Source organism: Rhodococcus sp. AD45-ID, from assembly GCF_003023755.1.
GTDB lineage: Bacteria > Actinomycetota > Actinomycetes > Mycobacteriales > Mycobacteriaceae > Rhodococcus_F > Rhodococcus_F globerula.
The window spans coordinates 302,843-360,513 of record NZ_PYHL01000002.1 but is presented as its reverse complement, the minus strand read 5'-3'; the positions used below and the strand labels follow the sequence as shown (position 1 = coordinate 360,513).

General features: G+C 62.7%; 46 protein-coding genes (2 of these 46 running past the window's edge). 16 read left to right on the top strand and 30 right to left on the bottom strand.

All coding sequences use genetic code 11. The features are described from left to right. Together C7T36_RS17765 and C7T36_RS17760 are read right to left on the bottom strand one after the other, a co-directional pair. Nucleotides 1–816 carry the 5' portion of an alpha-E domain-containing protein gene (locus C7T36_RS17765; RefSeq protein ID WP_033232943.1) on the bottom strand. 156 nt of this gene lie to the left of the window's left edge, so 816 of the gene's 972 nt are visible here — the first part of the coding sequence; the start codon lies at nucleotides 814–816; its stop codon lies beyond the left edge, outside the window. A 40-nt stretch (nucleotides 817–856) separates the two neighbouring features. Continuing rightward, the gene (locus C7T36_RS17760) at nucleotides 857–2,476 is read right to left on the bottom strand and encodes a circularly permuted type 2 ATP-grasp protein (RefSeq protein ID WP_045067891.1); all 1,620 of its coding nucleotides are present in this window, start codon (nucleotides 2,474–2,476) and stop codon (nucleotides 857–859) included. A gap of 198 nt (nucleotides 2,477–2,674) precedes the next feature. Between C7T36_RS17760 and rpsT the strand changes: the two genes are divergently transcribed. Further along, nucleotides 2,675–2,935, top strand: coding sequence for a 30S ribosomal protein S20 (gene rpsT, locus C7T36_RS17755; RefSeq protein ID WP_033232941.1), 261 nt, complete (start codon nucleotides 2,675–2,677; stop codon nucleotides 2,933–2,935). A gap of 124 nt (nucleotides 2,936–3,059) precedes the next feature. Here the strand turns inward: rpsT and holA are convergent, their stop codons facing one another. The 11 genes from holA to C7T36_RS17700 form a co-directional block, all read right to left on the bottom strand. Continuing rightward, nucleotides 3,060–4,034 carry a DNA polymerase III subunit delta gene (holA, locus tag C7T36_RS17750; protein ID WP_033232939.1) on the bottom strand — a complete coding sequence of 325 codons (975 nt, stop codon included), beginning with the start codon at nucleotides 4,032–4,034 and terminating at the stop codon, nucleotides 3,060–3,062. Then, the gene (locus tag C7T36_RS17745; protein WP_045066964.1) at nucleotides 4,031–6,391 is read right to left on the bottom strand and encodes a ComEC/Rec2 family competence protein; all 2,361 of its coding nucleotides are present in this window, start codon (nucleotides 6,389–6,391) and stop codon (nucleotides 4,031–4,033) included. The genes holA and C7T36_RS17745 overlap by 4 nt, the downstream gene beginning before the upstream one ends. Then, entirely contained in the window at nucleotides 6,388–7,212 is an 825-nt protein-coding gene (locus C7T36_RS17740; protein ID WP_045066962.1) for a ComEA family DNA-binding protein, read from the bottom strand. Before C7T36_RS17740 ends, C7T36_RS17745 begins: the two co-directional genes overlap by 4 nt. 86 nt (nucleotides 7,213–7,298) lie before the next feature. After that, nucleotides 7,299–8,135 (bottom strand): DegV family protein, encoded by an 837-nt coding sequence (locus C7T36_RS17735; RefSeq protein ID WP_033232933.1) that lies wholly within the window; start codon nucleotides 8,133–8,135, stop codon nucleotides 7,299–7,301. Between the two features lie 4 nt (nucleotides 8,136–8,139). Then, entirely contained in the window at nucleotides 8,140–8,907 is a 768-nt protein-coding gene (gene octT / locus C7T36_RS17730; RefSeq protein WP_045066959.1) for a diglucosylglycerate octanoyltransferase, read from the bottom strand. Further along, entirely contained in the window at nucleotides 8,894–9,568 is a 675-nt protein-coding gene (locus tag C7T36_RS17725; protein ID WP_045066957.1) for a histidine phosphatase family protein, read from the bottom strand. The genes octT and C7T36_RS17725 overlap by 14 nt, the downstream gene beginning before the upstream one ends. Further along, nucleotides 9,565–10,011: a ribosome silencing factor gene (gene rsfS, locus C7T36_RS17720; RefSeq protein ID WP_033232927.1), complete on the bottom strand. Its 447-nt coding sequence runs from the start codon at nucleotides 10,009–10,011 to the stop codon at nucleotides 9,565–9,567. Before rsfS ends, C7T36_RS17725 begins: the two co-directional genes overlap by 4 nt. A 36-nt stretch (nucleotides 10,012–10,047) precedes the next feature. Next, entirely contained in the window at nucleotides 10,048–10,749 is a 702-nt protein-coding gene (gene nadD, locus C7T36_RS17715; protein WP_072782446.1) for a nicotinate-nucleotide adenylyltransferase, read from the bottom strand. Between the two features lie 20 nt (nucleotides 10,750–10,769). Next, entirely contained in the window at nucleotides 10,770–12,227 is a 1,458-nt protein-coding gene (locus tag C7T36_RS17710; RefSeq protein WP_033232925.1) for a VWA domain-containing protein, read from the bottom strand. Nucleotides 12,228–12,236: 9 nt separating this feature from the next. Beyond that, entirely contained in the window at nucleotides 12,237–13,118 is an 882-nt protein-coding gene (locus tag C7T36_RS17705) for a MoxR family ATPase (protein ID WP_033232924.1), read from the bottom strand. Between the two features lie 41 nt (nucleotides 13,119–13,159). Next, entirely contained in the window at nucleotides 13,160–14,425 is a 1,266-nt protein-coding gene (locus C7T36_RS17700; RefSeq protein ID WP_045066954.1) for a glutamate-5-semialdehyde dehydrogenase, read from the bottom strand. 123 nt (nucleotides 14,426–14,548) lie between these two features. On the opposite strand from C7T36_RS17700, the gene C7T36_RS17695 reads away from it, so the two are divergent. Beyond that, entirely contained in the window at nucleotides 14,549–15,652 is a 1,104-nt protein-coding gene (locus tag C7T36_RS17695) for an NADH:flavin oxidoreductase/NADH oxidase (RefSeq protein ID WP_045066952.1), read from the top strand. 14 nt (nucleotides 15,653–15,666) lie between these two features. On the opposite strand, the gene C7T36_RS17690 is transcribed toward C7T36_RS17695, so the two are convergent. Beyond that, nucleotides 15,667–17,208: an acyl-CoA synthetase gene (locus C7T36_RS17690; protein WP_045066950.1), complete on the bottom strand. Its 1,542-nt coding sequence runs from the start codon at nucleotides 17,206–17,208 to the stop codon at nucleotides 15,667–15,669. Nucleotides 17,209–17,423: 215 nt separating this feature from the next. Here C7T36_RS17690 and C7T36_RS17685 point away from each other — a divergent pair, with 215 nt between their 5' ends. The 9 genes from C7T36_RS17685 (at nucleotide 17,424) to C7T36_RS17645 (ending at nucleotide 27,490) form a co-directional block, all read left to right on the top strand. Further along, complete coding sequence (locus C7T36_RS17685) at nucleotides 17,424–18,986, top strand: ABC transporter substrate-binding protein (protein ID WP_045066948.1); 1,563 nt, start codon at nucleotides 17,424–17,426, stop codon at nucleotides 18,984–18,986. 252 nt (nucleotides 18,987–19,238) lie between these two features. After that, on the top strand, nucleotides 19,239–20,684 hold the full coding sequence (locus tag C7T36_RS17680; RefSeq protein ID WP_045066946.1) for an MFS transporter: 1,446 nt from the start codon (nucleotides 19,239–19,241) through the stop codon (nucleotides 20,682–20,684). After that, nucleotides 20,681–21,547 (top strand): ribokinase, encoded by an 867-nt coding sequence (locus C7T36_RS17675; RefSeq protein WP_045066944.1) that lies wholly within the window; start codon nucleotides 20,681–20,683, stop codon nucleotides 21,545–21,547. The genes C7T36_RS17680 and C7T36_RS17675 overlap by 4 nt, the downstream gene beginning before the upstream one ends. Nucleotides 21,548–21,550: 3 nt before the next feature. Next, nucleotides 21,551–22,027 carry a GyrI-like domain-containing protein gene (locus C7T36_RS17670; RefSeq protein WP_052683488.1) on the top strand — a complete coding sequence of 159 codons (477 nt, stop codon included), beginning with the start codon at nucleotides 21,551–21,553 and terminating at the stop codon, nucleotides 22,025–22,027. A gap of 39 nt (nucleotides 22,028–22,066) precedes the next feature. Then, the gene (locus C7T36_RS17665; RefSeq protein WP_045067889.1) at nucleotides 22,067–24,166 is read left to right on the top strand and encodes a RecQ family ATP-dependent DNA helicase; all 2,100 of its coding nucleotides are present in this window, start codon (nucleotides 22,067–22,069) and stop codon (nucleotides 24,164–24,166) included. Between the two features lie 140 nt (nucleotides 24,167–24,306). Next, the gene (ectA, locus tag C7T36_RS17660) at nucleotides 24,307–24,822 is read left to right on the top strand and encodes a diaminobutyrate acetyltransferase (RefSeq protein ID WP_033232901.1); all 516 of its coding nucleotides are present in this window, start codon (nucleotides 24,307–24,309) and stop codon (nucleotides 24,820–24,822) included. A gap of 48 nt (nucleotides 24,823–24,870) precedes the next feature. Further along, nucleotides 24,871–26,133 (top strand): diaminobutyrate--2-oxoglutarate transaminase, encoded by a 1,263-nt coding sequence (gene ectB / locus C7T36_RS17655; RefSeq protein WP_045066943.1) that lies wholly within the window; start codon nucleotides 24,871–24,873, stop codon nucleotides 26,131–26,133. 16 nt (nucleotides 26,134–26,149) lie between these two features. After that, complete coding sequence (locus C7T36_RS17650) at nucleotides 26,150–26,548, top strand: ectoine synthase (protein WP_033232898.1); 399 nt, start codon at nucleotides 26,150–26,152, stop codon at nucleotides 26,546–26,548. A gap of 9 nt (nucleotides 26,549–26,557) precedes the next feature. Continuing rightward, nucleotides 26,558–27,490 (top strand): D-isomer specific 2-hydroxyacid dehydrogenase family protein, encoded by a 933-nt coding sequence (locus C7T36_RS17645; RefSeq protein WP_045066942.1) that lies wholly within the window; start codon nucleotides 26,558–26,560, stop codon nucleotides 27,488–27,490. Nucleotides 27,491–27,493: 3 nt separating this feature from the next. Here the strand turns inward: C7T36_RS17645 and helR are convergent, their stop codons facing one another. Next, nucleotides 27,494–29,659 (bottom strand): RNA polymerase recycling motor ATPase HelR, encoded by a 2,166-nt coding sequence (gene helR, locus C7T36_RS17640; protein ID WP_181317489.1) that lies wholly within the window; start codon nucleotides 29,657–29,659, stop codon nucleotides 27,494–27,496. 156 nt (nucleotides 29,660–29,815) lie between these two features. Between helR and C7T36_RS17635 the strand changes: the two genes are divergently transcribed. Then, complete coding sequence (locus tag C7T36_RS17635; protein WP_045066941.1) at nucleotides 29,816–30,676, top strand: NAD-dependent protein deacetylase; 861 nt, start codon at nucleotides 29,816–29,818, stop codon at nucleotides 30,674–30,676. Here C7T36_RS17635 and proB read toward each other — a convergent pair. The 12 genes from proB to C7T36_RS17575 all read right to left on the bottom strand — a co-directional run bounded on the left by proB (nucleotide 30,649) and on the right by C7T36_RS17575 (nucleotide 50,083). Beyond that, complete coding sequence (gene proB, locus C7T36_RS17630; RefSeq protein ID WP_033232894.1) at nucleotides 30,649–31,752, bottom strand: glutamate 5-kinase; 1,104 nt, start codon at nucleotides 31,750–31,752, stop codon at nucleotides 30,649–30,651. The genes C7T36_RS17635 and proB overlap by 28 nt on opposite strands. 33 nt (nucleotides 31,753–31,785) lie before the next feature. Next, nucleotides 31,786–33,237, bottom strand: coding sequence for a GTPase ObgE (gene obgE, locus C7T36_RS17625; protein WP_033232892.1), 1,452 nt, complete (start codon nucleotides 33,235–33,237; stop codon nucleotides 31,786–31,788). A 215-nt stretch (nucleotides 33,238–33,452) separates the two neighbouring features. Then, nucleotides 33,453–33,722 carry a 50S ribosomal protein L27 gene (gene rpmA / locus C7T36_RS17620; protein ID WP_003944532.1) on the bottom strand — a complete coding sequence of 90 codons (270 nt, stop codon included), beginning with the start codon at nucleotides 33,720–33,722 and terminating at the stop codon, nucleotides 33,453–33,455. A gap of 42 nt (nucleotides 33,723–33,764) precedes the next feature. Further along, nucleotides 33,765–34,076 (bottom strand): 50S ribosomal protein L21, encoded by a 312-nt coding sequence (rplU, locus tag C7T36_RS17615; RefSeq protein WP_033232889.1) that lies wholly within the window; start codon nucleotides 34,074–34,076, stop codon nucleotides 33,765–33,767. A gap of 322 nt (nucleotides 34,077–34,398) precedes the next feature. Beyond that, nucleotides 34,399–37,656: a translation initiation factor IF-2 N-terminal domain-containing protein gene (locus C7T36_RS17610; protein ID WP_045066940.1), complete on the bottom strand. Its 3,258-nt coding sequence runs from the start codon at nucleotides 37,654–37,656 to the stop codon at nucleotides 34,399–34,401. Nucleotides 37,657–38,108: 452 nt separating this feature from the next. Next, entirely contained in the window at nucleotides 38,109–38,528 is a 420-nt protein-coding gene (gene ndk, locus C7T36_RS17605) for a nucleoside-diphosphate kinase (protein ID WP_045066939.1), read from the bottom strand. Nucleotides 38,529–38,546: 18 nt separating this feature from the next. Then, nucleotides 38,547–38,966 (bottom strand): DUF4233 domain-containing protein, encoded by a 420-nt coding sequence (locus tag C7T36_RS17600; RefSeq protein WP_033232883.1) that lies wholly within the window; start codon nucleotides 38,964–38,966, stop codon nucleotides 38,547–38,549. Further along, nucleotides 38,963–40,369: a folylpolyglutamate synthase/dihydrofolate synthase family protein gene (locus C7T36_RS17595; RefSeq protein WP_033233167.1), complete on the bottom strand. Its 1,407-nt coding sequence runs from the start codon at nucleotides 40,367–40,369 to the stop codon at nucleotides 38,963–38,965. Before C7T36_RS17595 ends, C7T36_RS17600 begins: the two co-directional genes overlap by 4 nt. Before the next feature lie 44 nt (nucleotides 40,370–40,413). Next, entirely contained in the window at nucleotides 40,414–43,095 is a 2,682-nt protein-coding gene (locus C7T36_RS17590) for a valine--tRNA ligase (RefSeq protein WP_045066938.1), read from the bottom strand. Nucleotides 43,096–43,167: 72 nt separating this feature from the next. After that, nucleotides 43,168–47,301: a bifunctional nitrate reductase/sulfite reductase flavoprotein subunit alpha gene (locus C7T36_RS17585; protein ID WP_045067887.1), complete on the bottom strand. Its 4,134-nt coding sequence runs from the start codon at nucleotides 47,299–47,301 to the stop codon at nucleotides 43,168–43,170. Nucleotides 47,302–47,447: 146 nt separating this feature from the next. Continuing rightward, a complete protein-coding gene (locus C7T36_RS17580; protein WP_045066937.1) occupies nucleotides 47,448–49,475 on the bottom strand; it encodes a S9 family peptidase in 2,028 nt (675 codons plus the stop codon). Next, entirely contained in the window at nucleotides 49,475–50,083 is a 609-nt protein-coding gene (locus C7T36_RS17575) for a GNAT family N-acetyltransferase (RefSeq protein ID WP_045066936.1), read from the bottom strand. Before C7T36_RS17575 ends, C7T36_RS17580 begins: the two co-directional genes overlap by 1 nt. 82 nt (nucleotides 50,084–50,165) lie before the next feature. Here C7T36_RS17575 and C7T36_RS17570 point away from each other — a divergent pair, with 82 nt between their 5' ends. Together C7T36_RS17570 and fdhD are read left to right on the top strand one after the other, a co-directional pair. Next, on the top strand, nucleotides 50,166–52,475 hold the full coding sequence (locus C7T36_RS17570) for an FdhF/YdeP family oxidoreductase (protein ID WP_172936710.1): 2,310 nt from the start codon (nucleotides 50,166–50,168) through the stop codon (nucleotides 52,473–52,475). 1 nt (nucleotide 52,476) lies between these two features. Next, nucleotides 52,477–53,346, top strand: coding sequence for a formate dehydrogenase accessory sulfurtransferase FdhD (gene fdhD, locus C7T36_RS17565; protein WP_045066934.1), 870 nt, complete (start codon nucleotides 52,477–52,479; stop codon nucleotides 53,344–53,346). Here the strand turns inward: fdhD and C7T36_RS17560 are convergent. The 3 genes from C7T36_RS17560 to aroQ are packed head-to-tail and all read right to left on the bottom strand — an operon-like array spanning nucleotide 53,303 to nucleotide 56,534. Next, nucleotides 53,303–55,210 (bottom strand): sugar phosphate isomerase/epimerase and 4-hydroxyphenylpyruvate domain-containing protein, encoded by a 1,908-nt coding sequence (locus C7T36_RS17560; RefSeq protein ID WP_045066933.1) that lies wholly within the window; start codon nucleotides 55,208–55,210, stop codon nucleotides 53,303–53,305. The genes fdhD and C7T36_RS17560 overlap by 44 nt on opposite strands. Beyond that, nucleotides 55,207–56,085, bottom strand: a complete 879-nt coding sequence (locus tag C7T36_RS17555) for a shikimate dehydrogenase (protein ID WP_045066932.1) — start codon at nucleotides 56,083–56,085, stop codon at nucleotides 55,207–55,209. The genes C7T36_RS17560 and C7T36_RS17555 overlap by 4 nt, the downstream gene beginning before the upstream one ends. Next, complete coding sequence (gene aroQ, locus C7T36_RS17550) at nucleotides 56,085–56,534, bottom strand: type II 3-dehydroquinate dehydratase (RefSeq protein ID WP_045066931.1); 450 nt, start codon at nucleotides 56,532–56,534, stop codon at nucleotides 56,085–56,087. The genes C7T36_RS17555 and aroQ overlap by 1 nt, the downstream gene beginning before the upstream one ends. A 114-nt stretch (nucleotides 56,535–56,648) precedes the next feature. Between aroQ and C7T36_RS17545 the strand changes: the two genes are divergently transcribed. Continuing rightward, the gene (locus C7T36_RS17545) at nucleotides 56,649–57,323 is read left to right on the top strand and encodes a TetR family transcriptional regulator (RefSeq protein ID WP_045066930.1); all 675 of its coding nucleotides are present in this window, start codon (nucleotides 56,649–56,651) and stop codon (nucleotides 57,321–57,323) included. Between the two features lie 50 nt (nucleotides 57,324–57,373). Beyond that, nucleotides 57,374–57,671: the start of a glycoside hydrolase family 3 C-terminal domain-containing protein gene (locus C7T36_RS17540; RefSeq protein WP_045066929.1), read on the top strand. Its footprint extends 1,925 nt past the window's final position; only the first 298 of its 2,223 coding nucleotides appear in the window; the start codon lies at nucleotides 57,374–57,376; the stop codon falls past the right edge of the window.

Genomic DNA, 57,671 nt, shown 5'->3' with positions numbered 1-57,671 from the left:
CAACACTCCCTGGGGGAGGAACTCGAGCTCACTTCGTGCCCTACCGAGCAATCGGGTGGCCTCAGCGCGGATCCCGACCCGGCTGGCCTGCTGCGGGTCCAGTTCCTCCAGGCACTTCTCCGCTTGCCGAATCGAGTGGAACACCGACCGCGGAAACAGCCGATCGAGAAGGATGAACTCCACGACCCGGTTCGCGTCGAGAGCACCACGGTAGGTACGGAGGTACGTGTCGTGCGCGCCGGCCGAGCGCAGCACCGACACCCAGGCAGGCGACGTCGGCTTGTCCCCCGCACGGGCCAGCAGCATGCGCACGATCATGTCGACTCGCTCGATGGAGCGACCCAACAGCAGGAACCGGTAACCGTCGTCGCGGCTGAGCGTCGAATCCGCCAGTCCCGCAAACATTGCCGCGCGTTCCTCGACGTAGCGGAAGAACTCGTGTGGCCCGAGGTAGCGCGACGCTCGCTCGCGCTCCCCCAATCCGTTGTACGTCGTGTTCAGGCACTCCCACATCTCACTGGACGTCACCTCACGTGCGCCACGAGCGTTTTCCCGGGCGCTCGACAGTGAGTCGACGATCGATCCGACCTGATTGCGACTGAACGCAACAAGATCCGTCAGCGACCGCACATCCAGTTCCTCTTCCGGCGCGTCGATTCCGAGGACCCGAAGTAACAACCGCGACGTTCGATCCGGATCGAGGGTCGTGTCGTCGAGCAGTTGGTGGACGGTCACGTCGAGGATGCGCGCGGTGTCATCGGCCCGTTCCACGTAACGGCCGATCCAGTAGAGAGATTCGGCATTTCTGGCAAGCATCCTTACATCACACTCCGTTCTGTTGATCGCTTCGGCGTGATCACTGTTGTTGTTGATTCAGTTGTGACGGAGTCAGTTCCGGGCCCTTGTCAGGTTCTGCGGATTCCGGCGGTTCGCCGACAAGTTCCTCACCCGCCAGTTCCCCGGCGTCGGTTGATGTCGCCGCGGCCAATACCCACGTGTCCTTGCTTCCCCCGCCTTGGCTCGAGTTGACCACCAACGAGCCTTCCGGGAGCGCCACGCGAGTCAACCCGCCGGGCAATACCCAGATGTCGTCACCGTCGTTGACCGCAAAGGGACGCAGATCGACATGACGCGGCGACAACACGTCCCCGATCTTCGTGGGCACTGTCGACAACTGCACCACCGGTTGAGCGATCCAGCCGCGCGGATCGGCTCTGATCTTTCCGGTGATCTCGGCCAGTTCCGCCGGGCTCGCGTCCGGGCCGAACACGATGCCGTACCCACCGGACCCCTCGACGGGTTTGATCACCAGTTCCGCGACGCGGTCGAGTACTTCCTCACACTCGTCGTCGAGCCAGCAACGGAACGTGTCGACGTTCTGCAGCAACGGTTTCTCACCGAGGTAGTAATCGATGATCTGCGGCACATAGGTGTAGACAAGTTTGTCGTCTCCGACTCCGTTTCCCACAGCACTCGAAATCACGACGTTGCCCGCCCGGGCCGCGTTGAGCACGCCGGCCACACCGAGAATCGAGTCCGGGCGGAAGTGCATCGGGTCGAGGTAGTCATCGTCTATCCGTCGGTAGATCACGTCGACCTGACGTTCACCTTCCGTCGTGCGCATGTAGACGACGTTGTCGCGGCAGAAGAGGTCGCGGCCCTCCACCAACTCGACACCCATCTGTCGCGCGAGCAGCGAGTGTTCGAAGTACGCCGAATTCGCGACACCCGGTGTGAGAACAACCACAGTTGGGTCGGCTTCGTTCGTGGCCGCACCGGCTCGCAGGGCGCGCAGCAAATGAGTTGCATAATCACCGACAGCACGCACCCGGTGCGACATGAACAGGTCCGGGAACACCCGCGTCATTGTCCGACGGTTCTCCATCACATAGGAGACCCCGGACGGTGATCGCAGATTGTCCTCTAGCACCCGGAAGTCACCGACTTCGTCCCGGACCAGGTCGATCCCGGCCACGTGAATACGCACGCCGTTGGGCGGCACAATTCCCGTGGCCTCCCGGTGGAAGTGCTCACACGAGGTGACCAGCCGCCGGGGAAGCACGTGATCACGCAGAATCCGCTGTTCGCCGTAAATGTCTGCCAGAAACAACTCCAGCGCTTTGACCCGTTGTTTGATGCCCTTTTCGAGGTGCGCCCACTCCTGCGCCGCGATAACGCGCGGAACCACATCCAACGGGAAGGGGCTTTCCTGCCCCGAGAGCGAGAACGTCACCCCCTGATCGATGAAGGCGCGACCAAGTGCGTCTGCGCGGGCCCCGAGGTCCTTACTGCTCGTCGGCGCCAGCGCGGAGTACACCCCTCGATAGGACTCTCGCACTGATCCGTCGGCGTCGAACATCTCGTCGAAAGCCAACTCGTAGCGACCGATGTCCGCATATCCGTCGAACACTCCGGAGGGACGCGCCCGCGTCGTGGCCGAGCCTGTATTCACCACATTGTCTGCCGTCGGCGTCATAGCAAACATGCTGCTACACGTCCGCGATTTGAGCAGTGCGGAAACATCCCCGCAAACCCCGTGTAACCTTCTCAATCAGGCGCATCGTGCGGCGGTTTGGGATATTCGACCCTGGACTGGTAATCTTGCCAGTCGGTGCATCAGTGCGCCCACAGCTTTCTCGACCGTAACCAGCTAAAGACGACAAGGATTTTACGCGTGGCCAACATCAAGTCCCAGGTGAAGCGAATCCGTACCAACGAGGCGGCCCGACTCCGTAACCAGTCGGTGAAGTCCTCGCTGCGTACCGCGATTCGTTCATTCCGCGAGGCTGCGGCAGCCGGTGACAAGGACAAGGCCAACGAGCTCCTCGTCGCCACCAGCCGCAAGCTCGACAAGGCAGCCAGCAAGGGCGTTATCCACGCCAACCAGGCTGCAAACAAGAAGTCTGCACTCGCGCAGGCTGCAAACAAGATCTGACACATCCTCGTTGACGGTTCGCCGTCATCAGTGGTGTTTCAATAGCCGCTCCGGTCTACTCGACCAGAGCGGCTATTGTGCGTTCAAATAATGCGTTCGAATAATACGGCGTGCCGAGCGCGTCTTACTTACGCAGCGCACAGACCTTACGCACCGCTGATTCCAGCGCATAGGACGAGTCGACGGCCGCACCCTTCACATCGGCGTTGAGCGCGGCAACAATCTGCATCGCTGCGCCGATCGACGCCGGGTCCCAGCCCTTCACTTCCTTGATTGCCTTCTTGACCTTCCACGGCGGCATCCCGAGCTCCGACGCCAATCGGAACGGATCACCGCCCCGGGCATACGGGCCGACCTTCGCGACGGTATGCACCGCGTCGGCGAGGGCGTCGGCCAGAAGAACGTGCGGGGTTCCGATCTGGTCAGCCCAGCGAAGTGCTTCGAGCGCGCCCCGGGTATCGCCGACGATTACTTTGTCCGCGACGTCGAACCCCGACACCTCGGCCCTGCCGGAGTAGTACTGATGGACAGCATCGACGTCGATCTTCCCGCCGGTATCTGCAGCCAACTGGGAACACGCCGATGCCAACTCACGCAGGTTCGAGCCGACGCTTTCGATCATTGCCCCGATGACAGCGGGCGAAACCTTGACATCTGCGGACGAAAACTCGGCCCGAACAAAATCGGTCAACTGAGATTTGTTGAGTTTGGCGCACTGATGAACTACGGCGCCCAACTTCTCCAGCGCGGGCGCCAGTGCTTTTGCGCGTCCACCACCGGAGTGCAGAACAATCAGCACAACACCTTCGGACGGTTCGCGGGCTGCGTCGAGTACCAGTGCAACGGCGTCCTTGCCGGCCTCCGCTGCCGCTTCCAGAACGATCACACGATCTTCCGCGAACAGCGACGGACTGAGCAGTTCGGCAAGTTCTGGCGCATTGGCATCGCCGGCACGCATCCGGGTGATGGGCAGATCCGAGATTCCCTGCCCACGATCACCACGAACGGCCTTGATCAACGTCGACACTGCCCGTTCGATCAGGAATTCGTCGTCTCCGAGAACGAGGTGCAACGGGTCGAGGCCAGCCGGAGTACTCACCCGAAGATCGTCCCACGAGGTACCGACACCACGGACACGGACCCGTCGACGCTTCCGTACACCGCGAGCGTGCCACCTTGATCGGTACGTGCCACGACGCCGCCCAACGATTCCAGCTCGCTCGACACCTGCGGATGCGGATGCCCGAAGGTGTTGCCGGCGCCGGCGCTCACCAAGGTCAGCCGGGGGCGAACCGCCTCGAGAAATGCTTTCGATGTAGTTCGTGAGCCGTGATGCGGCAGTTTCAGGACATCTGCCCGCACGTCGATTCCGCTACGCATGATCGACGCTTCACCCGCGGTTTCCGAGTCGCCGGTCAACAGTATGCGGCCCGCACTCGTGTGCGCCATCAGCACCAGGGACTGATCGTTGGCCGACGCGTCCGCGTCCACGACATCACGGGGTACCGGCAATACGGGACCGAGAACGTCGAACTGCACCGTCCCGAGAACAAACGTGGACCCGGCGCGCAGACCGACCAGCGGAACTCCATGGGCTCGTGCGGCCGCATCCACATCGCGAAAACCTGATTCCGGCAACAACATCGGGCCGACACCCACAGCCGACACCGAACGACCGGCAAGCACGGCGTCGAGCCCGGCGATGTGATCGGCATGAAAGTGACTGATCAGAACGAGCGCAATATCGTCGACCCCGAGCATGTTCAGGCAACGGTCCATCGACGTCGGATCGGGCCCGACGTCGATCACGATTACCCGGCCATCCCCCGTGGCCAACACCAGTCCGTCGCCCTGCCCCACATCGCACATCACCATGGCCCATCCCGGCGCCAGCCGCCCACCGGAGAAGACGTGGTGAAACGCCAGTGCCAGCACCAGTCCCGTCAGCACTGCGCCGAGTATCCACCGCGAGATGCGATTCCACAGCAGGAGTATCGAGACAAGCACCAGCCCCAGGACTACAAGTGCCCCGAGCAATCCCGACGGCACGGTGAGGTTTGCCCCTGGCACCGAGGCAGCCCGGTCTGCGACGGAGAGCAGCCACCACATCGGCGGCCGCACAGCCAAAGCCAGAAGTGCGGCCGCGGGCACACTGACCAAGGCGAGCAGCGCCATCAGCGCTCCCAATACCGTGAGAACTCCGATCACCGGTGCCACCAACAGGTTTGCGGCTATCGACACGACACTGAGCGTGCCTGCCATCGCGGCCACTACCGGCGCGGTGACAGCAAACGCGGCACTCGACACTGCCGTCATCTCTGCCAGCCACCGCGGCCATCCGCGCAGCCGAAGTGCGTCGACCCACACGGGCGCAAGGATCACTAAGGCCCCGGTTGCCGTGGTCGACAACACAAATCCCCAGTCGACGGCCAGTTCCGGCATCACGATCACCAACACGATGACGGCCGCGCCCAACGCGGGCAGTGCCTGTTTGCGTCGTCCCGTCACCAAACTCAACAATCCGATCGTGCCCATCACCGCGGCGCGAAGCACACTCGGCGACGGCCGCGCCACAATCACGAACGCCAGGATCGTCACAGCTGCAAGTGCCGCCCCGATCCGCGGATCGAGTGCGGCAGCCCGCACCAGCAGTAACACAGCGCCCAGGAGAATGCTGATGTTTGCACCGGACACGGCGGTGAGATGAGAAAGACCGGCCGCCGTGAAGTTGTCCTTGACTACCGGAGACAAGGCAGAGGTGTCCCCCACGACCAAACCAGGCAGCAGGCCCGCCGCATCGGGAGCCAGCGCCTGAGCACATACCTCCGCAAATCGAGACCGCACGACGCCGGCCCACCGCTGATACCACGGTGCGCCGCCGATCTCGAGCGGCCCGCCTTCGGTGGTGATCACTGCCAACGTCAGATCCGAGCGCGATGGAACGCTTACCTTTCCCCGAATCGTAAGCGCGTGTCCGGGAAGCGTTTCCGGCCACAGTCCGCTCGGCGCGCGTACTGTCACGGCGCCGCCGGCGTCGTAGTGCTGATTACCCACGATCACCGATCGCACCGATGCCCGGAAATACACCTGACCGGGACCCATCGACGACGCCGTCGCCCGTGGGTCCTCGGTGGGGTTCACCTCCGCGGTCACCCACCCTCCGGATGCCGCCGCGCGCGCCAATGGATGCGCTTCGACATCTGCCATCCGCCACGCAGTCACAGCGCTGAATGCACCGCCGAATACGCAGGCCACCAATAGGACCGGAATCCAGCCCGTAGATCCCCACCGCCACACGCAAACAGCCAGGCCGGCGCAGGCAATGCCCGAAGCCACCGCGACGCACCACGCAAGTCCGGACCCGAACACGATGCCCGCGGCAGTTGCTCCCCACACCGCCAACGCAGCGGGCACAAGCCTAGCGTCGAGAACCCGCTGCTCTGCATCCCCGTTCACACTGTGACCAGAGCTCGCAGCTTGTCGAGCCGCGCCGGACCTATGCCGTCCACCTCACCCAATTGCTCTACATCCGTGAACTTTCCGTTGGACGTACGCCACGCGAGGATCGCACTGGCCGTGACGGGTCCGACTCCGGGAAGCGCGTCGAGTTCGGCTTCCGTCGCAGTATTCAGATTGATCGGTGCGCCATTTGCACCCGAGGGAGCGGATGCACTCGGGGTAGCCGATCCCCCGCCAGCTGTGGTCGAACTGATCTGCTGATCCGGCGAATCACCCACCGCACCAACAACTACTTGATCGCCGTCGGACAGTTTCTGTGCCAAGTTCAAGCTGAGAGTGTCAGCGTTGTCGAGCACCCCACCGGCCGCGCTCAGTGCATCAGCGATCCGTGAGGTATCGGGCAGTGTCACCAATCCGGGGTTGTGCACCAGCCCGACAACACTGACAACCACCGATGCCGGACCAGAGTCATCGGCGAGCGCTGACGGCTGAGCCTGATTCGATGTCGCGACCGGAATTCCCACAGCTGCAGGCAGTGCCGGCACCGCCTGGATTGTCGGCGAATCCCACCACAGTGCAAAAACACCGAGTCCTGCGGCGGCAAGCGCAATGAAAACCAACACAATTGCACCGCGCCGGTGCGGACTCCATCGCATACCACGCCAACGTTCGGGCACCGCGGCAAACCGAGCATCCTCCTCAGATCCGTCTTCTTCGTCGACATCCAGAAGCCACTCGGGCACTGCCGGACGGGCGACGTCGCCGCTCATCGCGGAAAGTCGATCACGCACCCTCTCCCGCTCTTGATTGATCCGCATGAGGCGACGCTAGCGAGCGGCCACTGATCTGTGCAGCGAGAGAAATCGTGTTGGGGATAACTGGCAGTCTGTGGATAACCGACTGGTCAGGGCACATCTTCCGGAAGTGGGCACACCACGACACCGATCGCACCCACACCGACGTGCACGCCCAGGACTGCGCTGAAATCGGTGACCACGGTTTCGGCGACATTCGGGATTCGCTCGGACAGTTGTGCGGCGATGCCCTCGGCTCGTTCCCGAGCTTTCATGTGATGGACGGCGATGGCCACGCGGCTGCGCCCCGCTCGCTCCACTGCCGCATCAACCAATCTCGCGAGCGCTTTGGTGCTGGTGCGAGTTTTTTCTTTCAAGACCAGTTTGCCGTCCACCAGGTGCAGCAGCGGTTTCATCGCCAGTGCGGTACCCAACAACGCTGCCGCGGTACTGATCCGGCCACCACGACGCAATTGGTCGAGCTTGTCGACGAAGATGAAGGCGCGCCCGCGTTCGGCTACGTCGACGGCGCGGTCGTACACGAGGTCGAGCGGAGATCCGGTCGCTGCGAATCGTGCCGCTTCCAAGGCCGGGAACCCCAAACCCATACCGGTGGAAGCTGAATCGACGATGCGTACCTTCCCGCCGAATTCCTCGGCCGCCTGCCTGCCGGCGTCCCAGGTGCTCGAAAGTTGCCGCGAGATGTGGACTGCGACAACACCGTCGCCCTGGCTCAGGTCCAGTGCGCGCCCGTAGGCCTCGGTCAGCTCTGCCGGTGAGGCACCAGCCGTCGAGAGCCCGGACAGGTCGTCGGGAATGGTGTCGACGCCTTCGAGGAAATCAGTGCTGTCACGAAGGATGTGCAACGGAACGATTTGAAGCCCACACGCTTCGGAAGATTCGTGTGGGACGCAGGCAGACGAATCCGTGACGACGACAACTGACACTTCGCTACCCGACCTCACTCGCGGACGTGGGCGCACGCTGAGCTTCGGCGGCGCGAATTGCGGCAGTCATGGCCCGGGCGACACCGATGTGTCCGTCCCAACCCCAGTGAATTCCGTCCGGGTTGCCATTGTCGGAGAACACGTTTTCGCGTACCGCCTCGGCAAGATCCACGATGGGTACCTCTTTGGCTGTTGCCCATTCGGTGATCGCAGATACTGCGGCCGGACGACCGGCATGGACACTCGCGTACGCGTCACTGCGATGCACGGACGGCAACGTCGCGATCATCGGCAGTTCGGGACGCATGTATTCCAACGCGTTTCGTGAGCTCTCGAGGTATTCGACGCTCAGCTTCGGTGGCAGCGCCACGGGGCGGCCGAGTGGTGCCAGGCGCGGTTGAAGCCACTGGTATCCCTCGCGGACCACGCGTCGTAGGGCCGGTGGCCGCACGTAACGGATGGTTTCACGCAACGCGGTGGGCAGCGGTGACGGCAGAGAATCCATACCGCCGACGGCAAACACAACAGCCCCGGCGCGCGGGACGGCAGCCCACACTCGCGGGTCCTGGGTCAGCGCCCACCACGCGTCGCGACACGTCCAGCCGATGCGCGCGACAAGCTCGACGTCCCACCCCAACTCCTCGGCGACGAGGTTGGGCCAGATCCGCGGATGGTCGGCGGCCAGTCCGCCTTTGGGGCCGAAATACGACAGCGAATCGGCAATAACCAGAAGGACGGGGCGCTGCCCGTCGGCACTCTCAGAGGACGTCATTTGCGACACTCGCAGAAGCATTCCATACGTCGAGTCGCCATTCGATGGAAGCCGGATCTCCGTGTCCGCTGAGCTGAACCCAACTCGTATTTCCGAGACCGCCCAGAATCGCCCAGCGGTCGATCGGCAAGTCGAGCAGTGCAGCGGTCAACGCCGCGATCAAGCCGCCGTGTGCCACCAGGACAACCGGCCTCTCGGCCCAGTCGGGAAGTGCCGCCAGAAGTTCCGTCACCACCGGCACACTGCGCTTCGCAACATCGATGCGGCTTTCACCGCCAGGCGGGGCCAATGTCGCGTCAGCTCGCCACGACGCCCGGAGCCCAGGTGTCTGCTCGTCGACGTCGCTGTGGGTCAATCCCTGCCAGTCGCCGAGGTGCGTCTCACGCAGACGCGTGTCGGTGAGGACCGGAAGCCCAGCCGCATCACCGACAGCGACTGCCGTGAAGTACGCGCGCTTGAGGTCCGAGGACACGATGGTCAGCGGCGCACGGTCGGCGATCACCGGACCGGCACTCTTCGCTTGCGTGCGCCCCAACTCCGACAAGTCGGTGTCGAGTTGCCCCTGCATCCGAGAATCGGCGTTGTACACGGTCTGCCCGTGGCGGAGCAGAATCAGCCGCCGCACAGGATTCGACGCCGCTCCCGGCGCCGAGGAGGTCACAGTGAAGGTTCCTGCGCGTCCGGCTCGGCAACCGTGTCGGTGTCGAACACGGTGTGTGCGTCAGCCGGTCCCGGGATGTTCAGGCCGAGTCCTTCGACCTCGACTGCCGGGCAGTCCTTCCACAGACGATCGAGAGCGTAGAAATTGCGCTCCTCGTCGTGCTGCACGTGAACAACGATCTCGGCGTAGTCGAGAAGTGCCCAACGACCCTCGCGGGTGCCTTCACGACGGATCGGCTTGTGGCCGGCCTCGCGGAGGCGATCTTCGATGTTCTCGACGATCGAGTTCACCTGACGCTCGGTAGCGGCGGATGCGATGACAAAGCAGTCCGTGATGACCAATTGCTCGGACACATCGAGCACCACCACTTCAGTGGCCAGCTTCTCGTCGGCTGCCAGGGCCGCGATGCGTGCCATGTCGATGGCTTCGGTTGTTGCGCTCACTCGATGTTCTCCAGTTTCGTCTTCTCGGTATTGCTTCTAGTTCGAATCGGCCGTCTTGCCAGGCGCCGGTTCCGACATGGTTGTCGCACCGTCACGGCGCTCCGCGTCGACAGGTCGATACAGGTTCCGCTTCGAGATGTACTGCACCACTCCATCCGGTACGAGGTACCAGACGGGACGGTCTTCGCTTGCTCGACGCCGACATTCGGTCGACGAAATGGCAAGAGCCGGGATCTCGATCAACGTCACCGCATCGGCGGGCATCGTGTCGAGGTGAGCGGCCAGGTGCTCGGTGTTGAGATCGAAACCCGGTCGCGATACTCCGACAAATTTTGCCAATGCGAACAACTCTTCCCAATCTTGCCAGGAAAGGATGCTGGCCAGCGCATCGGCACCGGTGATGAAGAACAGTTCCGCGTCCGGATGATAAGCCCGCAGGTCGCGAAGTGTGTCCACGGTGTACGTCACTTTTTCACGGTCGACATCGACCCGGGAAACGGAAAACCGCGGGTTGGAGGCGGTGGCGATGACCGTCATGAGGTACCTGTCCTCTGCCGGGCTGACGCCTCGAGCCTCCTTCTGCCACGGTCGGCCGGTGGGGACGAAGATCACTTCGTCGAGTCCGAACCTGTCGGCGACCTCACTCGCTGCGACGAGGTGACCGTGGTGAATGGGGTCGAAAGTGCCGCCCATCACGCCGAGGCGTCGAGCACGTTCCACCGATTGTCCCTTCTGCACAGCTGCCGAGCTTACGTGTCTCACACCGGGAGCAAGCCGGACACCACGTCGGCCAGCTGCTGGGCGGAGCGGCACTCGTGCATGCTGATGACCTCGTTGTACACCTTGGCAGCCGAGTCGCCCGACCCCCACTGCCCCTTGGGCTCGGGATTGAGCCAGTGTGCGTGCTTGGCCACTGCAACCATCTGTGCGAGTGATTGCAGGTTGGGGTCGCGGTAGTTGTTGCGACCGTCGCCCAGTACCAGCAGTGATGTGCGACTGGTGATGCTCTGTGCGAACTTCTCCTGGAATACCCCGAAGGCGTGGCCGTAGTCGGAGTGACCGTCGTACGTGATCAGCTCCGCTTCACGAACCATCCGTGACATCGCGGATCCGAGGTCGGCATTCGAATCGAAGTACCGGGTGACCTCGTCGGTGGTGTCGATGAACGCAAATACGCGTACGCGGGAGAACTGCTCTCGCAGAGCGTTGACCAACAGCAAGGTGAAGTGGCTGAACCCGGCTACCGAACCGGACACGTCGCACATCACGACAAGTTCGGGACGCGCGCGTTTGGGTTTGCGCTGCACCAGATCGATCGGCACCCCGCCCGTCGACATCGATTTACGCAAGGTTCGCCGCAAGTCGATGGAACCGGCTCGGCTGCGACTGCGACGAACGGCAAGTCTGCTGGCGAGCAACCGTGCCAGCGGAGTCACGTTCTTCTTGAGCGTCGTGAGTTCCGCGTCGGACGCGCGTAGGAAGTCGACTTCTTCGGCCAGCTTCGGAACACCGTAGGTGGCAACGCGTTCCTTGCCGAGATTCTCGGCGGTACGTCGACGCGTTTCCTTCTCGACCATCTTGCGGAAGTCCGCGATGCGCTGGGCCGCTGTCCGCTTGGCAACCTCCGATTGATAGTCGGAGTTGTCCTTGCCCTCACTACCGCCCTGCTGATTACCGAGTAGTCCTTCGAGGATCTTGTTGAGCAGTGTTTCGGGAGCGACATCCCGCAAGGCCTGGTATGCGGAGAACGACGGTCCGTTGCTCGACTGGTACTGCCCCAGCTCTTCGACCATCGCGGCAGTGAGAAGCTCGGTCAGCTCCATGGCCTCGTCGCTGCCGTCGGTCAGCAGTTCGGCGATCAGCTCCCGCAGCGCCTGCAGATCGAGGCTGCCGTCAGGCTTACGAGGCAGGCTGACGTCGACGTCGCCCACCGCTCGATCGCCGATCGCCCGCGGGAACCACAGGTCGAAAACGGCGTCGAAGGTCGCGCGATGGGTGGGCCGGCGCAGCAGCGAGCAGGCCAGCCCTTCGCGGAGCGCTTCACGATCGAGAAGATCGAGGACCGACATGACCTGGCCGGCGTCGACGGTCTCGGAGGGGCCGACCATGATGCCGCGTCGGCGAAGGGCCTCGACAAAATCGACGAGGTGACCTGGCAGACCGTATGGCGCCGCCAGTCCACCCGGCTTGATCGGTGACGTACCTCCGAGTGCCATGACCAGACCTCAGTTCAGCCGAAGTTCGGCGGTGGCTCGCACCTGATCGGACTGGTGCTTGAGGATGACGCCGAGTGTTGCGCGTACGGCGTCGTCGTCGAGTGTGTCCATGCCAAGGGCGAGGAGCGTGCGTCCCCAGTCGATGGTCTCGGACACCGAGGGAACCTTCTTGAGCTGCATGCCGCGCAGAACCCGGATGGTGTTGACCAACTGCTCGGCAATGGCTTCGGGCAGTTCGGGGACACGGCTGGCAAGAATGCGACGTTCGAGGTCTGCATCCGGGAAATCGAGATGCAGGAACAGGCAACGACGCTTGAGTGCCTCGGACAGCTCACGCGTCGCGTTGGATGTCAGCACCGTGAACGGCTTACGTGTTGCGGTAATGGTTCCGAGTTCCGGGATGGTGACCGCGAAGTCGCTGAGAACTTCGAGCAGCAGTCCCTCGATCTCGACGTCGGCCTTGTCGGTCTCGTCGATCAACAGGACTGTCGGGTCTTCGCGGCGAATCGCTTTGAGCAACGGGCGCGCGAGAAGGAATTCCTCCGAGAACACATCGGCCTTGGTGGAATCCCAGCTGTGGTCCGAGCCGGACTGGATGCGCAGGATCTGCTTCGCGTGGTTCCACTCGTACAGCGCACGAGCCTCGTCGACGCCTTCGTAGCACTGCAGGCGCACCAGCTCGGCGCCTGTCGTCTGGGCTACCGCACGCGCCAACTCGGTCTTACCGACACCGGCCGGTCCCTCGATGAGCAGGGGTTTGCCCAGTCGGTCGGCGAGAAACACTGCCGTTGCAGTGCCCTTGTCGGACAGGTAACCCGTCTCGGCCAAACGCTCGATCACGTCGTCGACGCTCGAGAAGAACGGTGTTGTATCGGGAAGAGCTCGGTCCACGGTTAACTCCTAAAAAGGGTGGGGCAAGTCCAGGTGAACGATCAGGCGGGTCGGGTGTGTCCGTCGCCCCAGACGATCCACTTGGTGGACGTCAGTTCCGGCAACCCCATGGGGCCGCGTGCGTGAAGTTTTTGCGTCGAGATGCCGATCTCGGCTCCGAATCCGAACTGCTCGCCGTCGGTGAAGGCAGTTGATGCGTTGACCATGACGGCTGCTGCGTCGACGCGCGCGGTGAACTCGCGGGCAGCCGAGAGATCCGACGTCACGATTGCCTCGGTGTGGCCGGTGCCGTACGTGTCGATGTGCTCGACTGCCTCGTCCAGGTCGGCAACAACCTTGAGTGCGACGTCGAGGGTGAGGTACTCGTTCGACCAGTCGTCCTCGGTGGCCGGAACGAGGCCGGGCAGATCGCCGTGAACAACAACGTCATGCATCTGCAGCGCCTGAAGCAGTGCGGGCACCGCGGTGTCGGCAATGGCTTTGTCGACCAGGATCGTCTCGGCGGTGTTGCACACGCTTGGCCGACGGGTCTTGGAGTTGAGCACAATCTTCTCGGCCATCACCAGATCGGCAGCCGAGTGTACGTAGACGTGGCAGTTTCCGACACCGGTCTCGATGGTGGGGACAGTGGCGTCACGAACGACGGCACTGATCAGGCCGGCGCCGCCGCGCGGGATGACAACGTCCACGAGACCACGGGCCTGAATCAGATGCGTCACCGTGGACCGGTCTGCGCTCGGCAGAAGTTGAACGGCGTCTTCGGGGAGCTGCTGCGCAGCCAACGATGCGCGAAGAGCGACCACAAGAGCTTCGTTGGATTTGACTGCCGACGACGAACCGCGAAGCAGTGCAGCATTTCCCGACTTGAGGGTCAGACCGAACGCGTCGACCGTGACGTTGGGGCGGGCTTCGTACACCATGCCGACAACACCGAGCGGGACGCGCTGCTGACGCAGTTCCAGGCCGTTGGGCAGTGTGGAGCCGCGGAGCACTTCACCGATGGGGTCGGGTAGTCCGGCAACCTGACGCAGACCCGAAGCGATGCCTTCGATGCGATCCGCTGTCAGACGCAATCGATCAAGCAGCGATTCCTCGGTACCCGCAGCTTTCGCGGTGTCGATATCGACGGCATTTGCCGCCAGGATCTGATCACTTGCGGCAAGAACCGCGTCGGCCGCGGCGTGGAGCGCGCGGTCCTTCTGTGCTGTGGTCAGCAACGCCAGGACCCGCGAAGCCTTACGCGCCCGGCGGGCAGCCTCGTGCACTACGTCGCGAGTGTCCGAGCCGGTGGAAGTTACAGCAGTCATGAATACACATTAGCCATTGGCTCCGACGCGTTCCTTTCGGGAATGATTCGGACTGTTACCGCTGTTGCACGGGATCGACCACCTTCGGGTGATCCTCCCCTTCCCCGAGTCAGGAGTTACTCCGTGAGCGTGCTGTTCGAACCTCTCACCTTGCGCGGCGTCACCATTCCCAACCGCGTGTGGATGGCACCGATGTGCCAGTACTCCGCTGATGTCATCGGCGATCAGGTGGGAGTGCCCAACGAATGGCATCGAACGCATCTGGCGAGCCGAGCTATCGGTGGTGTCGGCCTGATCCTCACCGAGGCGACCGCTGTGAGCCCGGAAGGACGAATCAGCCCCGCCGATCTCGGTATCTGGAACGAGCGGCAGGCTCGCGCGTTTGCCGAGATCAACGCGCAGCTCGCGTACTTCGGAGCGGTGCCCGGAATTCAGCTGGCGCACGCCGGCCGCAAGGCGTCGACGAAGGTTCCGTGGCGTGGCGGTAGATCGCTCGACCAGGAAGACCGCCTGTCCTGGACGACCGTCGCCCCGAGCGCCGTGGCATTCGGTGATTACCTAACGCCCGCGGAACTGACAACAGATGCGATTGCCGGCATCGTCGCCGACTTCGCGGCGGCAGCCACCCGCGCGCTTCAGGCGGAGTTCAAGGTCGTCGAAATTCACGCGGCGCACGGATACCTGATCCACCAGTTCCTCTCCCCGCTCAGTAACAAGCGAACGGATCACTACGGCGGCAGTTTCGAGAACCGCATCCGCTTCCTCCTCGAAATCCTCACGGCGGTTCGAGAAGTGTGGCCCGCCGAGTTGCCCCTGTTCGTCCGTGTGTCAGCCACGGACTGGGTCAGCGAGGAGCGTGGGCTAGAGGTCGGCAGTTGGACTGCGGATCAGACTGTGTCACTTGCCAACATCCTCACCGACTACGGCGTCGACCTCGTCGACGTGTCCACTGGCGGTAATTCGCCGGGTGTACAGATCCCGGTCGAGCCCGGCTACCAGGTTCCCTTCGCCCGCCGGATCCAGAACGAATCCCTGGTTCCCGCAGCGGCAGTCGGACTGATCACCGAACCCGAGCAGGCAGAGAAGATCGTCGAGGACGGCAGTGCGGTGGCCGTGCTGTTGGGACGCGAACTCCTGCGTGATCCCTACTGGGCACGGCGCGCCGCACGTGAGCTGAATGCCGAAGTAGGACCGCGAGTTCCGTCGCAGTACGCCCGCGCCTACTAGATTCGACCCCGCACCTAGACGATCAGACTGTCGCGTCCATCCCAGTAGTGTTCCCGCAACCGACGCTTGTACAACTTGCCGTTCGGGTCCCGAGGTAATGCGTCGACAAAATCAATGCTGCGTGGACACTTGTAGGTGGCCAATTCTCGGCGGCAATACGCCATCAGTTCCGATTCGAGCAGGTCGTTCGCAAGCGTGGGATCGATCAGTTGCACAACCGCTTTGACCGCCTCACCCATCTCGTCGTCGGGCACTCCGATCACGGCTACGTCAGCGACGGACGGGTGTCCGGCGAGGATGTTCTCGGTTTCCTGAGGGTAAATGTTCACGCCACCCGAAATGATCATGTGCGCCTGACGGTCGGTGAGAAACAGATATCCCTCCTCGTTGAGGTATCCCATGTCGCCGAGCGTCCTCCACCCAGCGGCATTTTCTACCGACGCCGTCTTTTCGGCATCGTTGTGATACTCGAAAGGTCGACCACCTTCGAAGAAGACAACGCCCGCCTCCCCTACCGGCAGTTCGTCACCGTTTTCACCGGCAATGTGGCACGGCTGCATCGGTCGCCCGACTGAACCCGGATACCGCAGCCACTCTTCCGCAGTGATCGTCGTAGCACCGACATCTTCTGTGCCCGAGTAGTACTCATTGATGATTGGCCCCCACCAGTCGAGCATCTGCCGCTTCACTGCAATCGGACACGGCGCAGCTGAGTGCACAACGTTTCGCAGACTCGAGAGATCGTGCGAAGTTCGGTCCTGCGCCGGTAAGCGCAGCATGCGCACGAACATGGTCGGTACGAATTGGGCGTCGGTGACCCGGTACTGCTCGATCAGTTGCAGGGCGCGACGGGGATCGAATGTTTCCATCACCACGACAGTTGCACCTGCGCGTTGCCAGGACATCGAGAAGACCAACGGCGAGCCGTGATAGAGCGGCGCCGGCGAGAGGTACACGACCTTCCCACTCGAACTGTGCTCGAGCATGCCTTTCGCGATCTGGACCGGCGCCGACGACGGGTCCCCGAATACCGCGCCCGACAGAGGCTTACGAATACCCTTCGGTCGACCGGTCGTGCCGGACGAGTACAGCATCTCTCGCCCCTCGCGCTCGTCTTCCAGAGGCTCCGCCGACGTGCGCGCAAGTATGTCGTCATAGCGTTCGAATCCCATGAGATCACCCGCGCCCGAGATTTTTGCCCGAATCCGGGTGAGGTTCAGATCGCGCACGACGTCGGCCATCGATTCGCTTGCCACGAGGGCGACCGCACCACAGTCGTCCAGTACGTACTGCACCTCGTCCGGACGCAGATGTCGGTTTATTGCGGTGTAGTACAGCCCTGATCGCTGTGCAGCCCAGGCAATTTCGAGGAACGATCGGTTGTTCTCCATGAGTATTGCGACGTGGTCACCCGAGTGAAGTCCACGATCACGCAGGGCACGCGCGAATCGGATGGACCGATCCTCCAACTGCTGATACGTCACGACCTCACCGCTCGATCCCATCACGATCGCGGCAGCTTCCGGCGTTTCGATCGCGTGGAATCGTGGAGTCATTTGCAAAACAGGGGGCATCTGCACCTTGTCCTTTCGTCGATATCGATGGACCTATCTCGTGCGAGCACGCCGCGAAAACTGATCCAAAATGATATTTCCACAAAAAAGAATAATATTCTTGCATTTCGAAGTAACCTTCCCGAGAATCCGGCGAAGAGGGTTCACCGCGCCCTCGCTGCTGGCATCACAGTTTCGACATCGACTGAGAGGTCCACATGATCCGATACAAACATGTTCTGATCGCAGCTTTGTCCGCGTCACTCCTGGTCAGCGCATGCGGAAGCACTACCGCCAACACAAACAGCTCCCCCGACGCAGTGGGTGATCCTGTTGCCGGTGGCACACTGGCGGCCATTCAGGGCGGTGAGCCACGTTCACTCGATCCTGCCGCGATGATCAACGTGTGGATGGCAAACGGACTGGTGGGGAACGCCCTGTACGGAACGTTGATGATCAACAATTCCGAGACTCTCGACATCGAATACACCATGGCCGAAGCGTTCGAAACCAATGACGGAGGATCAACTTTCACACTGATACTTCGGCCCGGACTGATGTTCACCGACGGCACACCACTCGACGCCGAGGCGGTCAAGTTCAACTGGGATCGACTCCGCGAACCGGCAACTGCATCGCCGTCGCTCCCTCAAGCTTCGCAGGTAGCCGCCTCGAAGGTGGTGAACCCCGCCACGCTCGAAGTAACGATGGTGGCACCAAACCCGCATTTCGCCCATTCTCTGGTCGCGAGCGCCATGAATTGGATAGCGTCGCCGACTGCTCTAGCGAAGGGCCAGGCAGCATTCAACGACGCACCGATCGGCGCCGGACCATTCGAGTTGGTCAGCTGGCAACGACAGAGCGCAATGGAACTGAAGAAGAACCCGGGCTATTGGGATGCGCCGAAGCCGTACTTGGATCAGATCACCTTGCGAACTGTCACGGACACCACCCAACGGATCAACTCGATCAAGACCGGAGGCGCCGATATCGCGATGGAAGCCAGCTGGTCGAGCATCGCCGACGCACAGGACGCCGGTTTCCCCACCGAAACCGTTCCGACCGGCGGAGGACAATTCATCGGAATGAATATGCGGCGTGCACCATTCGACGACGAACGTGCTCGCCGTGCCGTTACCCTCGCGGTAGATTTGGATGCGATGAACACCGCCGTGTACAACGGCAAGGGGAAGATCCCGGAGACGTTATTCACCGAAGGCTCTCCCTTCTATACACCGAATGCTCTACCACAATCCGATAAAGCCACTGCGCAAGAACTTTTCGACGAGCTAGCCGCAGCAGGGAAACCCCTTTCCTTCACCTTCCTCGCATACTCCACACCCGAGAACAAAGCTGTTGCAGAGGCGCTGCAAGCCCAGTTGAGTACCTTCGACAACGTCGACGCGAAGGTCGAAATAATCGACTTCGCCGCTGGAGTCCCACGGATCGCCGCTCACGAATTCGACATGATTATTCTGTCGTCCACGATTCAAGATCCGGATTCGTCGCTATGGAACACCTTTCACTCCACATCTCGAGGAAACTACACGGGTATCAACGATCGACAACTAGACACAGCACTAGACGAAGGCCGCACCGCAACAACTGTCGAGGCACGCACAGCTGCGTACGAGATCGCGCAGCAACGACTGATCGAGCTCAATCCCGGTGTGTGGTATACACGTTCAGCACCGACCGTCGTGTCAGGAAAGAATGTGCAAGGCGTTGAGATGTACACGGTCGGGTCAACCTTGCCTGAGGAGCTGTGGATGGTGAAATAGCACTTCACACCCGAGAATCGTTTTCTGCGTTATCTTTTGATAGCGTGAATGTCTTACTTGCCGGACGTCCGGAGCCCACCAGGGCTTCGGACACTGCCGCGAGCCAGAGCCGAGCGACGGGGGTCGCATCGAGCCACAGGGCCCGCGGACATCATGTTCCCAACCGGCTCATCGGCGAGTGGGCAAGACAAAGATGCGTGCATCAGGTACGTGCCCCGCTCGGTTCGATGATTGCGCTGGGGAGCGCATGTCATGACAACACCAGAGAACTCGATCAGCGCTCTCGAAGTGGCCGAATCACCTGATGTCACCGTCACCGACGACGCATCGGTGAAACGGGCAGTCAAAGCGACCATGCTCGGAAATGCCATGGAGTGGTTCGATTTCGGCGTCTACGCCTATCTGGCCACCACTATCGGCAAAGTATTCTTCCCAGAGGCCAGTGGCAGTGCGCAATTGCTGTCGACCTTCGCGATCTTCGCTGCTGCCTTCATCGTCCGGCCATTGGGTGGCCTGTTCTTCGGGCCACTAGGTGACCGCATCGGCCGCAAGAAAGTCCTGGCCACCACCATAATTCTGATGGCCGGCAGCACCTTTGCCATCGGTCTCGTACCGAGTTACGAGTCCATCGGCATGGCGGCACCGATACTGCTCGTGCTCCTTCGCCTACTGCAGGGGTTTTCCACGGGCGGCGAATACGGTGGTGCCAGTACGTTTGTCGCCGAGTACGCCCCGGACAAGCGTCGCGGTTTCTTCTCCAGCTTCCTGGAATTCGGCACCCTGGCCGGTTATGTTGCAGCAGCCGGCATCGTGACGATCATCCAGACAGTGGTCAGCCCGGAAGAGCTCCTCCAATGGGGCTGGCGCATACCGTTTCTCCTTGCCGGACCCCTTGGCCTGATCGGCCTCTACCTGCGCCTTCGACTGGAAGAGACACCCGCGTTCCAGCAGATGGAGCAGGCCGAAGAACGTTCTCTCGCCGACGAATCCACGGGGAAGAAACTGCGCGAAACGCTGGTCGAGAACTGGCGACCACTTGTTCTGTGCATCGTGCTCGTCGCGACCTACAACATCGCTCACTACGGCCTGCTCAGCTACATGCCGACCTATCTGACAAATACCCTCGGCTACGACGAATCCCACGGACTGGTTCTCATGATCGTGGTCATGCTCGTCATGATGGTCGGCATCAGCTACGTCGGCAAATTCTCCGATCGAGTGGGACGTAAGCCGTTGCTGCTCAGCGGTTTCATCGGATTCTTCGTGTTGTCGCTGCCCGCGTACCTGCTGATCGGAGTGGGCAACTACGTCACCGTTTTCCTCGGACTCGCCATTCTCGGCGGACTGCTTCTCCTGTTTGTCGGAGTGTTCCCCTCGGTCCTTCCCGCACTGTTCCCGACCGGAATCCGATACGGCGGCTTGGCAATCGGATACAACCTTGCCGTGTCGATCTTCGGCGGCACCACTCCCCTGGTCTTGACGGCACTCGAGAGTTCGACCGGTAGCAATCTTGTCGCGCCGATGTACATGATGATCGCTGCAGTCATCGGCGGCATCGCGGTGCTGATGATTCCGGAAACAGCGCGCAAGCCACTCGAAGGCTCACCACCGGCGGTGTCCACCGACGAAGAGGCCAGGCGGATCATCCGCAGGGTTCGACGGAAGAAAACTGCTGCCGCCGATAACCTGGAGGTATGAGCAAGCCCCGCATTATTGTCGTCGGCAGCATCAACATGGACCTGACCACCTCGGTCCCCCGATTTCCTGCCCCCGGCGAAACCCTGCTCGGCACTGCCTTTGCCACTACGCCAGGTGGCAAAGGCAGTAATCAAGCGATCGCGGCAGCAAAGGCAGGCGGTGACGTCACGTTCGTCGGCGCAGTCGGCGACGACGGTTTTGCTACCCAATTGCGCAGCACACTCGCCGACGCCGGGGTGGATACCTCACTGCTGCGTAGCGTGAACGGTGCCAGTGGAGTTGCCGCAATTACCGTCGACGCTGACGCCGAAAACAGCATCATCGTGGTTGCCGGCGCAAATGCTTCCGTCACCGAGTTGACCGAACACGACCTCGGTGCCATCGCTGGCGCGGATATCCTGCTGTGCCAGCTCGAAATTCCCCTTGCCACTGTTACCGCCGCGGCGCGACACGCCCGGCGCAACGGCACCGTCGTCATCCTCAATCCCTCACCGGTGCAGGACCTTCCGGAAGAGCTGATCGGCTCGGTGGACATCCTGATCGTGAATCACACCGAATCGACCCAGCTCGGCTCGGTCACCGATCGAGTTCCGTACCTCGTCACAACACTGGGCGCGGGTGGTGCCGATCTGCGCGAGCGCGACACGACCGTTCACGCGGATTCCCCGACTGTGACGCCCGTAGACACCACCGGCGCGGGTGACGCCTTCACCGGTGCCTTCGCGGTGGAATGGGTACTCGACAGCGATCGCGCTCTACACTTTGCCGCCATCGCAGGCGCTCTCGCAACTACTGTGAACGGCGCAGCGGTGTCATCGCCGACCCGATCCTCCATCGAGCGTCACTTACCGAAACGAGGCTGAAAGATGACCGACTACGAAGTTTCCGTGAAGTCCGTGCCCACCGTCCGGGTGGCGGAGTTGACCGGCACCGCCGAAGCCATGGACCCGTCGTCGATCGGCCCGGTTGTCCAAGGACTCTACGACCAGCTCAGCGCCGGATTAGGACGCGCCGGTCTGGTTCCGACAGGCCCTGCGATCGCATACTACGAAGATGCCGATGACGGGGCGAAGACCGTCGTCCACGCCGCTTTGCCAGTAGAAACGGACCTCAGTGACGAATATGACTTCACCGTGACCGATCTGCCTGCCGAACCCCAGATGGCGACGCTCCTGCACACCGGGTCGATGGACAACTGCCTACCCGCCTACCAGGCACTTGACCACTGGATCAAGCAGGGCGGATACCGCGCGGCCGGGCCCAGCCGCGAGGTGACCTTGGCGTTCACGGGTGACGTCGACGGCTGGGTAACCGAACTTCAGCAGCCGATCGAGAAGGTCTGAAACGCCCACCTGTCGGTGGCGTCCTGCACCATGGAGGACATGACCGCCACCACTGCCCCCGTACTGCGCGATGAAGCCGAGCGTCTGCTCCGTGAACTCGCCGGGCCAGACGCCCGCCTGCGCGAGGACCAGTGGACGGCTATCGAGGCTCTGGTGGTGCAGCGCAAGCGCGCGCTGGTGGTGCAGCGCACCGGCTGGGGTAAGTCCGCGGTCTACTTCATCTCCGCGAAGTTGCTACGTGCGTCCGGTCACGGCCCGACTGTCATCGTCTCGCCACTGTTGGCCCTGATGCGCAACCAGGTTGCCTCGGCCGAGCGAGCGGGTGTTCGAGCCGCCACCATCAACTCCGGCAACGTCACCGAGTGGGACGACATCCACGCGCGGGTGGCGGCCAACGATCTCGACGTTCTACTGGTCAGCCCCGAGCGTCTCAACAACCCCGACTTCCGCGATCAGGTGCTGCCGTCATTGGCAGCTGATGCGGGCCTCGTTGTGGTGGACGAAGCGCACTGTGTGTCCGACTGGGGTCACGACTTCCGTCCGGACTACCGGCGCATCCGCACCTTGATCGCCGAACTCGGCGACGGCATTCCCGTCCTCGCGACAACGGCTACGGCCAATGACCGGGTAGTGGCCGACGTCTCGGCACAACTGGGTGTGGGCGGCGAGGAAACACTGATCCTGCGCGGCGGACTCGAGCGAGAATCGCTGCACCTGTCCGTCGTGCACATTCCCGAGGCAACAGCGCGCGCAGCCTGGCTTGCGCAGATGCTCGACACCTTGCCGGGTTCCGGCATTATCTACACCCTCACCGTCTCAGCTGCCCGAGATCTGGCAAGTCTGCTGTCCGAGCGTGGGCATACCGTCGCCGCCTACACCGGACAGACCGACCCCACCGAGCGCGAATCCCTGGAACAGGACTTGCTGGGCAACCGCGTCAAAGCTCTGGTTGCAACGTCTGCACTCGGAATGGGTTTCGACAAGCCGGATCTCGGTTTCGTGATCCATCTCGGCGCTCCGTCGTCGCCGATCTCGTACTACCAGCAGGTCGGCCGCGCCGGTCGTTCGACCGATCGCGCCGACGTCATCCTGCTTCCCGGCGCCGAAGACAAGCAGATCTGGAGCTACTTCGCGTCAGTTGCCTTCCCTCGCGAACACCTGGTACGCAGTGTGATCGAGCACCTGGACACCGAAAAGGCAACATCGACACCGGCATTGGAACCCCTCGTCGAACTGAATCGCACGCGCCTGGAGATGGTGCTCAAAGTGCTCGACGTCGACGGAGCCGTCAAACGTGTCAAGGGCGGCTGGATCAGCACCGGCGAACCGTGGGTCTACGACGCCGAACGCTACGGCCGTCTCGACGAAGCTCGCCTGAGCGAGCAGGCCGCCATGGTCGAGTACCAGAGCATCACCACCTGTCGAATGACTTTTCTCCGTGAACAACTCGACGATCCCGGACTCACGCCGGACAACTCGCAGTGTGGACGCTGCGACAACTGCACCGGTCAGCGGTACGACACTTCCGTCGACAGCGCAGCGCTCGACGAGACTCGGGCGCGCCTGCAGCGGCCCGGTTTCGACCTCGAACCTCGCAAGATGTGGCCGACCGGGCTGAGCAAGCTCGGAGTCAACTTGTCGGGAAAGATCAAGGACGGGCCCGAATCCGGACGCATCCTCGGACGCCTGTCGGACCTGGGCTGGGGCCAGCGCCTGCGCGCATTGCTGGACGGCCCCGACGCCGAAGTGCCGGACGCCGTGGTCAGCGCCTGCATCAGCGTGCTGGCGGCCTGGGATTGGGCCGAGCGACCCACCGGTGTGATGGCGCTCGAATCCCACACTCACCCACTGCTTGTCAGCAGCCTCGCAGCAAAGTTGGCTCAGGTGGGTCGACTCACAGATCTGGGTGTGCTGTCGCTACGCCCAGAACACCCGCCCGTCTCAGCGGCAAACTCCGCCTACCGCGTAGCCGGATTGGTTGACGCCTGGGATGTCCCGGATATGAGTGCCCACAGCGGGCCAGTGCTCCTGGTCGACGCCACGGCCGACACCGGTTGGACTTTCACGATGGCAGCCCGCGCATTGCGTCAAGCGGGCGCACATTCGGTACTCCCACTGGCGCTCGCGAGCCCCAAATAGTCGCTCGGACAACACCAAAAGTTACACAATGTGAGGACCGTCACATACATGGCCTCACCTGGGCCGTACCCGCTTCCACACGGCCCTAAACGGACATCTGCATGACTTCTGTGTCGATGCTTGTTACGTTCAGATGACCGATGAAGCCAGTTGATACGAGAGCTATCCCGACCACCGCGCCGGACGCGGTGTTGTTACGAAGCCCACAGATCGATGACGGAGTCCGGCTCTGGCAGATCGCACGTGATTCACGAGTGCTCGACCTCAATTCGAGTTATGCATACCTGTTGTGGTGCAGGGATTTCAGTGCAACGTCCATCGTTGCGGAAGTAGACGGACGTGTGGTCGGATTTGTTTCCGGCTACACCCGCCCCAGCGAGCAGGAAACCCTGTTCGTGTGGCAGGTGGCTGTCGACGAAGACCAGCGCGGCAAGGCGATTGCCGGCCGCATGCTCGGCGCATTGATGGATCGCACTGCACCACTCGGCGTTACAACTATGGAGACGACGATCAGCCCCGACAACGAGGCTTCGATCGCACTCTTCACTGCGCTTGCCCGACGGCGCGATGTGCCGATCAGTAGGCAGAGCCTGTTCTCGCCCAACAACTTTCCCGATGGACACGAAGCCGAAGATCTGTACCGAATCGGCAACTAGCGCGTTTCCGCGTTGGTAAACAACCTGCCCCGGAGGAACAAAGAAGATATGAATACCGTCGAAGCAAGCATTTTCGAAACCCTCGAATCCGAGGTTCGCAGCTATTGCCGTGATTGGCCCGCAGTATTTACCAGCGCATCCGGATCCTGGATTCGTGACGAGAACGGCCGCGACTACCTGGATTTCTTCGCCGGCGCCGGCGCACTCAACTACGGGCACAACAACCCGGTCATGAAATCCGCACTCGTGGACTACATTCTCAGCGACGGAATTACCCACGGACTTGATATGTCCACCGTTGCCAAACGCGACTTCCTCGAGACTTTCCAGCGCAACATCTTGGAACCCCGCGGCCTGGACTACAAAGTCCAGTTCCCCGGCCCGACCGGCACCAATGCCGTCGAATCCGCGCTGAAACTGGCTCGTAAGGTGACCGGCCGCGAAGCAATTATCAACTTCACCAACGCTTTCCACGGCATGACTCTTGGTGCGTTGTCCGTCACCGGCAACTCGATGAAGCGCGCCGGCGCGGGCATACCACTCGTGCACTCGACACCGATGCCGTTCGACAACTACTTCGACGGCGTCACCGAGGACTTCCAGTGGTTCTCCCGCGTCCTCGACGATTCGGGTAGCGGAATCAACCGTCCCGCCGCAGTCATCGTCGAGACGGTCCAGGGCGAAGGCGGCGTGAATGTCGCTCGCCCCGAGTGGCTTCGGGCGCTCGCAACACTGTGCTCCGATCGCGAAATCCTCCTGATCGTCGACGATGTCCAAATGGGTTGTGGCCGTACAGGTCCGTTCTTCTCCTTCGAAGAGGCCGGCATCGTTCCGGATATCGTCACACTCTCGAAGTCGATCGGCGGCTACGGCATGCCGATGGCACTCACCCTGTTCAAACGCGAACTCGACGTGTGGGGCCCGGGCGAGCACAACGGAACGTTCCGCGGCAACAACCCGGCATTCGTGACGTCGAAGGTTGCACTCGATCACTACTGGTCGGACGACGCACTCACCAAGAGCACCCTGAAGAAGGGCGCGCGTATCAGCGAGTGCTTCGCCAATCTCGCCGATCAGTTCCCCGGTGAAGTCTCGACCCGCGGCCGGGGCCTGGTTCAGGGCCTCGTCTTCGAGCAGCCCGAGCGGGCCGGCAAGGTCTGCCAACTGGCATTCGACGAGGGATTGCTGGCGGAAACCTCCGGCCCGTCCGACCAGGTAGTGAAATTGCTTCCCGCGCTGACGATTACCGACGACGAGATCGAACACGGCCTCTCCATTCTGGCCGAAGCGACCGTCAAGGTATGCAGCTAGAGAAAGGAACTCCCCCATGATCGTGCGCACCACCACCGAGATCACCGACACCGATCGTGACATCACCAGCGAGGACGGCAACTGGCGCAGCAAGCGCATCGTCCTGGGTGGCGACCGCGTCGGATTCTCGTTCCACGAGACCACCATCAAGGCAGGATCGGTCAACACCTTCCACTACGCCAACCACGTCGAGGCCGTCTGGCTCGTCGAAGGCACCGGAAAGCTGATCGACCTCGACAACAACACCGAGTACGACCTCGCACCCGGATCGATGTACCTGCTCAACGGGCACGAGCGTCACCGCGTCGAACCTGACACGGAAATGCGGATGCTGTGTGTGTTCAATCCGCCGGTCACCGGGCGTGAGGTACATGACGAGAACGGAATCTACCCACTCGTCGAGGTGCCCGCGTAGCGTCAAACCATGACGACTGACACCTCACCACGTGTAGCGATCGGCCCGTCCCCCGATGCACTGCTCGACAGTGCTGTGCTTCGGGGTGGCGGTTTGATCAGTCCGCTCGAGTCGGCCGACGCCCTGATCTGGGCCGGATCACCGGATTCGTTTCCGAGGGATTTGCCGCCGTCGATCCGGTGGGTGCAGCTCCCCTCGGCCGGGATCGAGGACTGGTTCGAGGCCGGGGTGATTCCGAAGGACACCTACATCACGTGGACGTCTGCTGCGGGCGCGTTCTCGTCGTCGGTGGCAGAGCACGCCCTGATGTTGCTGCTGGCCGGAGTCAAACATCTGCCGGCCCACATCGAGGCAAAGACGTGGCGTCAGTTCGAGTTCTTCCCGAAGGTCGGCACACTGCGGGGTTCCACCGTGGCCATTATCGGCGCCGGTGGGATCGGCCGTGCGTTGATCCCGATGCTGGCCGCACAGGGGGCGGACAGCATCGCAGTCAATCGCAGCGGCAGCCCCGTGCCCGGCGCCGTGTCGACCTACCCGGCAATGCGTATGAACGAAATCTTTTCTCGCGCAGATCACTTCGTGATCGCGGCCCCGGCAACGCCCGAAACCCGCCATCTCATCGGAGCGACGCAACTCGCCGCGATGAAGCCACACTCCTGGGTGATCAACGTCGCCCGCGGTTCCCTTGTGGACACCGATGCGCTGGTGGACGCAATCGCGACGGAACGGATCGGCGGCGCCGGACTCGACGTCACCGATCCCGAACCGCTACCCGACGGCCACCCGCTGTGGGATCTGACCAACGCCATCATCACTCCCCACGATTCCAATCCCCCCGGAGTGCGGCCGGCCGCGTTCGCCGATCACGTGTCCAAGAACGTGACGCGGTTTGCGAACGGAGAGACCCTCGCAGCACTGGTCGATCCAATCGCGGGCTACTGATCCTCAGGCTTCGTCAAGTCCGGCCAGGGCTACCGGCAACGGGCCATGATGTAGGACGCCGAGGCGTTGGGTGGCACGGGTGAGGGCTACATACAGTTCGGCTGCACCTCGGGAACCCTCGGCCAGGATCCGTTCCGGTTCCACCACCAGAACGGCGTCGAACTCCAAGCCCTTCGTCTCCGACGCCGGCACTGTGCCCGGCACACCGTGTGGACCGATGACAATGCTTGTGCCCTCGCGACCGGCTTCATCGCGTACGAATTCCGCTATGGCAGAGTCGAGTTCACCGGAGTCGACTCGCTTCGACCACGGGGCGACGCCACACGACCTGACCGACTCCGGCGGCAAGACCGACGGCGCAAACTCCGCGAGCAGGGCCGCAGCGACGCTCATGATCTCGGCGGGAGTGCGGTAGTTCACCGACAGTGATCGGTAGACCCAACGGCCAGGCACGTACGGTTCCATCATCGCGCTCCACGTGGTCGCGCCGGCGGCAGACCGTCGTTGAGCAAGATCGCCCACCACGGTGAAGGATCGATCGGGGCAGCGACGCATCAACACCCGCCAGTCCATTTCGGATAGTTCCTGGGCCTCGTCCACCACGACGTGCCGGTACGTCCAATCCCGGTCAGCGGCAGCACGTTCGGCGAGGTCGCGGGTATCGAGCTCGACAAAGCGATCGGCCAGATCCTCGGCGTACAGCATGTCCTGAGCCAGCAGATGGTCCTCGTCGTCCATGAGGTCCTCGCGGCTGATCATCATGTCCAGCACGCCGGCGGCATAGGCGGCTTCCTCCTTGCGTTCGTGCTGGGCGGCCTGATCGACGGGTTTGTCCCGGCCCAACAGGTCGACCAATTCGTCGAGCAACGGCACATCCGAAACCGTCCACGCGTCACCCTGCGCGCGCAGCAGCACGTCGTCGCCGCCCGCCGCCTGCAGTCGCGTGGTAGACGTATATAGCTCTGCAAGAAGCGTTTCCGGCGTCAGGATCGGCCACAGTTCGTCAAGCGCGGCGATGAACCCGGCATGTTCCGTGAGCTCCTCGATCAGGTCCTCCCGCAGTTGTTCCCACGCGTCGCGATCCGACCGGCTCAGCCAGCCCCGGCCGATCCGGGATATCGCGCGCTCGGTGAGCGCCCACGTGAGTACCTCGGTGAACACCGCCCGGGCGTCGTTGTGCGCGTGACCACTGGCGCGTGCCTCTTCTCTGGCCCACTGCGCAGTCTCGGCGTCGATCCGCACCGTAGCGTCCGCGAGTTCGATCACCACCGGTTCCGTGGGCAGTTGTTGCCGGTCGGCAACAGCAGCCGCGAGCACGTCCAGGAACTTCAGGGAACCCTTGATTCGGGCAGCCTCCGGAAGGTCCTCAGCCGTGACACTGCGACCGGGCACCAGATCACCCGTCGTCATGAACACCACGTCGGATTCGCCCAGCGACGGTAGTACCCGGCCGATGTGGGTGAGGAATGCCGGGTTGGGCCCGACCACCAGTACGCCGTGACGTTCCATCCGCGCCCGCTGGGTGTACAGGAGATACGCGACGCGGTGCAGCGCTACCACGGTCTTCCCGGTTCCCGGTCCACCCTCGATCACCAGTACCCCGGGGTGATCGAGCCGGACGATGTCGTCCTGCTCCGCCTGAATCGTTGCCACGATGTCGCGCATTCCGTTGCCGCGCGGTGCGTTGACCGCCGCGAGCAACGCCGCGTCGCCCCGCTCGGTACCACCCGGCCGGCCGAGCACCTCGTCGGTGAAATCGACCACACGACGTCCGCGCGTGTGGAACTGGCGGCGTCGACGCATGTTTTCCGGGTGAGCAGCGGTGGCGACGTAGAACGGACGTGATGCCGGCGCCCGCCAATCGAGCAGCACAGGTTCGTACTCGTTGTCCGCGTCCAGAAGGCCGATGCGACCGATGTAACTGTGCTCACCATCGAGACTGTCCAGCCGTCCGAAACACAGCCCGTTGTCTGCCACATCGAGCCGCTTTGCCTCGGCGGCAAGGGCGCGCACCTCGTCGTCGCGTTGCAAGAGGTTTCCGCCGTCTCCCCGCAATGCTGTGGTGTACCTCCCCTTCACTCGCGCACGCTCGGCATCGAGCCGCGCGTAAAGCCCCTCCACGTAAGCCTGCTCGGCGCTCAATTCGTCTTCGTACCCCTGGGTTGGCACGTGCCCCTCCACTTCCATGGCTCTTCCGATCCCTCAGTCACCTGGGATCGGAAGAGCCATTCTGCGGCACTGCCCCGGCCTTGCCGCAAGCCCCCCAGTCGGCTATATATTGAAAGTGGAAGCGCGCGCCTACTGACGCTGACGGCCTATCCTGGAATGGTGCCAACCAGTGACAGTCGCCTCGACGCCCTTACCGAGCTCCTGTCCGGGCGCCGACTCGCAATTTTGACCGGCGCGGGCATCTCCACCGACTCCGGAATCCCCGACTACCGCGGGCCCGATTCCCCGCCGCGCAATCCGATGACTTTCCAGCAGTTCATCGGCGATTCCGCGTTCCGGCGCCACTACTGGGCGCGCAACCACATCGGCTGGCGGTACATGGACAGCTCCCGTCCAAACCAGGGCCACCGGGCGGTGGCGACGCTGGAGCGCAGTGGCCGAGCCGTCGGAGTCATCACCCAGAACGTCGACCTCCTGCACACCAAGGCCGGAGCCCGCAATGTCATCGACCTACACGGCACGTACGCACAGGTTCGCTGCTTGAACTGTCAGCGTTTGATCTCGCGGACAACACTGGCCGAACAACTCGAGGAAGCCAACCCAGGATTCGCCGAAACTGTTGCTGCGGCAAAGGGAGTCGAGATAGCACCGGACGCAGATGCGGTCATCGAGTCGACCGCGCATTTCCGCGTTGTCGACTGCGGCGCGTGCGGCGGAATTCTCAAGCCCGACATCGTGTACTTCGGTGAGTCCGTCCCCAAGGAACGAGTTGCCCGCGCGTACAACCTGGTCGACGAAGCCGACGCCGTACTGGTTGCCGGTTCGTCGTTGACCGTCATGTCGGGACTACGGTTCGTCCGCTACGCCGCGAAAGCGGGAAAGCCCGTTGCGATAGTCAATCGTGGACTCACCCGCGGTGACGAATTAGCCGCCCTCAAACTCGACATCGGTTGCACCGAAGCACTTTCCGCTCTCGCGGCGAGCGAAAGCTACAGCGCTACCAAGTCATCGGCGTGAACAACCGGACGCTGCATATCCGCCGGCAGATCCGCGGTGGAGCGTCCGAGGATTTCCTCGATCTCCGACGCATCGAACGCGACAACACCACGGGCAACGGGCTTCTCCCCCGGCCCCATCAACGACACCACGTCGCCGGCATGGAAATCACCTGAGACACCGACGATTCCGGCAGACAGCAAGCTACGACGCTTTGTGACGACCGCCCGAACTGCGCCTTCATCGAGATGCACGTCGCCCTGCGTATCTGCGGCATGACGCACCCAGAACCGGCGGGCCGAGAGCCTGGTGGGCCGCGCGGCAAACGCGGTTCCCACATCGGCGCCGCTCAAGGCTGCAGCCGCGTCGGACGCAGCCGCAAGTAGAACGGGCACACCGGAATCGGCGGCCAAACGGGCAGCTGAGAGCTTGGACGCCATGCCGCCCGTACCCAGCGCGCCACCCGAACCGGCCACGACGCCGTCAAGATCCTCGGGGCTGTTGACCTCGGGAATCAGTGTGGCACTACCCTTCCGGGGATCACCGTCGTACAGACCGTCGACATCCGACAGGAGAATCAGCGCGTCTGCTCCGACGAGGTGAGCCACCAATGCGGCCAGTCGATCGTTGTCACCGAAACGGAGTTCTGTTGTTGCGACAGTGTCGTTTTCGTTGACGATCGCCACCGCGTGCAATGCCCGAAGTCGATCGAGGGTGCGCTGAGCGTTGCGGTGTTGTGTCCGCCGAGCGATGTCGTCAGCGGTGAGCAGAACCTGCCCCACCGTTCGCCCGTAGCGCGCAAAGGACGTACCCCAGGCATGAGCCAGCGCCAACTGTCCGACGCTGGCTGCCGCCTGCTTTGTTGCGAGGTCGCGAGGTCGTTTGGTGAGCCCCAGTGGAGCCAATCCGGCACCCACGGCACCGGAGGACACCACAACGACGTCCGAACCCGCACGCATGCGAGCTTCGATGGCGTCGGCCAGCAGATCCAGCCGATGGGTATCGAGGCCCGCAACCAAACTGGTCAGTGCGGACGACCCGATCTTCACGACAATACTGTGAGCCGACGCAATCGACTCCCTGGTGGAACCGAGCACAGTCCCGTTCCCTCGCTTCTGGTTTCGCGTGTGTTAGCTGTCTTCGTCGAGCAGGCCGCGGCGAACGCGTCGAGCGTGCTTACGCTCGTCGGCGCCGATGCGCTCGACCTGATCGAGTCGCGGATCGGTACCGCGGCCCGTACGGGTCAAGTCGATACCGGCCGGAGTCATCGGCTCCCACTCGAAGCTGACGTCACCGATCGTGACCGACGCCCCGGGCTGTGCGCCCTTCTTGACCAGTGCATCTTCGACGCCCAAGCGTGCAAGACGGTCGGCAAGGTAGCCAACGGCTTCGTCGTTGTCGAAGGCCGTCTGACGGATCCACCGCTCCGGACGCGTACCGCGGACGACAAATCCACCGGGAATATCGGGGTCCTTCTCGATGGTGAAGCTGGAATCCTTGACCTTGATCGGCCTGATGACCTGACGCTTCGGCTCCGGCTTGGGGTTAGCCTCCTGGTAGTCGCGCACCATCTTCGCCAACGCGAATGTCAACGGGCGCAGACCTTCACGGCTCACGGCCGAAATCGTGAATACCGGCCATCCGCGGGCTTCGATCTCCGGTGTAACCATCTCGGCCAACTCCGCAGCCTCAGGCACGTCCGCCTTGTTGAGGATGACAACGCGCGGGCGCTTGTCGAGGTCGCCGAGTCCCGAGTCGCCGGACAGCGCGGGCGTGTACGCGGCCAGTTCCGCTTCGAGGGCGTCGATGTCGGACATCGGATCGCGTCCCGGATCCAGAGTTGCGCAGTCGATCACGTGCGCGAGTACGGCGCAGCGCTCGATGTGGCGCAGGAAGTCCAGACCCAAACCGCGGCCTTCGCTGGCACCGGGGATCAGTCCGGGAACGTCGGCGACGGTGAACGTGGTCTCACCACTGGAGACGACACCGAGATTGGGGACCAGTGTCGTGAACGGGTAGTCCGCGATCTTCGGCTTGGCTGCCGAGAGGACGGAAACCAGTGAAGACTTACCGGCGGAGGGGAATCCGAGCAGACCCACGTCGGCAACCGACTTGAGCTCGAGAACCAGATCACGCTCGACGCCGTCTTCACCGAGCAACGCGAAGCCGGGGGCCTTGCGGGCCTTCGAGGCCAATGCCGCGTTGCCGAGTCCACCACGTCCGCCTTGAGCGGCGTCGTAGCGGCTACCAACGCCGACGAGGTCAGCCAGGACATTGCCGTCTGTGTCGAGCACGACGGTGCCGTCCGGAACCTTCAGGATGAGATCTTCGCCGTTGGCACCTTCACGGTTGCTGCCGGCACCCTGCTTGCCGTTGGTGGCCTTCGCATTGGGATGGAAGTGGAAGTCGAGGAGAGTGTGGATGTTCTCGTCGACGACGAGAACGACGTCGCCGCCGCGTCCGCCGTTCGCGCCGTCCGGGCCGCCGAGCGGTTTGAACTTCTCGCGGTGTACGGAGGCGCAACCATTGCCGCCTTTTCCAGCGCTGACGTGCAGCACAACACGGTCAATGAATCGGGACATGACTGCCGGATCCTTCCTCAGTCAATTGCGGGTCTCACGCGATGAGCTGAACTTCTGGTGAGCAGGGTTGCTCGGGGGGTAATAGGTACTGCTTAAACAAACAATAGGGGCGGACCGGGTTATTTCAACCCTGGTCCGCCCCTATTGGGAGCTTGGAACGCGTCACGGCCTCACTGAAAACAGCAGCACCTGTGACACACAACTAGCGAGAGAGACTAGACCTCAGCCGCAACGACGGCCGGAACGATGTTCACGGTCTTGCGTCCACGCTTCTGGCCGAACTCGACTGCACCGGCAGCGAGAGCGAACAGGGTGTCGTCGCCGCCACGGCCGACGTTGACGCCGGGGTGGAAGTGCGTGCCGCGCTGGCGAACCAGGATTTCGCCTGCGCTGACGGACTGGCCGCCGAAGCGCTTCACGCCGAGGCGCTGGGCGTTTGAATCGCGACCGTTACGGGAGCTGGATGCACCCTTCTTATGTGCCATGCTATTGACCCTCCTCGGGTGAAATTAGCTAGAAAGAACTGGTTACTTGATGCCCGTGACCTTGAGCACCGTAAGCGGCTGCCTGTGGCCCTGACGCTTGTGGTAACCGGTCTTGTTCTTGAACTTGTGGATGCGGATCTTCGGGCCCTTGGTGTGCTCGACGATCTCACTGGTGACTGCGACCTTGGCCAGCTTGGCCGTGTCGGTGGTCAGGTCAGATCCGTCAACCACGAGAACGGGAGCAAGCGAGACAGCAGTGCCGGGCTCACCCTCGATCTTCTCGACCTTGACGAGGTCACCAACAGCGACCTTGTACTGCTTTCCGCCGGTCTTGACGATCGCGTACGTTGCCATCGGAGGGCTACCCCTTGCTTCTTCGAACTTGCTCGCGCTGCTGCCTGAGGCGTCAAATGCATCGCGACTGGTCTGGTTTATGTCACCTCGGCTCGATGCTGATGCATCGGGACATTCCCGCACTCTAGGCACACGGAATCTCTACCGCCGGGTGGCGACTATGCAAGGTTACGGGAAAGCAACCGTCATGGTCAAACCGCCCCGCCGAGGGGTGAAACGATCCTGCATTTACTGCGTCTACCAGCAGAAACTTCGGGTCATGGCTTCGGCGCCCGCCACAGCGGGTCGGGCACCGAAGCCAATTTCCGAAAGGAGGTAGTTCTTACTCGCCGTCAACCGGCGGACCGGCCGGACGTGCTGCTGCTCGGCGTCGACGCGGCCTCTTGACCACAACGACGTCGTCTTCGACCGGCGCCGCTGCGCCGGCAGCAACAGGCTCCGCTACGGCTTCCGCCACAGGTTCGGGCGTCGGCAGGACAAAGACCGTGCCGACCTCGGGTGCCTCGACACTGGGCGCTGCCGCAGCCCGAGACGCCCTGCGACTGCGACGACGACTCCGCGGAGCGGTCTCAACGGCCGCGGCATCACCACCGCTGCTATCTGCTTGCGCCGCAACACCATCCACAGCAACATCAGTAGCCCGGCCAGAATCGGCAGCGGACGAATCCGCGGCCACCGGCGTCGGCTCGGCACTTTTGGATGCATCTACCTCCGCCGGCACAGCGCTCTGCTCGTCGTGACTGTGCTCGTCGTGACTGTGCTCGTCGTGATGTGCAGCCATCGCCAATGCCACGGGATGTGCCCGCTTGACTGTCGCGTCGACGGCCGGAACCTCCGGCGTCGGCGCTTCGTGTCCGTTGGACTCTGCGGCGGCCGGCTTGTCCGAGCGGCCACGCTTGTTCTTGCGTGAGCTTCCGGATTCGCTGCGCTGCTGCGATGACCGTGCACCGCCGTCGTCAGCGGTCTTCATCTCGACCGGTTCGGAATGGACGATGATGCCGCGACCGTGGCAGTGCTCACAGGTTGTCGAGAAGGCCTCGACCAGCCCGGTGCCCAGCTTCTTACGGGTCATCTGGACCAAACCGAGCGACGTGACCTCGGATACCTGGTGACGCGTGCGATCACGGCCCAGGCATTCGGTCAGTCGACGCAGGACTAGATCGCGATTCGATTCGAGCACCATGTCGATGAAGTCGACGACGATCATTCCGCCGATGTCGCGCAAGCGCATCTGACGAACGATCTCCTCGGCAGCTTCGAGGTTGTTGCGCGTCACGGTCTCTTCGAGGTTGCCGCCGGCGCCGGTGAACTTGCCGGTATTGACGTCAACGACAGTCATGGCCTCGGTGCGGTCGATCACCAGCGTGCCGCCGGACGGCAGCCACACCTTGCGATCGAGAGCCTTGGCCAACTGCTCGTCGATGCGACGGGCCTGGAAAATGTCGATGCCGTTGTTCGGCGTGTACTTCTCGAGGCGCGGCAGGAGATCCGGAGCGACGGAGTTGATGTAGTTCTCCACCGTGCCGTGAGCCTTGTCGCCCTCGATGACCAGCTTGGAGAAATCCTCGTTGAACAGGTCACGAATAACCTTGACCAGCATGTCCGGCTCTTCGTACAGCGCCTGCGGGCTGCCCGACTTTCCGGAGTCCGCCGCGGCGGCCTGCTCTTCGATTCCCGCCCACTGAGCCTGCAGACGAGTGACGTCGCGCGCCAACTCCTCTTCGCTGACACCTTCGGACGCCGTGCGGATGATCACGCCGGCGTCGGCCGGAACGATGTCGCGCAGGATTTCCTTGAGACGCTTGCGCTCGGTGTCTGGCAGCTTGCGGCTGATACCGGTGGACGAACCACCGGGCACGTAGACGAGGAAACGCCCGGCCAGAGAGATCTGCGTGGTCAGACGGGCACCCTTGTGTCCGACCGGATCCTTGCTGACCTGCACCAGAACCTGATCGCCCGGCTTGAGAGCCTGCTCGATCTTGCGGGAATTGCCGCCGAGACCGGCAGCTTCCCAGTTGACCTCACCGGCGTACAGCACACCGTTGCGTCCACGTCCGATGTCGATGAACGCAGCTTCCATGCTGGGCAGCACGTTCTGGACGCGGCCCAAGTACACGTTGCCCACCATCGACGCGGCGGCCGAGTTGGTGACGAAGTGCTCGACGAGGACGCCGTCTTCGAGGACTGCTACCTGTGTCGTTGCGTGCGGCTGACCGCTGTCGGCGCGATCGCGTACAACCATCACGCGATCAACGGCCTCGCGGCGGGCCAGGAACTCGGACTCGGTCAGGATCGGCGGACGACGACGCCCCGCATCACGCCCGTCGCGGCGACGCTGACGCTTGGCTTCGAGTCGCGTGGAGCCACTGATTCCCTGAACCTCGTCGCGCACGACACGCGTCTTGCTGCGCGGTTCGCGCTCGTGAACGACCGTGTTGGGCGGGTCGTCCTCGGACGTCGTTGTGGCATCGGCTCCGCTGTCGGAGCCGGTCTTACGACGACGGCGACGACGGCGACGACGGTTGTTGCCATCCGCGTCGAGATCGGAATCTTCGCTGCTCTCGGACTCTGCGTCGCTCTCGGCTTCTTCGGACTTGACCGCGACGTCCGTCGACGTGCTCTTGGCGGTATCAGGAGCCGACTCGGAGGTCGATTCGTCCGATTCGGACTCGTCCTCATTCTGTTCGCCTGCCTGCTCACCGCGCCCACGGCCACGGCCACGGCGTCCACGGCGACGACGACGCGGCTGGTCGTCGTCTTCCTCGTCGGATTCAGCCTCGGCGTTCTCGCCCTCAGCCTGCGGTCCGGTGACGGTCTCCGGGGTCTGCCTGGTTTCGACTCCAGCTGCTTCGACTCCAGCTTCGACTGCCGCTGCCTCGACGACAGCTGTTTCGGCCGGTGCGCTCTCGGTCTCGACCGGTGCGCTCGGCTTCTCCTCGACCACCGGTGCTGCCGGTTCACGACGAGCCCGGCGACGACGCGGCGCAACCTCGACCGCTTCCATGTCAGGCTGCAGGAAGAGCGGGACCTGAGCCGGTGCCTGCTCCGCTTCGGGTGCGTGAGTCTGCGCTGCTTCGAAGGACGTGAAGAGATCCGACTGCTCGGGCTCGCTAACCTGCAACGCTGCGGCCGCATCAAGATCTGCGGCGATCTCGGCAACCGCGGGGTCAACCACAGCGGGCTCAGCGACTGCGGACTCAACCACTGCCGGCTCTTCTGCGACAACCTTCTTGCGTGAACGACGCGCACGGGCCGGCTTTTCCGCAACGGACGGAGCCTCAGGCGTCTCGACAGGCTTCTCGACAGGCTTCTCGACAACGGGGTCGATCAGAGCGTCGAGTTCTGCAGCTACCGGCTCGATGGCATCGGCAACAGCATGCAGAGACGCATGGATGCGCTCGGCGACATCACGGTGCACGCTCGACTGAGCGCTGCGAATCTCGGTTCCGAGCGCAGCAGCCTCCGCGAGGACCTGCTTGCTGGTGATTCCCAGCAACTTAGCCAGCGCATGTACGCGCATCTTGTCCGGAAAGACCGGAGTTTCGTTCGATTCTGAATCTGTTGGGGCTTGATCGGCCACGTAAGTCTCCTCAGCCCCCGGGCGCGTCCAACTCTGCAATCGAGTTGTCACGCGGCCACGCAGGGGCGCGCTGTGTGTACTCGCACTCAGAAGTGAGTGCGAGATTGTAAGGTCTCGCTCCGCATGGTCCGTAGTGCCCGTTATTCACTGCGTACACATGAAGTGCCTGGCTGGATGGCTGTTGTCCGTGAGGTTCGTGGCCCGAGCGCCTGATCATCCAGCGTGCAAAGGTCCAGGGATTTCCTGTTGACCGATAGCAGCGATGAAAGGGCATCGAGCGCAATGTCACGTCGAACCTGGTGTCACATCGAAACTTGGGTGTCATCCGGTTGAACACACGTAGAACAAAAATTGCGCTTCAACCAATAGCAGTATCCCACACCGATGCGCCCGTTACTTGCAAGGGCGCACCAATGTGGGACAAGTACTGCTCGGGGAAACGCGTCGAAGAGTCAGATGGACGACAGAGCCGGGAACCACAGCGCAATCTCGCGCTCGGCAGATTCGACGGAATCGCTTCCGTGCACCAGGTTCTGCTGCGATTCGAGACCGAAGTCGCCACGAATCGTGCCCGGTAGCGCCTTCTCGACGGGGTCGGTACCGCCGGCGAGCTGACGGAATGCGGCGATGGCGCGAGGGCCTTCGAGCACTACGGCAACCAACGGACCGGACGTGATGAACTCCAACAAGCTCGGGTAGAACGGACGCTCGGCGTGCTCCGCATAGTGGCTACCAGCCACGTCTTCGGAAGCGGTGCGAAGGTCGAGTGCTGCGATGGTCAGGCCTTTGCGCTCGATACGACTCAGGATTTCTCCCACGTATCCACGGGCAACGGCGTCGGGCTTGATCAGTACGAGGGTGCGCTCAGTCACGTCGGCCAGCCTAAATGGTCAGTCGCGCTGACCCGGAAGCAGGCCCTCATCCATCCGTCGCGCGATGTCCTTACGCAGGTAGACCAGGTACGCCCACACCAAGGCAAAGACGATTCCCATGATGCCGATGGAGTAGTGAACGAAGAACCCGAGGATCAGCAGGACCTGCAGAGCAATGTTGTACTTCATCGCCCACGGACGTCCCTGGATACCGCAGCCCAGGATCATCAACACTGCCAAGCCAAGGATGTACGTACCGGAGAACCAGTTCAGTCCGTCGCCGACAACCTGCACGACGGGGATCGTCAGCAGGACAACGATCACCTCGAGAATCAAGGTTCCCGACGCAATTCCGCGGAAACCCTTCCACGGATCCTTGGTTGGCGCGCCGAACTGAGATCGCCCGGACTCCGGGTTCGATTCTGACGGGGTACTCACGCTGGGTCCTTTCCGAACAATGTGCGGGCCGCGCCGGCTGTCACGACGGATCCGGTGACCACAACACCTGCCCCGGATACTGCTTCGCCTGGTTCGGCTACCTGTTCCGCAATTTCGATGGCGGTCTCCAAGGCGTCCACCAACTGCGGAGCGACGACCACCCGCTCGTCGCCGAACTTGGCGACGGCGATGTTCGCGAGTTCCTCGACGTCCATCGCGCGCGGTGAACCGTTATGCGTCACCACGATCTCGTCGAAGACGGACTCGAACGCGGTCATGATCGCGTCGACGTCCTTGTCCTTCATGACGCTGACCACTCCGACGAGTTTGCGGAAGTCGAACTCTGCCGCCAGCGCCGCCGCGAGTGCGCGCGCTCCGTCCGGGTTGTGTGCCGCGTCGAGGAAAACCGTCGGCGCACTCCGAACTCGTTCGAGGCGACCAGGATTGACGACGGAGGAAAAACCGGCGCGAATGGCGTCCTGATCGAGTTGCCGATCGGGTCCCGCCCCGAAGAAGGCTTCGACCGCTGCCAGGGCCAGTGCCGCATTTCGCGCTTGGTGCTCGCCGTGGAGCGGCAGGAAGATCTCGGTGTAGACGCCGCTGAGTCCTTGAAGCTCGAGCTGTTGGCCGCCGACGGCGATCTGGCGGCCAAGCACCTTGAACTCGGAACCTTCGCGGGCCACCGCAGCGTCGACCTCGACGGCGCGGCGCAGCAGCACCTCCATGACTTCGGGGGTCTGCTCGGCGATGATCGCGACGGTGTCCACCGGCACCAGGCTCTCGCGGCCCTTCTTGATGATCCCGGCCTTTTCCTCCGCGATTCCCGCGAGGTCGTTGCCCAGGTATTCGGCGTGATCGAGGCTGATCGGGGTGATGACCGCAACCTGACCGTCGATGACGTTGGTGGCATCCCACCGTCCACCCAGTCCGACCTCGACAACAGCCACGTCGACGGGCGCTTCCGCAAACGCGGCGTACGCCATCGCCGTGAGCACCTCGAACTTGCTCATGGCCGGTCCGCCGGCGGCTTCGGACTGCTGATCGATCATCTGCACGTACGGTTCGATCTCGCGAAACGTGTCCACGTACAGACGCGGGGAGATCGGCGCTCCGTCGATGCTGATCCGCTCGGTCGCGATCTGCAGGTGCGGACTGGTGGTCCGGCCAGTGCGGCGATGCAGCGCGGTCATGAGCGAGTCGATCATCCGGGTCACCGAGGTCTTGCCGTTGGTTCCGGTGACGTGCACGGACGGATAGTTGTGCTGCGGCGAGCCGAGCACATCCATGAGGGCCTCGATGCGCGTGAGTGACGGCTCCATCTTGGTTTCCGGCCACCGCTTGTCGAGTTCTGCCTCGACCAGCGCCAACTCGGCGATGTCGACCGGAGTCGGCACCGAACTGATCGGCGGGAAACCGGACTCCCCGAATTCCGGAGGTTCTACCGAGCTCACTTGTCGCCCAACTCCTTCAAACGGTTGGTGATGCGCTCGATCTCTTCGACGGCGATCTGACGGCGCGTCTTGATCTTGTCGACGACGGCGTCGGGAGCCTTCGCGAGGAAGGCTTCGTTGGCGAGCTTGTTGTCTGCGGTGACCAGTTCCTTCTGTGCTGCCGTCAGGTCCTTCTCGAGCCGCTTCTTCTCGGCGCCCAGGTCGATGGTGCCTGAGGTGTCGATATCGACCGTGACTGTGCCCTTGCTCAGGCGCACCTCCACCGAAATGGAGGCGGTGAAGCCTTCTTCGGGTTCGGTGAGCTTGGCGAGAGCCTGCACATACGCAAACTGGCCGTCGAGACCAGCTTCGGAGAGACCGGAGGCGCGCGCCGGAACCTTCTGGGAAGGCTTGAGGCCCTGATCATTTCGGAAGCGGCGAACCTCGGTGATCAAACGCTGGGTGTCCTCGATGCGAGTAGCAGCATCAGCGTCGACAGCATTGCCGGACTGAGTCGGCCACTCGGCAACAACAACCGATTCACCGCCCGTGAGGACCTTCCACAAGGTCTCCGTCACAAACGGGATGACCGGGTGCAGCAGGCGCAGCAATGCGTCGAGCACGTTGCCGAGCACCGCGCGGGTGTTGGCGGCGACGGTTTCGTCGGCGGCAAACTGAACCTTCGCCAATTCGAGGTACCAGTCACAGACCTCGTCCCACGCGAAGTGGAACAGGCCTTCGCACGCCTTGCTGAACTCGTAGCGATCGAACGCCGAATCGGCCTCGGCCGCAACGGCATCCAGGCGATCGAGAATCCACCGGTCGGCGTCGGTGAGCTCACTGCGCGCCGGCAGCGGTGCCGGTGCAGCGCCGTTCATGAGTGCAAACTTGGTGGCATTGAACAGCTTTGTAGCGAAGTTGCGCGAGGACTGTGCGGAATCCTCACCAACGGAGAGGTCACTGCCGGGGTTTGCACCGCGGGCGAGTGTGAACCGCAGGGCGTCGGCGCCGAAACGCTCGACCCAATCCAGCGGGTCGATACCGTTGCCACGCGACTTCGACATCTTCTTGCCGAACTGGTCACGGACCAACCCGTGCAGGAACACGTCCTTGAACGGAACTTGCGGACCCGTTTTGCCGGCTCCGGCAGTGATCGACTCGTCTTCGGAGACATACGTGCCGAACATCATCATGCGAGCAACCCAGAAGAACAGGATGTCGTAGCCCGTCACCAAAACGCTGGTGGGGTAGAACTTTTCGAGTTCGGCGGTGCTCTCCGGCCATCCCATGGTCGAGAAGGGCCACAGACCGGACGAGAACCACGTGTCGAGAACGTCAGGGTCCTGGACCCAGCCTTCTGGTGCCGTCTCGTCAGGACCGAAGCTGGCAACTTCACCCTCGGGGCCGTACCAGACGGGGATGCGGTGACCCCACCACAGCTGACGCGAGATGCACCAGTCGTGCATGTTGTCGACCCAGTCGAACCAACGTGGCTCCTGGCTGGCCGGATGAATAACGGTGTCGCCGTTACGGACTGCGTCACCGGCAGCCTTGGCCAGGCTTTCGACCTTGACCCACCACTGCAGCGACAGGCGCGGCTCGATGGCTTCACCACTGCGCTCGGAGTGTCCGACGCTGTGCAGGTACGGGCGCTTCTCGGCGACGACGCGACCCTGCTCGGCAAGAGCTTCGCGAACCTTGACGCGCGCTTCGAAGCGGTCCATGCCGTCGAATTGCGTTCCGGTGTCGGCGATCTTGCCGGTCTTGTCCATGATGGTGGGCATAGGCAGGTTGTGCCGCACGCCCATCTCGAAGTCGTTGGGGTCGTGTGCCGGCGTGATCTTGACTGCGCCGGTTCCGAACTCGGGGTCGACGTAGTCGTCCGCGATGATCGGGATCTGACGGCCGGTGAACGGGTGCTCGAGCGTGGTTCCGAGCAGGTGCTTGTAGCGCTCGTCGTCGGGATGAACCGCCACCGCGGTATCACCGAGCATCGTCTCCACACGGGTAGTGGCGACAATCACGTGCGGCTCGCTGTCGTCGAGTGAACCGTAGCGAAGGGAGACGAGCTCACCTTCGACGTCCTCGAACTTGACCTCGATGTCGGAGATCGCGGTCTGCAGCACGGGCGACCAGTTGACCAGACGCTCGGCGCGGTAGATCAGGCCCTCGTCGAACATGCGCTTGAACACGGTCTGCACCGCACGCGAGAGGTTCTCGTCCATCGTGAAGCGCTCGCGGCTCCAGTCGACACCGTCACCGATGCGGCGCATCTGGCCGCCGATGGTGCCACCGGATTCGCGCTTCCACTCCCAGACCTTCTCGATGAAGGCTTCGCGGCCCAGGTCTTCCTTCTTGGTGCCCTCTGCTGCCAGCTGCTTCTCGACGACGGACTGCGTCGCGATACCGGCGTGGTCCATGCCCGGCAGCCACAGAACTTCGAAGCCCTGCATCCGCTTGCGGCGGCTCAGCACATCCATGAGGGTGTGATCGAGCGCATGGCCCATGTGCAGGCTGCCGGTCACGTTCGGCGGCGGAAGCACGATCGAGTATCCGGGCTTGTCGCTGGTGGCGTCGGCGCGGAAGTAACCCGCATCCACCCAGCCCTGATACAAATCAGCCTCTACAGCACTGGGGTCCCAGCTTTTGGGGAGGGCGTCGGCGGGGGTCTGCGGGTTCTCTGGAGCTGCACTGGTCACGCCTTGATCCTAATGACTCCCCCGTCCAGCGTGAATTTGCACCTCTCACCGCCGCAACTGAGGCTTCGTAAATCAGTAGACGTCACGTACGTAGCGTTTCTCCGCTGCCAGTGCCTTGACGTATGCCTCGGCGCTACGGGGTGCAAGCTTTCCGTATTGTGCGACCACACCGCTCAAGGCGCCGTCGACATCCTTGGCCATCCGCTCCGCGTCACCACACACGTAGAAGTGTGCGCCGTTCTGCAGCCACTCCCACAGCAGCGCACCCCGCTCACGCATTCGGTCCTGGACGTAGATCTTCTCCGATTGGTCCCGGGAGAACGCGACGTCGAGTTCTGTGAGGAATCCGTCTCTGCGGAGCTCTTCGATTTCTTCGCGGTAGTAGAAGTCGGTAGCGGCGTGCTGTTCCCCGAAGAACAGCCAGTTCGGTCCGGTATGCCCCAATGCTCGCCGTTCGTGCAGGAAGGCCCGGAAGGGCGCGATGCCGGTGCCCGGCCCCACCATGATCATGGGCGCCGCAGGATCCGACGGCGGCCGGAAATGACTGGATTTTTGCACGTAGATGCCGATGTCGTCACTACCGGCGTAATCGGCCAGGTACGTCGAGCACACCCCACGCCGCGGGACACCCACGACGTTGTACCGGACGGCGGAGACAGTCAGCTGCACCTCGTTGGGATTCTCCTTCGGGCTCGACGAAATCGAATACAGCCGCGGTTGAAGAGGTTTGAGCACACCGAGCCAGTCGTCGACGGAAGCCCGAACCGGAGACTGGGCCAACACGTCGACGGATTGCCTGCCCCACGACCAACCCTTGAGCACGGCCTTGTTCTCCGGCTTCAGCAGTTCCGCCAGATCAGTGTCCCGGGTCCGCTGATGCACGAATCGCAGCAGATCACTGTTGACGCGCGTGATCTCGAGGCGTTCGGAGAGCGCGGTACGCAGCGTCATCGCGCCGTACTCCCCCAGTTCGACTGTGCTCTCGCCGTCGAGACCGGCAACCGAGAGCCATTCGTCCACGATCGGAGTGCTGTTGCGGGGCCAGACACCCAGGGCGTCGCCGGCCTCGTAGCTGACGGTGCCCTCCGGCAGATGAAAGCCCAACTGGCGCACATCTTTTGTCGAACCCGGGCGATTGAGAACAACATTTCGGGTCAGGCTGGTGATCAGTGGAGATTTCTTGCTGTACTGGCGCGAACTGTCCGGCGGTGAACTCACACGAGACGTTCCGACCACAACGGGGCTGGGCTGATCTCCTACTGCAGTCACGTCCCCCACTGCAGTCGCGACCGCGTCCAACCAACCGGCAGCATCGTCCTCGTAGTCCGGTTCACAATCGACACGATCGACGATGCGGGTTGCGCCGAGTTCCGCGAGCCGAGCGTCGAGTTTGCGCCCGTGACCACAGAAGTCGTCGTAGTTGGAGTCACCGAAAGCGATGACGGAATAGCGGGTCCCGGCTAGCGAAGGCGCTTCGTCCCCGGTCAACGCGTCCCACAATCCGCTGCCGTTGTCCGGCGGATCTCCGTCGCCGGTCGTGCTGGTGATCAGCAGCAGTTCACGAGTGTCCGCAAGATCGGCGGCCGAGAACTCATCCATCCCGTATACCCGCACCGGCAAGCCGACTCCCCCCAACCGAGTCGCACAGGCTGCGGCAAATTCCTCGGCGTTGCCGGTTTGCGACGCCCAGAGCACCACAATCTGTTCCCGCTGCGCGTCGGGCTTCGGGGGGCCACCCGAAACGAGAGATCGTGAGTACAAGCCGGCCAGGACACCGTCGACCCACATCCGCTTGCCCGAATCGAAGGGCGCAGTCGGTGGCAAGGTCGGGACCCCAGGCGTACGGTCGGCATCCGATCGCAGCGCGGCGAGAAGTCCGGCGAGATACTGCTGTTCGAGTGGATCGAATGCTGGTGCAGGCGCATCGGTTTGACCGAAGACATCAGCGAGAACGTCGACCCTCGACACGTGCGTTGTCCTCTCGACGGGAGTAGCTTCCGGCGCTCTGACGGCGACCTTGGTCAAGGTGACAGCGCAGGCCTTGAACTCCGGTTGCTGCGACGCCGGATCGATTGCATCGTTGGTGACGGCGTTGATGGTCAGGTACTCACCGAATGCGTCGTTCCAGTGAAATGGCGCAAAGCAGTTCCCCGGGCGCACCCGGTCGGTGACCAGAGCGGGCAGCACCGCGCGGCCGCGGCGTGAGGCAACCTCGATCGCGTCCTTGTCGGCGATACCGAACCGAGCGGCGTCGTCGGGATGCATTTCGACAAATGGGCCGGGGTTGAGTTTGTTGAGTTTGGCGACCTTGCCGGTTTTGGTCATGGTGTGCCACTGATGTGCCAGACGTCCGGTGTTGAGCAGGAACGGGTAGTCGTCGTCGGGCATTTCGGCGGGCAGCATGTGTGGCCGGGCGAAGAACGACGCGCGGCCACTGGCGGTAGGGAACGCGAGGCGCGGAGTACTGCCGTCGTCCCGGACAAGCAATTGCTGACTGACACCGTCATTGAGGTATCGAATGGGGTGGCGGTCCTGATCACTGCTAGGTGGGCAGGGCCACTGGATCGAGTTCTTGCGGAGGCGCTCGTACGTCACGCCCCTCAGGTCGTAACCGGTCTTCGGATTCCAGAACTGCTTGATCTCCTCGAACACGTCCTCTGCACACGTATAGGTGAATGCGTCGGCATAACCCATCTCGCACGCGATCCGGGCGATGATCTGCCAATCCGGTAATGCTTGGCCGACCGGGTCCAACGCCTGCTGGAAGAGCGTCAGGTTGCGTTCGGAGTTGATCATCACTCCGTCGGATTCGGTCCACAACGACGCCGGGAGCAGAACGTCGGCGTATTCGTTCGTTTCGGTGCCGAGGAATGCGTCTTGGGTGATGACAAGCTCAGCTTGCTCCAGGCCGGCGAGCACCGTCTTTCGATTGGCCACCGTTGCAACGGGATTGGTGCAGATGATCCAGCACGCCTTGATCTCTCCGGCCGCCATCCGGGTGAACATGTCGATGGTTCCACCGCCGACGTCCGTGCGTAGCGACCCGTGTGGGATGCCCCACCGGTCCTCCACGAATTCACGGTCGCCGTCGAACATCACCGCGCGCTGACCAGGCAAACCTGGCCCCATGTATCCCATTTCGCGGCCACCCATGGCGTTCGGCTGACCGGTCAGCGAGAACGGGCCACTACCGGTTTTGCAGATCGCGCCGGTGGCGAGATGCAGGTTGCAGATTGCGTTGGTGTTCCACGTTCCGTGGGTACTCTGATTCAAACCCATTGTCCAGCAGCTCATCCAGTTGCCGGCCTCACCGATGAACCGGGCGGCGGCGCGGATGTCCGCCTCGGGAATACCGGTGGATTCAGCGACCTTGTCCGGCGTGTACTCCGCGAGGAAGCTGGGCATGACCTCCCAGCCTTCGGTGAACTCGGCGATGAACTCGGGATCGGTGCGACCGTCCTCGACCAGGAGGTGCAGCAGTCCGTTGAGCAGCGCAAGATCCGTGCCGGGTGCAATCTGAAGAAACAGGTCTGCCTTGTCGGCAGTGGCGTTGCGTCGAGGGTCGACGACGATCAATGTCGCGCCCGCCTTGACGCGTTCCATCATCCGCAGGAACAGGATCGGATGGCAGTCCGCCATGTTCGCGCCGATCACGAAGAACACATCTGCGTGTTCGAAGTCCTGGTAGGAACCGGGCGGTCCGTCGGCGCCCAGGGACTGCTTGTAACCGGTGCCGGCACTGGCCATGCACAGCCGAGAATTGGATTCGATCTGATTGGTTCCGATGAATCCCTTGGCCAGTTTGTTCGACAGGTACTGGGCCTCGAGAGACATCTGCCCCGACACGTACAACGCAACGGCATCCGGGCCGTGCTCGTCGACCATCGAGCGCAGCCGGTGCGCCGTCTCGGTGATCACAGCATCGATGTCCGCTGCCTCGATCGCACCGCCGCGACTGTGCCGTAGGTATGCGGACTCCATGCGCCCAGGTCCGGCCAACATGTCCGCAGTTGTGCTGCCCTTGGTGCACAACCGCCCGAAATTCGTGGGGTGAGTCTTCAGACCCGACGATTTTGCCGCTTTCCTACGTCCCGTTTCCGGATCGGTGATGATGTCGAGCACCAGACCGCAACCCACTCCGCAGTATGCGCAGAGTGTGTCGACACTAGTGGTTCCGAGCTGAGTAGTACCGAGTTGAGCGCCCATCGTTCCTTGCATCCCTTCGACCGAGAATCAAGGTCGATATTGATCATCGGATGCCGATGTTTCGGGCCTTCGTGTCCGACGTTGCGGGTCAATCACTCTTTCCTCACGGCGACGTTTGCCGCGATGTGAGGCGCCGACAGTCCTGATCAGCCGAGTATCTCCGGCAGGGAGACGTCCTCACCCAGGATGTGCTCGGACAGGAAAGCGATCACCACCTCGTACCAAATTTTGGTGTGAGTCGGTTTGAGGACCCAGTGGTTCTCGTCCGGGAAGTAGAGGAACCGGTGATCGGTCTTTCCGTCAGCGTCGGCAGGCAATCCGGACTCCGCAAGAAGTTCGTACCAGAGGCGCAGCCCCTCACCGATCGGAACGCGGTAGTCCTTGTCGCCGTGAATCACCAACATCGGGGTGTTGATATCCGCCACGTAGAGGTGCGGTGAGTTGTCGACGGCCATTTCTGGTGACATTTCCCGTTGCCAATACCACGCCGAATCCGTCGTCGGACCGAATTGATCCAGCGCCCACAGGCTCGCGTGGGTGACAATCGCGTCGAACCTGTCGGTATGGCCGGCAATCCAATTCGCCATGTAGCCACCGAATGAACCGCCCATTGCGCCGGTGCGGTTCGGATCGATCTCGGGAAGTGCCACGGCGGCGTCGGTCACAGCCATCAAGTCGGTGAAGGGAGCTTTGCCCCACTGGCCCCACCCCCGCTGCACGAAGTCCTGGCCGTATCCCGTGGACAAGGCCGGGTCCGGCAACAGCACCGCGTACCCCTTTGCCACCAACAGCCAGGGGTTCCACCGCCACGACCACGTGTTCCACGAATTCAACGGACCACCGTGCACCCACAACAACAACGGCACCGGCGCATGAGCAGCAGCACCGGTCGGCAACGCCAACCAACTCCGAACCTGTGTCCCGTCCTGCGCCCTGGCGCTGATCTCCGTCAGGGTGCCGGGCAGTTCCGGCAACGCGTCAGGCCCGCGCAACGGCAATACCTCACCCGAGCGAAGAGCAATACGCACCACGTGCGGCGGAGCCTCGTACGATGCGCGCAGCGCGTAGAGGAACTCACCCTCCGCAGACACTCGAATGTCGGTGTAGGCGGCAGCATCCTTGGTCAGCCGCACAGGCTGACCCCACAGATCGATGGTGAAGACGGGCCCGCGACCGCCATCGTCGGCAGTGACGACCAAGCCCGATCCGTCCGAGAGCCACGCGAGCGACGTCGGCCAGCGATCCCAGCCGTCGGCAACAGCGGTTACGGCGCCCGTCCGGAAATCGTAGAGCCCCAAGGACACTCGTGGCGCATGATCCGGAGTTGTGAGAGTTTCGCGAATGAACGCGACGCGAGTGCCGTCCGGGGACACAGACGGACTGTGCACGTCGGCCTCGGCGTCGTCCACCAGTGTGGCTCGATCCCCGCTCACCGTGTCGATCCGCACGATGGTCGAGCGACGGGCAGCGCCGGAATCTCCCACGGCCCACGTGGACACGACAAACAAACCGTCAGCGCTGATCGACATCGAACCCTCGCGCAGTGCCGCACCGGCGCTCGGTGTCACGTCGCGCAGGACAACAGCACCCTCCGAATCGGATTCCCCGACAACAAGATGCGGTTGATCCGGCCCCAGATCGTGATCCCAGTACCGCACCGGATATCCGGTGTGGAGCATCGCCGTGACCTTGCCGTCCTTGCGGGCCGCGCGGATCTCGTCGTCGTGCTCCAGCCCACGCGCCGACGCCATCACCGGGGTGTGCGCAACAAAAGTCGGGGCCGACCGCGCGGCCGTCACCGAAGACACGCCGCTGCCGCGACGGCACACCACGCTCGCCTCACCACCGTCGGCAGGTAACCGCCACAGTGCCGGTTGCGGCGAGTCCTCCCCCGGCACGGAACGTGTTGCGGTGAAGAGGATGTCACCGTCGAAAGCAAACGTGGCACCGGACTCGCTGGTTGTGCCCCAGGTCAATCGCCTGGCCTGCCGACGGCCTTGCGGATCGAATTCCCACAGCGACGATACGTATTCGGTACCGGTGTCGTCGAGAACCGCGCGCCCACAGATCAGCCTCGATCCGTCCACCGAGAGTGCCAGACCCGACAGTCTCGGCAAGGCGATGTAATCGTCCAACTCGTCGAACGGCGTACCGCCGTGCAGCTCAGGCAACATCACTTCGGCTCCCGCAACATCGGATAAACGGTAGGTCCTCCATCAGGTATCACGATTTCATCGGTCACTACGAATCCGAAACGGTTGTAGTACGGGATGTTCTCCTTCTTACTGGATTCGAGATAAGCCGGCATCCGATCGCGATCGCACCGATCGAGCCTCGAGTTCAGCAGCGCCTTGCCGTACCCGCCGCCGCGCGCCTGCGCTCCGGTACCGATGGTGGCGAGATACCAGTGCGGCGTCTGTGGGTGAGCCTTCTCGAGGACCCCACCCACTTCGGCACCCACCATCATGCGGGTTCCCAATGCGCGCACCACCGCCGGAAAACTGATCACGGACTCCCACGTCGACTGCTTCCATCGCCCCGGCGGATCCCAGAGTGCCGCTCCCCCGATCACGCCGTTCTCGTCGACCGCTACTTCCGACCCACCTCCGGCCAGGTGGTGATAGCGAACTTCGGCGGCAAACAAACGTGCCAACCGCGCGCGGCGCGATTCCTCGTCGGGCAGTATCCACACCATCAGCGGGTCATCCTCGAACGCGTCTGCGAGGACTTCTGCAAGTGCTGGAATATCTGCGGTTTCAGCCGGCCGCACGTTCACACCCATCGTGCGAGCGTACCGGCAAGGCGACGCGACACACATTTCCGCTTTCATGGCATACCCATCGCATTCGGGAGAGTATGGAGTCATGACGCGCAAGGGCCCCATCAAGGACATCGACGAATCCGACCTCGAGGTCACGCACCCGAAGGATTACGCCGCGGGCGTTCCCGCTGTCCTCGTCTCGTTGCAACGTGGTGTCGAACAGATGGGCGCTCTCCGGACCGCGCGCACCTTGGCCAGGCTCAATCAACGCCACGGTTTCGACTGCCCCGGTTGCGCGTGGCCCGAAACTCCAGGTCACCGCAAGCCCGCCGAGTTCTGCGAGAACGGCGCAAAGGCTGTTGCCGAGGAAGCGACTCTGCGCACCGTCACACCGGAGTTCTTCGCCGAGCACTCGATCGCGGAACTCGACGGCAAGACCGACTTCTGGCTCGGTCAGCAAGGACGCCTGACGCACCCGATGGTGCTCACTCCCGGTGCGACGCACTACCAACCCATCGATTGGGAAGGCGCCTACGCGCTGATCGCCGATCACCTGACTTCCCTCACCTCCCCTGACGAAGCCGTGTTCTACACGTCCGGTCGCACCTCCAACGAGGCCGCGTTCCTGTACCAGTTGATGATTCGCAGCTACGGCACGAACAACATGCCGGACTGCTCGAATATGTGTCACGAATCGTCGGGCAGCGCCCTCACCGCGTCGATCGGCATCGGCAAGGGCTCCGTGACGGTTCCCGACCTCGAAAACGCCGACCTCATACTCATCGCCGGGCAAAACCCGGGCACCAATCACCCTCGAATGCTCTCGACACTCGAGAAGGCAAAAGGCAACGGCGCCAAGATCATCGCAGTCAACCCGCTTCCCGAGGCCGGACTGCGACGCTTCAAGGATCCGCAGAAGGTCTCCGGCGTGGTCGGTCACGGTGTCGACATCGCGGACGAATTCCTGCAGATTCGTCTCGGCGGCGACATGGCGTTGTTCCAGGGACTCGGCAGACTTCTCCTCGAGGAAGAGGACCGCAACCCGGGCACGGTCGTCGACCGCGCATTTGTCGACACGTACTGCGCGGGCTGGGACGACTACGAAAAGAACGTTCGCGCTGTTGATCTCGACACCGTTCTCGAAGCAACCGGGCTGACGATGGCGCAACTGACCGAAACAGCGTCGGCCCTCGCTCGTTCCGAACGCACCGTCATCTGCTGGGCGATGGGTCTGACTCAGCAGGCACACGGAGTTGCGACCATCGAGGAAGCCGTCAATCTCCTGCTGATGCGCGGAATGATGGGCAAGCCAGGCGCCGGTGTCTGCCCCGTTCGCGGGCACTCCAATGTCCAGGGCGATCGCACGATGGGCATCTGGGAAAAGATGCCGGAAGAATTCCTGGCCGCTCTCGACACCGAGTTCAAGATCACGGCGCCGCGAAAGCACGGCTGGGACACCGTCGACGCGATCCGGGCCATGAACGCAGGCAAGGCAAGCTTCTTCATGGCTATGGGCGGCAACTTCATCCAGGCCAGTCCCGATACCGCCGCCACCGAAACCGCGCTGCGCCAATGCGAACTCACCGTTCAGGTCTCCACCAAACTGAACCGCAGCCACGTTGTCCACGGGCAAACCGCGATCATCCTCCCCACCTTGGGCCGCACCGACCTCGACGTCCAAGCCGGCGGCAAACAGCTGGTATCCGTGGAGGATTCCATGTCGATGGTGCACCTCTCGCGCGGGCGACTGAACCCGGTCAGCCCGTACCTGCGCAGTGAAGTCGCCATCATCTGCCAACTCGCCCGCGAACTCCTCGGCAGTGATCACTCCGTACGCTGGTCCGCCTTCGAGGGAAACTACGACCTGATCCGCGACTCCATCTCACGCGTCGTGCCGGGCTGCGAGAACTACAACACTCGCGTCCGCCAACCCGACGGATTCCAATTGCCACACCCGCCGCGCGATTCGCGCGAATTCCACACGCACACCGGCAAAGCCAACTTCGGCGTCAACGAACTGAAGTGGCTGCCCACCCCCAGCGGCCGATTGATTCTGCAGACCATGCGAAGCCACGACCAGTACAACACCACGATCTACGGCCTCGACGACAGATACCGCGGGATCAAGGGCGGCCGCAAGGTCATTCTCGTCAACGCCGACGACATCACCGCACTCGGATTCCGCGACGGCGATCTCGTCGACATAGTGTCCGAGTGGACGACACCTGACGGCACACTGGAAGAGCGTCGGGTCACGGAATTCCGCATCGTCTCCTACGACACGCCGCGCGGCAACGCTGCGGCCTACTACCCGGAGACCAATCCCCTCGTCCCTCTCGAACATGTTGCAGCCAAATCGAACACGCCGGTGTCGAAGGCCGTCACGGTTCGACTCGAAGCATCGGGCGCCTGAGATGGGACGAGTCACCGCACGAACACCGGTCGTTCGAATCTCGGGTGACCGGGTCGTCACGCGCCCCGACACGCTGGCCGTCGAGGAACCACTCGAAATGAGGGTCGGCGGCCTGGTTCTGGCGGTGACGATGCGAACACCGGGCAACGACGTCGACCTCGTGCACGGATTTCTTCTCAGCGAGGGCGTCATCGCCACCCGTGACGATGTCAGCATCGTTCGCTACTGCGACGGCGTCGACGAGACCGGTGCAAACACGTATAACGTCCTCGACATCGCTCTGGCTCCCGGAGTGCCGTTGCCGGATCACACCACGGACCGACATACCGTCATGAGTTCTGCGTGCGGTGTCTGTGGCAAAACCTCACTCGACGCCGTCCGGACAACCACCAAGCACCCGTTGGTCGGCGACACCACCACCGTCCGCTCGACCACGCTGTCGTCAATGCCGCTCACGCTTCGACGACGACAGCGCATCTTCGAGACCACCGGCGGCCTGCACGCAGCCGGATTGTTCACCACCACAGGCGAACTGCTTGCTCTCCGCGAGGACGTCGGCCGTCACAATGCGGTAGACAAGGTGATCGGCTGGGCCATCACCGACGGCCGAGTACCCCTGTACGACACGATCTTGATCGTCAGCGGCAGGGCGTCGTTCGAACTCGTCCAGAAGGCCGTCATGGCCGGCATTCCGATCCTCGGTGCCGTCTCGGCTCCGTCGTCACTGGCCGTGGAACTGGCAAAGGAGTCGGGACTGACGCTTGCCGGTTTCATCCGCGGCGATTCGATGAACGTCTACTCCCACCCGCACCGAATCGAGGTCGTCCCTACTCCGCGCGCAGCTGAGCCGACAGTCGCACAGCGGAGTTGACCTCGCCGTAACCCTCGTACCCACCCACGCGTTGAACGACCTCGAAGAACAGGTCGGCGCCGACGGTCGGGGTGAAAAGGTGGAAGAACTCGCCGTGAGCATCCGCGTCGTAGAGGATTCCCGCGCCGCGCATACGGTCGAGCAGTTCGGCATTGAGACCGAAGCGCGCTTCGAGATCTTCGTAGTAATTCGGCGATATGGGAAGCGGCGCATAGCCCCAGTCCGCCATGGTGGCTGCCGCGGCAAAAATATTCTCACACGAGAAGGCAACGTGGCTGACGCCGCCGCGGCGCACGGTGGGCAACCCACTTCGGCTGCCGTCCACCATGTTCAGCGAGATGCGCAGAGTGTTTCCCGAACCGTCCTGAACGAGGGTGAGCGCCTGGCTCCGCATGAGTCCCACAGAATCGGTGACATCCAGCCCCTCGTGCGGATGCATCTCGAAGACCGACCGCAGGAGCAGCATGACGGAGTCCCAACTCTCGGCCGGGACGGCAAGGGCAACATGGTCGATGCCCGTGAGCACCGACGCCTCCGCGCGGTTGCGGGCGGCCGAGAGCGGGTAGATGTCGAACGCCGATTCCCACGCCGCCGCACTGCCTGGGCCGCGTAGGTCGATCGACGTCGCGTCGGTGACCTTCAGACGGACGACGTCCGGAACTTCGGCATTCTCGTCCGCCGAACCTGGCAACCGCACCTGTTCGACCGGTACCTCCAACGCGAGTGCTCGCCTGCCCCACACCTCGGGTTCAGTTGCGCGGATACCGATCTGAGTGAGAACCGGCAGGTCGGCCGGGAGACCGGGCGCGCTCCACACCGTCCCAGCCGTCGCGTCGACGGCGATGGTCAGAAGGCCGTGGCGCCACAACTGCAGATCGTGATCACGATGGCGTCCGACCAGGTGAAAGCCCACCGAAGACAGCATCGTGTGAAGCTGATCCTGCTTGGCCGGTCCGGCCGCGACGCGCAGCGAGACGATACCTTCGAGCGGAGTCCGCTCCGGTGCCGTGAACAACTCGGGTCCGTCCCCGACCGACACGGCGGCGGACACCTGCTCCTCCAAGTGGAGCAGCGACCGGTGGGCGTCGACTGCCGTTCGCTGTGTGTCGGCCCGACGAAACACGTCGTTGAAGATTTCGAGTGACCACGGTCCCGTGTAGCCGGCGGCGTGGACGTGCCCGGCAAAAGTGCTCAGGTCGAAGCTGCCCTGCCCCGGGAAGTTTCGGTGATGCCTGCTCCACTGAAGGATGTCCATCGCCATGAACGGTGCGTCCGCCAACTGCAGGAAGAATATCTTCTCACCGGGGATATCCCGGATTCCAGCGGGATCGTCACCGCGGGACAGGATGTGGAAGCTATCCAAGCAGGTTCCGAGTGACGGGTGATCGACTTCCTCGACGATCTTCCACGCATGCCGGTAAGTATTGACGTGTCCGCCCCAGGCCAGCGCCTCGTACGCCACCTTCTTGCCGTGCTCGGACGCCAGCTCTGCCAGCGCCGAGAATTGTTCGACCAACTGACCGTCGTCATGGCTTGCCGTCGGCAACGGCGAGGAACACACAAGCAGTGTTTCGCAGCCCAGCTCTTCCATGAGCTCGAACTTGCGCTGCGCCCGAACAAGATTCCGGGCGAATTGATCCTCGCTCCGGGAATCGAAATCACGAAACGGTTGATACAGATCCAGGGTCAGCCCCAGATCCGCGGCCCGCGTGCGCAGTTCCTTCGGCGACCACGGCGAGGCGACAAAATCCGGCTCGAACACCTCAAAACCGTCGAAGCCCGCCGCGGCAATCGCAACCAGCTTTTCTTCGAGGGTGCCACTGAGTGACACGGTTGCTATCGACGTTCGAACCGGAGTGCTCATCGTGCTACCGCCGCCTGCTCACCCTGAACAAGGGCGGTCATGTGGGCGAGCATCCGATCACTGTCCGGCTCGATACCGGTGAAGATCCGGAAGGCGTCGACGGCTTGGAAAACGGTCATCCCGCCGCCACTGAGCGTCGGGGCACCGATCAAGCGCGCCTGGCGAAGGAGCTCTGTTTCGAGGGGGCGGTACACGATCTCCGCAACCCACAGGTCCGGGCGCAGAAGATCCGGGGAGAAGGCCATACCGGGGTGCGCGGCCATTCCCATCGGGGTGGCATGAATCAACCCGTCGGCGTCGGCAAGTGCATCGGCCAGGTCGTCGGTGTGCTTCGCTACCACGCTCTGAGTGGGAAACTGCACTGCCAACGTCCGCGCAAGTTCCTGCGCCCGAGCAAGACTCGAATCCACCAATGTCAGCACGCGAGCTCCGCGCGTCAGCGCCGCATACGCAACGGCAGCACCCGCGCCGCCGGCACCGAGCTGGACCACCCGGTCCAGCTTCGCGCCGGGGAGTCCCGTGTCGAAGTTACGTCCGAAGCCGGACCAGTCGGTGTTATGACCGATCGCTTTGCCGCCCTCGAAGAGGACCGTATTGACGGCTCCGAGTTTTGCTGCGTCAGGGGACAATTCGTCGAGATGCTCGATCACCAACTGCTTGCACGGGTGGGTGATGTTGAGGCCGCGGAAGCCGAAACGCTTGGCGTAGGTGAGCAGTTCACCGATATCCGACGGTGCCAGCCCCATCACGTCGAGATCGAGGATGCGGTAGACGTACGGCAGAGACTGCGCCCGTCCCTCCTCCTCGTGCATGATCGGCGTCAGGGACGCACCGATTCCTGTGCCGATAAGACCACAGAGAATTGTCTCGCTCATCAGTTCTCTTCTCCTCGGACGCACACGAACTCGACTGCGGCGCTGTATCCGTCGATCCCCAGTCCGCAGATGACGGCGTCTGCAATTCCGGACACGTACGAGTGCTGACGGAAGTCTTCACGACTGTGAATGTTACTGATATGAACCTCGACAACGGGAGCTTCCAGCGTGACCAGCGCATCCCGCAAGGCGACCGACGTGTGCGAATAGCCGCCGGGGTTGATCACGATGCCGGCAACTCGTCCGCGTGCTTCGTGGATCCAGTCGATGAGCTGACCCTCGTGATTCGATTGCTTTGCCTCGACGACGGCACCGAAGTTTGCGGCCGCGACCTCACAGCGGGCAACTACGTCATCAAGGGTGTCCCGACCGTAGAACTCCGGTTGGCGCTGCCCCAACAGATTGAGATTGGGTCCGTTGAGAACCAGGATCGGTCTTGATACTGCCATCGGGTCACCTCGAAGCTAATGTACGAACTAGTGAGTTAATTTATCGGACACTACTCCTCCGACGCGCACTCGACAAGGAACTCACCCAACTCCGTCGCAGATAGAGTGAGGTCCATGGTCTCCGAGCACTCCGCGAATGCACTGGCATCCAAGCCCGAGAAACGACGTCGAAACAGCGATCTCACCCGAGTGAACATCATCGCCGTCGCGACCGAGGAGTTTGCCGACAAGGGTTTCGCCGGAGCCCGCGTGGACGAGATCGCCACCAAGACTCACACCACAAAACGCATGATCTACTACTACTTCACCGACAAGGAAGGGCTGTACAAGTCGGTTCTGGAACACGCGTACAGCGTAATCCGGGCGCAGGAGCGTGAACTCGATCTCGAGGGCCTTGATCCGACGGCAGCTGTTCGCGCACTTGCAGAACTCACCTTCGATCACCACGAGCAGCACCCGAACTTCATTCGCCTGGTGGCCAACGAGAACATGCTGCGCGGCGAGTACATCGAGAAGTCCGAAGTGCTCAGCGGACTCGGCGCTCCCGCCGCGGACCTGGTGTCACAGATCCTCCTCGACGGCCAGAAGGCCGGCACGTTCCGAGACGACGTCGACGCTCTCGACGTGCACATGCTGATCAGCAGTTTCTGCGTCTTCCGCATCGCCAACCGCTACACATTCAAAGCACTCTTCAACCGCGACCTCATCGCCCCGACGCATCGCGAGCACCTGCGAACCATGCTCGGCGACATGGTCGTCGCTTTCCTGACGGCGCCTACCCCCGCCTGACCGACTACCAACTAATTGACTTCGGAGCACTCGCAACCGGGAGGACACACGTGACCGAGAACAGCGCGCACGGACTTTCACTCGAGGACAAGGCTTCCTTGACCTCGGGATCGGATTTCTGGCACAGCCAGGCTGTCGCCGGAATTCCGTCAATACTGCTGACCGACGGCCCGCACGGCGTTCGCAAACAACCGGAGGGCGGTGACGCACTGGGGCTCGGTCAGAGTATCCCGGCCACGTGTTTCCCGCCGGCCGTCGGACTCGGTTCGTCCTGGAATCTCGACCTCATCCGCCGCGTCGGCGAAGCGCTGGGCGACGAAGCCAAAGCCGAGCAGGTCTCGGTCCTTC

What these genes read in the sequence shown, in the direction of transcription:
- C7T36_RS17760 (WP_045067891.1), bottom strand. Translation starts at nt 2,476, where the DNA reads ATGACGCCGACGGCAGACAATGTGGTGAATACAGGCTCGGCCACGACG.
- C7T36_RS17740 (WP_045066962.1), bottom strand. Translation starts at nt 7,212, where the DNA reads ATGCGGATCAATCAAGAGCGGGAGAGGGTGCGTGATCGACTTTCCGCG.
- octT (WP_045066959.1), bottom strand. Translation starts at nt 8,907, where the DNA reads ATGACGTCCTCTGAGAGTGCCGACGGGCAGCGCCCCGTCCTTCTGGTT.
- C7T36_RS17710 (WP_033232925.1), bottom strand. Translation starts at nt 12,227, where the DNA reads ATGGCACTCGGAGGTACGTCACCGATCAAGCCGGGTGGACTGGCGGCG.
- C7T36_RS17700 (WP_045066954.1), bottom strand. Translation starts at nt 14,425, where the DNA reads ATGACTGCTGTAACTTCCACCGGCTCGGACACTCGCGACGTAGTGCAC.
- C7T36_RS17690 (WP_045066950.1), bottom strand. Translation starts at nt 17,208, where the DNA reads ATGACTCCACGATTCCACGCGATCGAAACGCCGGAAGCTGCCGCGATC.
- C7T36_RS17685 (WP_045066948.1), top strand. Translation starts at nt 17,424, where the DNA reads ATGATCCGATACAAACATGTTCTGATCGCAGCTTTGTCCGCGTCACTC.
- C7T36_RS17680 (WP_045066946.1), top strand. Translation starts at nt 19,239, where the DNA reads ATGACAACACCAGAGAACTCGATCAGCGCTCTCGAAGTGGCCGAATCA.
- C7T36_RS17675 (WP_045066944.1), top strand. Translation starts at nt 20,681, where the DNA reads ATGAGCAAGCCCCGCATTATTGTCGTCGGCAGCATCAACATGGACCTG.
- C7T36_RS17670 (WP_052683488.1), top strand. Translation starts at nt 21,551, where the DNA reads ATGACCGACTACGAAGTTTCCGTGAAGTCCGTGCCCACCGTCCGGGTG.
- C7T36_RS17665 (WP_045067889.1), top strand. Translation starts at nt 22,067, where the DNA reads ATGACCGCCACCACTGCCCCCGTACTGCGCGATGAAGCCGAGCGTCTG.
- ectA (WP_033232901.1), top strand. Translation starts at nt 24,307, where the DNA reads ATGAAGCCAGTTGATACGAGAGCTATCCCGACCACCGCGCCGGACGCG.
- ectB (WP_045066943.1), top strand. Translation starts at nt 24,871, where the DNA reads ATGAATACCGTCGAAGCAAGCATTTTCGAAACCCTCGAATCCGAGGTT.
- C7T36_RS17650 (WP_033232898.1), top strand. Translation starts at nt 26,150, where the DNA reads ATGATCGTGCGCACCACCACCGAGATCACCGACACCGATCGTGACATC.
- C7T36_RS17645 (WP_045066942.1), top strand. Translation starts at nt 26,558, where the DNA reads ATGACGACTGACACCTCACCACGTGTAGCGATCGGCCCGTCCCCCGAT.
- C7T36_RS17635 (WP_045066941.1), top strand. Translation starts at nt 29,816, where the DNA reads ATGGTGCCAACCAGTGACAGTCGCCTCGACGCCCTTACCGAGCTCCTG.
- obgE (WP_033232892.1), bottom strand. Translation starts at nt 33,237, where the DNA reads ATGTCCCGATTCATTGACCGTGTTGTGCTGCACGTCAGCGCTGGAAAA.
- rpmA (WP_003944532.1), bottom strand. Translation starts at nt 33,722, where the DNA reads ATGGCACATAAGAAGGGTGCATCCAGCTCCCGTAACGGTCGCGATTCA.
- rplU (WP_033232889.1), bottom strand. Translation starts at nt 34,076, where the DNA reads ATGGCAACGTACGCGATCGTCAAGACCGGCGGAAAGCAGTACAAGGTC.
- C7T36_RS17585 (WP_045067887.1), bottom strand. Translation starts at nt 47,301, where the DNA reads ATGGGCGCTCAACTCGGTACTACTCAGCTCGGAACCACTAGTGTCGAC.
- C7T36_RS17580 (WP_045066937.1), bottom strand. Translation starts at nt 49,475, where the DNA reads ATGTTGCCTGAGCTGCACGGCGGTACGCCGTTCGACGAGTTGGACGAT.
- C7T36_RS17575 (WP_045066936.1), bottom strand. Translation starts at nt 50,083, where the DNA reads ATGGGTGTGAACGTGCGGCCGGCTGAAACCGCAGATATTCCAGCACTT.
- C7T36_RS17570 (WP_172936710.1), top strand. Translation starts at nt 50,166, where the DNA reads ATGACGCGCAAGGGCCCCATCAAGGACATCGACGAATCCGACCTCGAG.
- fdhD (WP_045066934.1), top strand. Translation starts at nt 52,477, where the DNA reads ATGGGACGAGTCACCGCACGAACACCGGTCGTTCGAATCTCGGGTGAC.
- C7T36_RS17560 (WP_045066933.1), bottom strand. Translation starts at nt 55,210, where the DNA reads ATGAGCACTCCGGTTCGAACGTCGATAGCAACCGTGTCACTCAGTGGC.
- C7T36_RS17555 (WP_045066932.1), bottom strand. Translation starts at nt 56,085, where the DNA reads ATGAGCGAGACAATTCTCTGTGGTCTTATCGGCACAGGAATCGGTGCG.
- aroQ (WP_045066931.1), bottom strand. Translation starts at nt 56,534, where the DNA reads ATGGCAGTATCAAGACCGATCCTGGTTCTCAACGGACCCAATCTCAAT.
- C7T36_RS17545 (WP_045066930.1), top strand. Translation starts at nt 56,649, where the DNA reads ATGGTCTCCGAGCACTCCGCGAATGCACTGGCATCCAAGCCCGAGAAA.